At 73.7% G+C, this 54,728-nt stretch carries 56 protein-coding genes, 1 pseudogene and 1 riboswitch (2 of these 58 only partly in view); of the genes and pseudogenes, 25 read left to right on the forward strand and 32 right to left on the reverse strand.

Annotated elements, in window-relative coordinates; translation table 11 throughout:
* The 4 genes from TPA0908_RS15315 to TPA0908_RS15330 form a co-directional block, all read right to left on the reverse strand.
* A protein-coding gene (locus TPA0908_RS15315) for an alpha/beta fold hydrolase (RefSeq protein WP_281938375.1) crosses the window boundary here: on the reverse strand, positions 1-702 show its 5' portion. The gene continues 186 nt to the left of window position 1, outside the view; only the first 702 of its 888 coding nucleotides appear in the window; its start codon is at positions 700-702; its stop codon lies beyond the left edge, outside the window.
* Positions 699-1,013, reverse strand: a complete 315-nt coding sequence (locus tag TPA0908_RS15320; protein WP_281938377.1) for a DUF2516 family protein — start codon at positions 1,011-1,013, stop codon at positions 699-701. The genes TPA0908_RS15315 and TPA0908_RS15320 overlap by 4 nt, the downstream gene beginning before the upstream one ends.
* Before the next feature lie 72 nt (positions 1,014-1,085).
* On the reverse strand, positions 1,086-1,817 hold the full coding sequence (locus tag TPA0908_RS15325; protein WP_281938379.1) for a hypothetical protein: 732 nt from the start codon (positions 1,815-1,817) through the stop codon (positions 1,086-1,088).
* Positions 1,814-2,452, reverse strand: a complete 639-nt coding sequence (locus TPA0908_RS15330) for a helix-turn-helix domain-containing protein (protein ID WP_281938380.1) — start codon at positions 2,450-2,452, stop codon at positions 1,814-1,816. The genes TPA0908_RS15325 and TPA0908_RS15330 overlap by 4 nt, the downstream gene beginning before the upstream one ends.
* Positions 2,453-2,564: 112 nt before the next feature.
* On the opposite strand from TPA0908_RS15330, the gene TPA0908_RS15335 reads away from it, so the two are divergent.
* On the forward strand, positions 2,565-3,362 hold the full coding sequence (locus tag TPA0908_RS15335; protein ID WP_281938381.1) for an alpha/beta fold hydrolase: 798 nt from the start codon (positions 2,565-2,567) through the stop codon (positions 3,360-3,362).
* A gap of 86 nt (positions 3,363-3,448) precedes the next feature.
* Here the strand turns inward: TPA0908_RS15335 and TPA0908_RS15340 are convergent, their stop codons facing one another.
* From TPA0908_RS15340 to TPA0908_RS15355, 4 genes are all read right to left on the reverse strand, one after another.
* Positions 3,449-4,408, reverse strand: a complete 960-nt coding sequence (locus tag TPA0908_RS15340; RefSeq protein WP_281938382.1) for an asparaginase — start codon at positions 4,406-4,408, stop codon at positions 3,449-3,451.
* Positions 4,409-4,502: 94 nt separating this feature from the next.
* Complete coding sequence (locus TPA0908_RS15345) at positions 4,503-5,330, reverse strand: beta-keto acid cleavage family enzyme (protein WP_281938383.1); 828 nt, start codon at positions 5,328-5,330, stop codon at positions 4,503-4,505.
* Positions 5,331-5,442: 112 nt separating this feature from the next.
* The gene (gene ygfZ / locus TPA0908_RS15350; protein ID WP_281938384.1) at positions 5,443-6,552 is read right to left on the reverse strand and encodes a CAF17-like 4Fe-4S cluster assembly/insertion protein YgfZ; all 1,110 of its coding nucleotides are present in this window, start codon (positions 6,550-6,552) and stop codon (positions 5,443-5,445) included.
* The gene (locus tag TPA0908_RS15355) at positions 6,549-6,980 is read right to left on the reverse strand and encodes a Fur family transcriptional regulator (protein ID WP_281938386.1); all 432 of its coding nucleotides are present in this window, start codon (positions 6,978-6,980) and stop codon (positions 6,549-6,551) included. Before TPA0908_RS15355 ends, ygfZ begins: the two co-directional genes overlap by 4 nt.
* A 137-nt stretch (positions 6,981-7,117) precedes the next feature.
* Here TPA0908_RS15355 and TPA0908_RS15360 point away from each other — a divergent pair, with 137 nt between their 5' ends.
* Complete coding sequence (locus TPA0908_RS15360; protein WP_281938388.1) at positions 7,118-7,963, forward strand: aminotransferase class IV; 846 nt, start codon at positions 7,118-7,120, stop codon at positions 7,961-7,963.
* Between the two features lie 71 nt (positions 7,964-8,034).
* On the opposite strand, the gene TPA0908_RS15365 is transcribed toward TPA0908_RS15360, so the two are convergent.
* Positions 8,035-8,622, reverse strand: a complete 588-nt coding sequence (locus TPA0908_RS15365) for a heme-binding beta-barrel domain-containing protein (RefSeq protein WP_281938390.1) — start codon at positions 8,620-8,622, stop codon at positions 8,035-8,037.
* Positions 8,623-8,626: 4 nt separating this feature from the next.
* On the reverse strand, positions 8,627-8,731 hold the full coding sequence (mtfM, locus tag TPA0908_RS15370) for a small membrane protein MtfM (RefSeq protein WP_013288813.1): 105 nt from the start codon (positions 8,729-8,731) through the stop codon (positions 8,627-8,629).
* A gap of 12 nt (positions 8,732-8,743) precedes the next feature.
* On the opposite strand from mtfM, the gene TPA0908_RS15375 reads away from it, so the two are divergent.
* The 3 genes from TPA0908_RS15375 (at position 8,744) to TPA0908_RS15385 (ending at position 11,634) form a co-directional block, all read left to right on the forward strand.
* Positions 8,744-9,118: a DsrE family protein gene (locus tag TPA0908_RS15375; protein WP_281938391.1), complete on the forward strand. Its 375-nt coding sequence runs from the start codon at positions 8,744-8,746 to the stop codon at positions 9,116-9,118.
* A 78-nt stretch (positions 9,119-9,196) separates the two neighbouring features.
* Complete coding sequence (locus tag TPA0908_RS15380) at positions 9,197-9,583, forward strand: SCP2 sterol-binding domain-containing protein (RefSeq protein WP_281938393.1); 387 nt, start codon at positions 9,197-9,199, stop codon at positions 9,581-9,583.
* On the forward strand, positions 9,580-11,634 hold the full coding sequence (locus TPA0908_RS15385) for an amylo-alpha-1,6-glucosidase (protein ID WP_281938395.1): 2,055 nt from the start codon (positions 9,580-9,582) through the stop codon (positions 11,632-11,634). The genes TPA0908_RS15380 and TPA0908_RS15385 overlap by 4 nt, the downstream gene beginning before the upstream one ends.
* A gap of 9 nt (positions 11,635-11,643) precedes the next feature.
* Here TPA0908_RS15385 and TPA0908_RS15390 read toward each other — a convergent pair whose 3' ends face one another.
* The 6 genes from TPA0908_RS15390 to TPA0908_RS15410 all read right to left on the reverse strand — a co-directional run bounded on the left by TPA0908_RS15390 (position 11,644) and on the right by TPA0908_RS15410 (position 16,159).
* A complete protein-coding gene (locus TPA0908_RS15390) occupies positions 11,644-12,507 on the reverse strand; it encodes a hypothetical protein (RefSeq protein WP_281938397.1) in 864 nt (287 codons plus the stop codon).
* 219 nt (positions 12,508-12,726) lie between these two features.
* Positions 12,727-13,059, reverse strand: a complete 333-nt coding sequence (locus TPA0908_RS15395; protein WP_281938399.1) for a DUF1416 domain-containing protein — start codon at positions 13,057-13,059, stop codon at positions 12,727-12,729.
* A 1-nt stretch (position 13,060) separates the two neighbouring features.
* Positions 13,061-13,909, reverse strand: a complete 849-nt coding sequence (locus TPA0908_RS15400) for a sulfurtransferase (protein ID WP_281938401.1) — start codon at positions 13,907-13,909, stop codon at positions 13,061-13,063.
* Positions 13,910-14,103: 194 nt separating this feature from the next.
* A complete protein-coding gene (locus TPA0908_RS31790) occupies positions 14,104-14,181 on the reverse strand; it encodes an Ms5788A family Cys-rich leader peptide (protein ID WP_310503780.1) in 78 nt (25 codons plus the stop codon).
* Positions 14,182-14,241: 60 nt separating this feature from the next.
* Positions 14,242-15,024: an LmeA family phospholipid-binding protein gene (locus TPA0908_RS15405; RefSeq protein ID WP_281938403.1), complete on the reverse strand. Its 783-nt coding sequence runs from the start codon at positions 15,022-15,024 to the stop codon at positions 14,242-14,244.
* 82 nt (positions 15,025-15,106) lie between these two features.
* Positions 15,107-16,159, reverse strand: coding sequence for a hypothetical protein (locus TPA0908_RS15410; RefSeq protein ID WP_281938404.1), 1,053 nt, complete (start codon positions 16,157-16,159; stop codon positions 15,107-15,109).
* 244 nt (positions 16,160-16,403) lie between these two features.
* Here TPA0908_RS15410 and TPA0908_RS15415 point away from each other — a divergent pair, with 244 nt between their 5' ends.
* The 7 genes from TPA0908_RS15415 (at position 16,404) to pstB (ending at position 23,527) form a co-directional block, all read left to right on the forward strand.
* A complete protein-coding gene (locus tag TPA0908_RS15415) occupies positions 16,404-17,123 on the forward strand; it encodes a winged helix-turn-helix transcriptional regulator (protein ID WP_199199901.1) in 720 nt (239 codons plus the stop codon).
* A 142-nt stretch (positions 17,124-17,265) separates the two neighbouring features.
* Positions 17,266-18,096 carry a polysaccharide deacetylase family protein gene (locus TPA0908_RS15420; RefSeq protein ID WP_281938407.1) on the forward strand — a complete coding sequence of 277 codons (831 nt, stop codon included), beginning with the start codon at positions 17,266-17,268 and terminating at the stop codon, positions 18,094-18,096.
* Positions 18,097-18,163: 67 nt separating this feature from the next.
* Positions 18,164-19,120 (forward strand): mycothiol synthase, encoded by a 957-nt coding sequence (mshD, locus tag TPA0908_RS15425; protein ID WP_374709212.1) that lies wholly within the window; start codon positions 18,164-18,166, stop codon positions 19,118-19,120.
* A 291-nt stretch (positions 19,121-19,411) separates the two neighbouring features.
* Entirely contained in the window at positions 19,412-20,515 is a 1,104-nt protein-coding gene (gene pstS / locus TPA0908_RS15430; protein WP_281938408.1) for a phosphate ABC transporter substrate-binding protein PstS, read from the forward strand.
* A gap of 41 nt (positions 20,516-20,556) precedes the next feature.
* Complete coding sequence (gene pstC, locus TPA0908_RS15435; protein WP_281938409.1) at positions 20,557-21,642, forward strand: phosphate ABC transporter permease subunit PstC; 1,086 nt, start codon at positions 20,557-20,559, stop codon at positions 21,640-21,642.
* Positions 21,642-22,730 (forward strand): phosphate ABC transporter permease PstA, encoded by a 1,089-nt coding sequence (gene pstA / locus TPA0908_RS15440; protein ID WP_281938410.1) that lies wholly within the window; start codon positions 21,642-21,644, stop codon positions 22,728-22,730. The genes pstC and pstA overlap by 1 nt, the downstream gene beginning before the upstream one ends.
* Positions 22,731-22,750: 20 nt before the next feature.
* Positions 22,751-23,527, forward strand: coding sequence for a phosphate ABC transporter ATP-binding protein PstB (gene pstB / locus TPA0908_RS15445; protein WP_281938412.1), 777 nt, complete (start codon positions 22,751-22,753; stop codon positions 23,525-23,527).
* 65 nt (positions 23,528-23,592) lie between these two features.
* On the opposite strand, the gene TPA0908_RS15450 is transcribed toward pstB, so the two are convergent.
* Entirely contained in the window at positions 23,593-24,420 is an 828-nt protein-coding gene (locus TPA0908_RS15450; protein ID WP_281938414.1) for an NUDIX hydrolase, read from the reverse strand.
* Between the two features lie 411 nt (positions 24,421-24,831).
* On the opposite strand from TPA0908_RS15450, the pseudogene TPA0908_RS15455 reads away from it, so the two are divergent.
* The 3 genes and pseudogenes from TPA0908_RS15455 to TPA0908_RS15465 all read left to right on the forward strand — a co-directional run.
* Positions 24,832-25,463, forward strand: a pseudogene (locus tag TPA0908_RS15455) (DUF5753 domain-containing protein); the annotation flags it as partial.
* The gene (locus TPA0908_RS15460) at positions 25,450-25,641 is read left to right on the forward strand and encodes a DUF397 domain-containing protein (protein WP_281938416.1); all 192 of its coding nucleotides are present in this window, start codon (positions 25,450-25,452) and stop codon (positions 25,639-25,641) included. The pseudogene TPA0908_RS15455 and the gene TPA0908_RS15460, both read left to right, overlap by 14 nt.
* A 59-nt stretch (positions 25,642-25,700) precedes the next feature.
* Positions 25,701-26,669, forward strand: a complete 969-nt coding sequence (locus TPA0908_RS15465) for a Gfo/Idh/MocA family protein (RefSeq protein WP_281938418.1) — start codon at positions 25,701-25,703, stop codon at positions 26,667-26,669.
* A 51-nt stretch (positions 26,670-26,720) separates the two neighbouring features.
* On the opposite strand, the gene TPA0908_RS15470 is transcribed toward TPA0908_RS15465, so the two are convergent.
* The 4 genes from TPA0908_RS15470 to TPA0908_RS15485 form a co-directional block, all read right to left on the reverse strand.
* A complete protein-coding gene (locus TPA0908_RS15470; protein ID WP_281938419.1) occupies positions 26,721-27,725 on the reverse strand; it encodes an inorganic phosphate transporter in 1,005 nt (334 codons plus the stop codon).
* A gap of 4 nt (positions 27,726-27,729) precedes the next feature.
* Positions 27,730-28,356, reverse strand: coding sequence for a DUF47 domain-containing protein (locus tag TPA0908_RS15475; protein ID WP_089157475.1), 627 nt, complete (start codon positions 28,354-28,356; stop codon positions 27,730-27,732).
* Positions 28,357-28,491: 135 nt separating this feature from the next.
* Positions 28,492-29,457, reverse strand: coding sequence for a PPK2 family polyphosphate kinase (locus TPA0908_RS15480; RefSeq protein WP_281938422.1), 966 nt, complete (start codon positions 29,455-29,457; stop codon positions 28,492-28,494).
* Between the two features lie 321 nt (positions 29,458-29,778).
* Positions 29,779-30,285 carry a DUF402 domain-containing protein gene (locus TPA0908_RS15485; RefSeq protein WP_281938423.1) on the reverse strand — a complete coding sequence of 169 codons (507 nt, stop codon included), beginning with the start codon at positions 30,283-30,285 and terminating at the stop codon, positions 29,779-29,781.
* A 124-nt stretch (positions 30,286-30,409) separates the two neighbouring features.
* On the opposite strand from TPA0908_RS15485, the gene TPA0908_RS15490 reads away from it, so the two are divergent.
* Positions 30,410-32,542: an ATP-dependent DNA helicase gene (locus TPA0908_RS15490; protein ID WP_281938424.1), complete on the forward strand. Its 2,133-nt coding sequence runs from the start codon at positions 30,410-30,412 to the stop codon at positions 32,540-32,542.
* Positions 32,543-32,594: 52 nt separating this feature from the next.
* Here TPA0908_RS15490 and TPA0908_RS15495 read toward each other — a convergent pair whose 3' ends face one another.
* Complete coding sequence (locus TPA0908_RS15495) at positions 32,595-33,875, reverse strand: AI-2E family transporter (protein ID WP_281938623.1); 1,281 nt, start codon at positions 33,873-33,875, stop codon at positions 32,595-32,597.
* Between the two features lie 172 nt (positions 33,876-34,047).
* Here TPA0908_RS15495 and TPA0908_RS15500 point away from each other — a divergent pair, with 172 nt between their 5' ends.
* Both TPA0908_RS15500 and TPA0908_RS15505 read left to right on the forward strand, forming a co-directional pair.
* A complete protein-coding gene (locus TPA0908_RS15500) occupies positions 34,048-34,395 on the forward strand; it encodes a GroES family chaperonin (protein ID WP_281938426.1) in 348 nt (115 codons plus the stop codon).
* A gap of 79 nt (positions 34,396-34,474) precedes the next feature.
* Positions 34,475-34,642 carry a hypothetical protein gene (locus TPA0908_RS15505; RefSeq protein WP_199199902.1) on the forward strand — a complete coding sequence of 56 codons (168 nt, stop codon included), beginning with the start codon at positions 34,475-34,477 and terminating at the stop codon, positions 34,640-34,642.
* 57 nt (positions 34,643-34,699) lie between these two features.
* On the opposite strand, the gene TPA0908_RS15510 is transcribed toward TPA0908_RS15505, so the two are convergent.
* Positions 34,700-36,148 carry a PrsW family intramembrane metalloprotease gene (locus TPA0908_RS15510; protein WP_281938437.1) on the reverse strand — a complete coding sequence of 483 codons (1,449 nt, stop codon included), beginning with the start codon at positions 36,146-36,148 and terminating at the stop codon, positions 34,700-34,702.
* A 23-nt stretch (positions 36,149-36,171) separates the two neighbouring features.
* A riboswitch (SAM riboswitch) is annotated at positions 36,172-36,293 on the forward strand.
* Between the two features lie 44 nt (positions 36,294-36,337).
* Here TPA0908_RS15510 and TPA0908_RS15515 point away from each other — a divergent pair.
* Positions 36,338-37,609 (forward strand): aminotransferase class V-fold PLP-dependent enzyme, encoded by a 1,272-nt coding sequence (locus TPA0908_RS15515; protein ID WP_281938439.1) that lies wholly within the window; start codon positions 36,338-36,340, stop codon positions 37,607-37,609.
* Positions 37,610-37,624: 15 nt separating this feature from the next.
* On the opposite strand, the gene TPA0908_RS15520 is transcribed toward TPA0908_RS15515, so the two are convergent.
* Positions 37,625-38,857, reverse strand: a complete 1,233-nt coding sequence (locus tag TPA0908_RS15520) for an FUSC family protein (protein WP_281938441.1) — start codon at positions 38,855-38,857, stop codon at positions 37,625-37,627.
* 69 nt (positions 38,858-38,926) lie between these two features.
* On the opposite strand from TPA0908_RS15520, the gene TPA0908_RS15525 reads away from it, so the two are divergent.
* Positions 38,927-39,562, forward strand: a complete 636-nt coding sequence (locus tag TPA0908_RS15525; protein WP_281938443.1) for an HD domain-containing protein — start codon at positions 38,927-38,929, stop codon at positions 39,560-39,562.
* Here TPA0908_RS15525 and TPA0908_RS15530 read toward each other — a convergent pair.
* A complete protein-coding gene (locus tag TPA0908_RS15530) occupies positions 39,488-39,871 on the reverse strand; it encodes a DUF4031 domain-containing protein (protein WP_308447829.1) in 384 nt (127 codons plus the stop codon). The genes TPA0908_RS15525 and TPA0908_RS15530 overlap by 75 nt on opposite strands.
* On the opposite strand from TPA0908_RS15530, the gene TPA0908_RS15535 reads away from it, so the two are divergent.
* A complete protein-coding gene (locus TPA0908_RS15535) occupies positions 39,870-41,270 on the forward strand; it encodes an FAD-binding oxidoreductase (RefSeq protein ID WP_281938445.1) in 1,401 nt (466 codons plus the stop codon). The genes TPA0908_RS15530 and TPA0908_RS15535 overlap by 2 nt on opposite strands.
* Before the next feature lies 1 nt (position 41,271).
* On the opposite strand, the gene TPA0908_RS15540 is transcribed toward TPA0908_RS15535, so the two are convergent.
* A complete protein-coding gene (locus tag TPA0908_RS15540; protein ID WP_281938447.1) occupies positions 41,272-41,781 on the reverse strand; it encodes a hypothetical protein in 510 nt (169 codons plus the stop codon).
* A gap of 67 nt (positions 41,782-41,848) precedes the next feature.
* Positions 41,849-43,651, reverse strand: coding sequence for a glycerol-3-phosphate dehydrogenase/oxidase (locus tag TPA0908_RS15545; RefSeq protein ID WP_281938627.1), 1,803 nt, complete (start codon positions 43,649-43,651; stop codon positions 41,849-41,851).
* 68 nt (positions 43,652-43,719) lie between these two features.
* Between TPA0908_RS15545 and TPA0908_RS15550 the strand changes: the two genes are divergently transcribed.
* The 3 genes from TPA0908_RS15550 (at position 43,720) to TPA0908_RS15560 (ending at position 47,370) form a co-directional block, all read left to right on the forward strand.
* Positions 43,720-46,128, forward strand: coding sequence for a S8 family serine peptidase (locus TPA0908_RS15550; protein WP_281938449.1), 2,409 nt, complete (start codon positions 43,720-43,722; stop codon positions 46,126-46,128).
* Between the two features lie 33 nt (positions 46,129-46,161).
* The gene (locus TPA0908_RS15555; RefSeq protein ID WP_281938451.1) at positions 46,162-47,088 is read left to right on the forward strand and encodes a GNAT family N-acetyltransferase; all 927 of its coding nucleotides are present in this window, start codon (positions 46,162-46,164) and stop codon (positions 47,086-47,088) included.
* 63 nt (positions 47,089-47,151) lie between these two features.
* On the forward strand, positions 47,152-47,370 hold the full coding sequence (locus TPA0908_RS15560) for a hypothetical protein (RefSeq protein WP_281938453.1): 219 nt from the start codon (positions 47,152-47,154) through the stop codon (positions 47,368-47,370).
* A 74-nt stretch (positions 47,371-47,444) separates the two neighbouring features.
* Here the strand turns inward: TPA0908_RS15560 and groL are convergent, their stop codons facing one another.
* From groL to TPA0908_RS15575, 3 genes are all read right to left on the reverse strand, one after another.
* A complete protein-coding gene (gene groL, locus TPA0908_RS15565; RefSeq protein ID WP_107161321.1) occupies positions 47,445-49,067 on the reverse strand; it encodes a chaperonin GroEL in 1,623 nt (540 codons plus the stop codon).
* Between the two features lie 274 nt (positions 49,068-49,341).
* A complete protein-coding gene (locus tag TPA0908_RS15570; protein ID WP_281938455.1) occupies positions 49,342-50,988 on the reverse strand; it encodes a hypothetical protein in 1,647 nt (548 codons plus the stop codon).
* Between the two features lie 109 nt (positions 50,989-51,097).
* A complete protein-coding gene (locus TPA0908_RS15575) occupies positions 51,098-51,301 on the reverse strand; it encodes a cold-shock protein (protein WP_107161326.1) in 204 nt (67 codons plus the stop codon).
* Between the two features lie 224 nt (positions 51,302-51,525).
* On the opposite strand from TPA0908_RS15575, the gene TPA0908_RS15580 reads away from it, so the two are divergent.
* The gene (locus TPA0908_RS15580) at positions 51,526-52,041 is read left to right on the forward strand and encodes a GNAT family N-acetyltransferase (RefSeq protein WP_281938458.1); all 516 of its coding nucleotides are present in this window, start codon (positions 51,526-51,528) and stop codon (positions 52,039-52,041) included.
* A gap of 60 nt (positions 52,042-52,101) precedes the next feature.
* Here TPA0908_RS15580 and paaN read toward each other — a convergent pair whose 3' ends face one another.
* The gene (paaN, locus tag TPA0908_RS15585) at positions 52,102-53,775 is read right to left on the reverse strand and encodes a phenylacetic acid degradation protein PaaN (RefSeq protein ID WP_281938460.1); all 1,674 of its coding nucleotides are present in this window, start codon (positions 53,773-53,775) and stop codon (positions 52,102-52,104) included.
* Between the two features lie 52 nt (positions 53,776-53,827).
* A protein-coding gene (locus TPA0908_RS15590; RefSeq protein ID WP_281938461.1) for a GNAT family N-acetyltransferase crosses the window boundary here: on the reverse strand, positions 53,828-54,728 show its 3' portion. It continues 119 nt past the right edge of the window; the window shows 901 of its 1,020 coding nt (coding positions 120-1,020); the start codon falls outside the window, past its right edge — the gene reads right to left on this strand; it ends in the stop codon at positions 53,828-53,830.

A 54,728-nucleotide genomic window follows, 5' to 3' on the forward strand; every position in this document is an offset into this window, starting at 1 on the left:
GAGCGCTCCGGCGTCGTCCAGCGGGACCTCGCCGGGCAGGCTGGCCAGGCCGGGCGCGAGCCCGTCGCGCAGCAGTTGGTCGAGCCGTTGCCGCAGGTAGGCCCAGCCGGCCGGGGTATTACGGACCGACGGTGGCAGCTCCAGCGACACGACCTCGGCGAGCGCGTGCGCGTCGCCGTCGGCCACCGCGTCGAGCAGGCCGGTGAGGCGGGCCCGCGCCACCTCGCCGCGCGGCGCGTCCAGCACCGCGGGAAGGAAGAAGACGAGTTTCTCGAAGCGTTCCGGGCTCTCGGCGAGCAGCCGGCACAGCGCGCCCGCGCCGAGGCTGGCGCCGAACGCCCGGGTGGCGCCGCCCAGGTCGGCGACGGCCCGCAGGTCACGGGCGAGGTCGAGGTAGGTCCACGGCCCGGGTGGGGAGTCGGACCGGCCGTGCCCACGGAACTGGAAGAAGACCCGCCGGCCGGTGACGCCGCTGCCGAACGGCCGGGTGGTGGCGATGCCGTTGCCCAACCCGTGCGCGAACACGGTGACCGGATCGCCGACACCGGTGACCAGGCGTTCCAGGCTCACCCCGTGCGGGGTGTCGACAAGCTCGGTGTCCGGCTCGGGCAGCGCGGGCCGGCCGGTCCGTGGCCCGCCGGGGCCGGGACCCCAGGTGCGGGGGCCACCGTCCGGCGGCGGGGGCCAGCGGAAACCTCTCACCAGGACCCTCGGCCGTCGTGCAGGTCCCGTAGGCCGGGTCGCACGTCGAGCAGGTAGATGAGGCCGGCCGCGATGCCGACCAGTCCGAAGAGGCTGATCGGGCCGAAGCCCAGCAGGGTCAGCAGCAGGCAGACCGCCAGGATGGCGATCCAGCCGCCCTTGGGCAGCGTGCCGAGCGCGGCGAAGCCGTCGCCGCGCTGGGTGAGTGCGTGCACCAAGGCCACACCCTGGATGACCAGGGCGAAGACGAGCAGGATCAGCTGAATCACATTGCGGACTTCGAACGCGAAGATCGGCGCGGCGTAGGCCATGTCGGCAAGCTTATGCCGAGACCCCGGAAACGTCCGACAGGACGCTGTCCGGGGTCTCGGTGGAGAGTCGGGTCACTCGGCGGCCGGGCGGGTCCGCTTCGTGGCCTTCGGCAGCATCGCCGACGGGGTGGCCGGCTTGCCGGCGGCGGCCCGGGTGGCGGTCGCCTTGGTGGCCCGGGTCCGCTTCACGGCGGCCGGCTTGGCGGCCACCGCCTCGGCGACCTCGGCCGGGCTCGGCACCTCGGTCTTCGGGGCCTCGGTCGTCCCGGTCTTCGGGGCCACCATCGACACGGCGGCCGGGGCAGTCTCGGCGGTCGCCTCGATGTCGGCGTTCACCGTGTCGGCGGCCTCCAGCACACCGGCGCCGACGACCCGCTCGCCCCGGGCGACCAGCTCGGCGTACGCGGCCAGGGCGCGCTCCTGCGCGGCGTACGCGCCGGACACCACGGCGGCGGCGTTACGCGTGGCGGCCTCACGGAGCTTGTCCAACTGAGCAGCCTCGCGCAGCTTGTCCAGCTGAGCAGCCTCGCGGAGCTTGGCCAACTGGGCAGCCTCGCGGAGCTGGTCGAGGTCGGTGGAGCGCAGCCCGGTGGCGGTCAGGTTGGCCGTCTTCAGCGTCTCGGCGGCCTTCTGGCGCAGCTCGTAGCCGGTGCCGACGGCCTTGCCGCCGAGGTCGGCCACGACCCGCGTGCCCAGGCCGCTGACCACGGTGGGCAGCTTGCGGAGCTGCTCCAGGGCCAGCTCACCGGCGCCGGCGGCAGCGTAGAGGGGGGCGGGGATGCGGCTGGTCTTCGGCTGGGTCATGACTGCTCCTCTTCGGCCGCACCGGCGGCCTTCCGGGCCGCCCGGCGGGCGGTCGTGCGTTCACGGGTGGCGGTGGTCGGCGCGGGCGCGGGGCCCGCCTCGGTGACGGCTACCGATTCGAGGACGGCCTCGGTCGGGGTGCCGTCGGGTGTCACGGGGCCGGTCGCGGCCGGCGCGACGGTGGCCGGGGCCTCGGGCGCGGCGGCCGGCTCGGCGGCCTCCGCCGGCTCGGGCGCGGCAGCCGTCGGCTCGGTGGGCTCCACCGGTCCGGCCGTGCCGGTCGCCTCGGCCAGGCGCGCGTTCTCCCGGCGGAACGTCTCGTAGATCTGGGTGAGCGACTGCTTCTGGGCCATGGTCAGCTCGGCGTCGACCGCGATGGCCGCGAGCACGCCCTGCCCCTCCTTGTCGTCCAGCAGTCCGGCCCGCAGGTACATGGCCGGGGTGGAGACGCGTAGCGCGCTGGCGAGCTGCTGGAGCACCTCGGCGCTCGGCTTGCGCAGCCCGCGCTCGATCTGGCTCAGGTACGGGTTGCTGACGCCGGCCTGCTCGGCGAGCTGACGCAGTGAGATCTTCGCGTTGCGCCGCAGGTCGCGAATGAACCCGCCGACATCGGGAAGGTCCTTGCTGGTGGCCATGACTCAACGCTAGCGCGCGCTGCTAGCTGCTGCAAGCAAAGTGCTAGCCAGAGTTAGCGACGTCACCCGAAGTCGGTTGCGGGGTCGGCGTCCGCCTCCGTACCGTTCCGCCGTGACGAAGATCGAGATCAACGGCGCGGTGCTCGCCTACGACGAAGCGGGCAGCGGCAGCGCCGTGGTGCTGCTCCACGCCGGCATCGCGGACCGGCGGATGTGGCGCGACCAGGTGCCGGCGCTCGCCGCCCGGCACCGGGTGATCGTCCCGGACCTGCGCGGCTACGGCGAGTCGGAGCTGCCGCCCGAGCCGTTCGCCCACCACGACGACGTGGTCGGGCTGCTCGACGCGTTGGGCGTCGAGCAGGCCGCGCTGGTGGGCTGCTCGTTCGGCGGCCGGGTCGCGGTGGACACCGCGCTGGCCCACCCGGATCGGGTGAGCGCGCTGGCGCTGTTCGGCGCCCCGCTCTCCGGCCACGAGTGGTCCGAGGAGACCGAACAGCTCTGGGAGAACCTGGTCGGCGATGTGGACCCGGAGGACTTCGGGGCCACCGCCGCCGGCGAGGTGCGGTTCTGGGTGGTCGGCCCGAGCCGGCAGCCGGCCGACGTCGACCCCGAGCTGATCCGGTTCGCCGAGGAGATGGACCGCCGGGCGCTCGCCGCCGAGCAGGCGCTCAGCGCGATCGAGGTGGGCGAGCTGGACCCGCCGGCCGTCGACCGCCTGGGCGAGCTGCGGATGCCGGTGCTGGCCGCGGCCGGCGCCGACGACATCCCCGACATCCGCCGCCTGGCCGACCGCATCGCCGCCGAGGCCCCCCACGGGGTACGCCTCCCCGACATCCCGCACGCCGCCCACCTGTTCCCCCTGGAGCACCCCACCGAGGTCAACACCGCCCTCCTCGCCTTCCTCCCCTGACCGGACCCCGCGATCTTGCAGTTACTGCCCCGACGAATCGGGCGCAGCGGGCGAACCGGGGGCGGCAAGTGCAAGATCGCCGGGGGTCACCAGATGGGGCGGACGGCGCCTACCGGGAGGCCGCCGCCCAGCAGGGGCACCTCGGCGTACTCGGTGAGGATGGGGGCGGTCAGGCCCAGCCGGGTCAGGGCGGAGGTCAGGACCGGCATCCTCGGGCGGGCGGCGCCGTCGTCGATCTTGAGGGCGACCGCGCCGACGCCCGGGACCGCCGCCGCGATCACCCCCTCCGCGCCGATCTTGGCGAGCAGACCGGGTACGCCACGCATCAGCCGGGTGTCATCGGCCTGGGTGCCGCCGACCAGTTCCGGGTACGCGCGCATGGCGTCCGCCACGGTCCGCTCCACGGCGCCCGGCTCGGCGGTGACCAGCCGCAGGAAGGCGCGTGCCAGCCCGGTCACCGACACGGCGTGCACGGGTGCGCCGCAGCCGTCCACCCCCACCGCCGCCGCCCGCTCCCCGGTGAACTCCTCGACGGTGGCGGTCAGCCGCTGCTGGAGCGGGTGCTCCGGCCGCCAGTACCCATCCTGCGACCAACCGGCGGCCCGACAGGTCAGCAGCATGCCGGCGTGCTTGCCGGAGCAGTTCATCAGCACCCGGGACGGGCCGCCACCGGCCCGCAGCACCGCCTCCCGGGCAGCCTCACCGAACGGCAGGTCCGGCGGGCAGTGCAGCGCCTCCGGGGTCAGGCCGGCGCCCCGGAGCAGCGCGGTGACGCGTTCGACGTGGAACTCCTCACCGGCGTGGCTCGCGGCGACCAACGCCACGTCGGCCGGGTCGGTCAGCGCGAGCCCGGCCCGGAGCATGCCGATCGCCTGCATCGGCTTGTTCGACGACCGGGGGAAGATCGGCGAGCCGACGTCGCCGGCGCCGGCGACCGGCGAGCCGGCGGCGTCCAGCACCACCACGGAACCACGGTGGACGCCCTCCACGAACCCGGACCGGACCACCTCGGCGAGCGGCACGCCGCCCTCGTACGTCTTTCCCACAGGGTGGACGGTACCGACGGGACTATCACGGACGGCAGCGGGGTGACCTGGGACGTCGGCCGCACGCGTACAGGTGCGGGTGCTCGCGCGCCGCTTACACGCCGAGCAGCGCGCGGGCCTCGGCGGTGGTCAGCGGCGGGCGCTGGGCGAGTTGGGCGAAGCCGACCGCGCGCGCGACGAGCTGCATGTTGGACTCCACCGGGCGGCCCTTCGCGTAGGTGACCGTGTCCTCCATCCCGACCCGCAGGTGACCGCCGGTGGCGAGCGAGGACAGCATCACCGGGATGGTGCTGCGGCCGATGCCGGTGGCCGCGAACGTGGTGCCGTCGGGCAGGTCGCGGAGCATCTGCTGGGCGGCGACGAGCGTGGCGGTGGTGCCCGGCATGCCGCCCGGCACGCCCATCACGAAGTCGACGTGGACGTGCCCGCCGTGCGGCAGGCCGTACTTGCCGAGCAGCCGCTGCAACGCGGTGAGGTGGCCCAGGTCGAAGATCTCGTACTCGGGGACGACGCCCCGCTCCTGCATCCGGGTGTGCAGGTCGACGATGAACTCCCAGCGGTTGAGGAACACGTCGTCACCGAAGTTGACCGTGCCCATGGTGCAGGAGGCCATGTCCGGCCCGGCGTCGAGCACCGCGAGCCGGTGCGCCTCCGGGTCGGTCACCGCGCCGCCGGAGGAGAGCTGCACGATCAGGTCGGTGCTCTCCCGCAGCGCCGACACGGTGTCCCGCAGCCGGCCCGGGTCGAGCGTGGGCCGCGCCTCGTCGTCCCGGATGTGGACGTGGATCACGGCCGCGCCGAGCGCCTCGCACTCCTTGGCGGTCAGCAGCAGTTCGTCGAGCGTCACCGGCAGCGCCGGCACCTCCGCCTTGGCCGACTCCGCACCGGTGGGGGCAACCGTGATCAACGTCCCTGTCGTCATGCCCCGGATCCTAGACCGGCCCCCGGCACCGGGTCGACCGGAGGATTTCCGGCGCGAGCGGCATCAAGAAGGGAACCTTTCTCTACCGGAGGCGTTAATAGGGGGCCCTTCCTTACACGTCGATGGCGGCGGCGGTGTCGCCCACCATCAGGCGGGCGTCGTCGGGGGTGTTGCGCTTGAGCACGGCGAGCGCGATCTGCCCCAGCTCGTAGTGGTGCACGGCGGTGCCGACGAAGCCGATCGTCCGGCCGTCCAGCGTGACCGGCGTGCCGGCGGACGGCGGCTGGTCGGTGGTCACGCCGTCCAGGTGCAGCAGTGCGAGCCGGCGCGGCGGCTTGCCCAGGTTGTGCACCCGGGCCACCGTCTCCTGCCCCCGGTAGCAGCCCTTGTCCAGGTGCACGGCCGGGGCGATCAGGTCCACCTCGGCGGGGATGGTGCGGTGGTCGGTGTCCACCCCGGCCCGGGCCCGCCGGGCGGCCACCCGGATCGCCTCGTACGCCCACAGCCCGGCCACCGGCACGCCCGCGCCACGCAGCCCGGCCACCACCTCGACCATGGCCGGACGCGGCACCAGCAGGTCGACGCCGAGCGCCACCCGCCGGGCCCAGCCGCCGGACGGCAGCGGCTTGACGTCGTACACCACGGAGGGCCGCGCGGGCAGCTCGCCGGAGCGGAACTTCGGACCCGGCACCCCGACCAGGTCGGGTGCGGCCAGGCCGGTGACGCCGAGCGTGCCGAGCGCGTCGACCGCCTCCGGCCCGACCAGCGAGAGCAGCGCGTGCTCAGGGGTCGCGTCGCGTGGGTCGACCTTGCTGAAGAAGCGCATCTTCTCCAGGTACGACAAAAGCCCGCCGGTCATCCCCGGCTCGGTGTCCAGCCAGGTGGTCTCGCCGTCCTCGGCGACCAGCGCGTGCTGCTCGACGTGCCCGTTCGGGGAGAGCACCAGCAGCTCGGTGCCCTGCCCGGGCGCCAGCGCGGCCAGGTGCTGGCTGGTCAGCGTGTGCAGCCAGCCGATCCGCTCCTCGCCGGGCACCGCGATGACGCCTCGGTGCGAGCGGTCGACCAGGCCGACGCCGGTGGCGAGGACGCGCTGTTCGCGCATCGGGTCGCCGTAGTGCGCGGCCACCGGCGCGACCCCGGCCGCCCGGTGAGCCGGCTCGGGCTGGTCCCGGGGCTCCTCGTCGATGGCGTCGGCGGCCACCGCGCCCGCGATGTCGATCATTTGCGTTCCCCGTCCTGTGCGCACCGGCCGCAGACCCCGAAGAGGGCCACGTGCCCGATGTCGACCTGAAATCCGCGCTGCCCGGCGAGCTGGTCGGCGAGCGGCCCGAGCATCTCCGGGGAGATCTCGTCGATCGCCCCGCACTCCCGGCACACCAGGTGCACGTGCTCGTGCTCGCCGGCCGCGTGATAGGTCGGCGAGCCGTGCGACAGGTGGGTGTGGGTCACCAGGCCGAGCCGTTCCAGCAGCTCCAGCGTGCGGTAGATGGTGGTGATGTTGACCCCGGCCGCCACCTCGCGGACCGCCGTGTGCACCTGCTCCGGGGTGGCGTGCCCCAGATCCAGGACGGCCTTCAGGACCAGCTGCCGCTGCGCCGTGAGCCGCAGCCCGCGCGAGCGGAGCAGTTCCGCGAGGGAGGATTCCGACACCCTCCGATCATAGTTCGGCCGCCGCGCCGGTCCCGGCCGCCGCCGGGGTACGCCGCTACGCTGCGCCGGTGGAGGGTGCTCGGCGGCAGCATGGCCGGCCTGATCGCCACCCGGGTGCTGAGCGAGGCGCGACCCGGGTGGCGGTGCCCGGCCGAGGGCTGGTCCCGGCCGGCGAGCCGGTGTTGCGCGGCGACGACCGGGGCGTCCTGCACGGCGACGGCCTGTTCGAGACGCTGCACCTGCGCGCCGGCCGGCCCTGGCTGCGCGACGCCCACCTGGCCCGGCTGCGGGCCGGCGCGGCGGCGATCGACCTACCGTTGCCGCCGGTCGAGGCGCTGGTGGAGCTGCTGGACGCGGTGCGGGTCGGCTGGCCGGCGGAGACCGAGGGCGCGTTGCGGCTGGTCTGCACGCGCGGGCCGGAGGACGACGGCCCGCCCACGGCGTACGCCACGCTCGGCGAGGTGCCGGCGGCGGTTCGGCGGGCCCGGCGGGACGGGGTGACGGTGGCCACCCTGCCGCTCGGCGTGGCCGCCCGGTCCCGCCCCGAGCTGGGCTGGCTGCCGGCCGGTGTGAAGTCCATCTCGTACGCGACGAGCACCGCGGCCCGACGGTGGGCGCGGCGCGCCGGCGTGGACGACGTGCTCTGGGTCTCGACGGACGGCTACGTGCTGGAGGCGCCCACCGCGAACGTGGTGTGGCTGACCGCCGGCACGCTGCTGACCGTGCCGGCGGCGGCGACCGGCGTGCTGCCCGGCGTGACCGCCCACCACCTGCTGGCAAGGGCCCCCGAGCTGGGCCTGACCGCGGCCGAGCACCTGCCCACCGTCGCCGACCTGTACAACGCCGAGGCGATCTGGCTGACCAGCTCCCTACGCGGCCCCACCGAGGTCAGGTCCCTGGACGGAACCCCCCGCCCCCGCTCCCCCCTGACCCCCCGCCTGCAGTCCCTCCTGGGCTTCCCCCACCCGCCCTTCCGGCGTTGATCAAGGAGTTCGCGTCGGAGTTGATCTCCTTGTTGACGCAAACCTCTTGATCAACGCGCCGGGAAAGGGGGTCAGCCGGCTACTCGGGTCAGGCGGGCGGAGAGGTGGGGGGTCAGGGGGTGGCCCATGGCGGCCATCTCCTGCGCGTAGAGCAGGGCGCCCTCCACGATGCCGAACAGGCGGGCGCCGGCGGTGACCTCCTTCGCGGTGGCCGTGCGGACCACCGCGTCGCTCGCGAACTCGATCTGGGTGCCCTTGCGCTTGCCGATGTGCAGCTCCATCACGCCGGTCGGCACGCTCATCAGCGCCTCGATCTCGTCGGTGACCCGCTCGCCGTCCAGCACCGGACGCCACCAGCCCACCTCGCGACCGGCCGGGCGGACCGGGCGGCTCTCCTCGTCCAGGAGCCACGCCCGGGACTCGTAGAACAGGAACGGCCGGCCGTCGTGGCTGATCCGGATCTCCTGCGCGTAGTCGAAGTCCTCGATCGTCGGGAACCCGCCCCGGCCCCGGCCGCGCCACACCCCGATGTACGGCAGCAGCCCGTCCAGGCTCGGGTGCAGCTTGGGACCGACGCGCAGGTCGTGGCTCTCCTCGTACGGGTACTCCTCGACCGGCGGCGCGTTCAGCCATGGCGGCTGGAGCGGATTCTCACTCACGGTTTCACCACTTACCTCTTGCTATCCGGACTGCGACGTAGACCAGACCGCCGGCGAGCGCGCCCAGACCGGCGACCAGCAGGCTGACGAACCCGATCTCGGTAACCATCCGGGCCATCCTATGCTGGGCGGCATGACGCGCACTCTCGTCGTCAAGGCCACCGCCGGCGCGGACGCCCCGGAGCGGTGCGCCCAGGCGTTCACCGTCGCCGCCACCGCGGCCGCGGCCGGTTTCGATGTGTCGCTCTGGCTGACCGGCGAGTCGACCTGGTTCGCGCTGCCCGGACGGGCGGAGTCGTTCGAGCTGCCGCACTCGGCGCCGCTGGGCGAGCTGCTGCACGTGGTGCTGGCCACCGGCCGGGTGACCGCCTGCACCCAGTGCGCAGCCCGGCGGGACATCGGCCCGGACGACGTGATCCCGGGCGTACGCATCGCGGGAGCGGCGGTCTTCGTCGAGGAGGCCGTCGCCGACGGCGCGCAGGCCCTGGTCTACTGACCCGCGCGCGGGGTCGTCCATTCTGACCGGTGCGCCGATCCTGACCCGATATGCCGGGACCCCGCCTACCATTCGGATGTGAGTGAGGCGATCGAACGGTTCTTCGCGTCGTTGCCGGCGCGCGCCCCCGCCGTGCTGCGCAGCCCGATCGGCGGCACGCTCCGGATCGACCTGGCCGACGGCAACCGCACCGAACACTGGTACGTGACGCTGGCGCCCGGGTCGGCCCGGGTGAGCCGGCAGGAGGAACCCCGCCCGCCCGACGCCGTGCTGACTGTCAGCACCGAACTCTTCGAGCGGCTGATCACCGGCCGGGAGGCCGGGATGGCGACGGTGCTGCGCAACGAGGCCACGTTCGGCGGGCACGTCGTGCTGTTCCTGGCGCTCCGACGCTTCCTGCCCGACCCGCCCGGCGTACGGGACCCGAGGGAGACCGCCCGCGAGCACGCCCGGCGGTCGGCGTGAAGGAACGGATCAGCATCCTCGACGGCAACACGTTCCTGGTCAGCGACCGGCGCGGCAACATCGAGCCGTCGTACGACTTTCCCACCGGGTTGTTCTCCTTCGACACCCGGTTCCTCTCCACCTGGATCCTCTCCCTGGACGGCCAACTGCTGCACGCGCTCTCCATCGACGACGCGCTGTCGTACAAGACGCGGTTCTTCATGGTCCCCGGCGAGCCGACGCACTACCTGGACGCCGACGTCTCGGTGATCCGCAGCCGCTCGATCGGCGGCAGCTTCGACGAGGAACTGACCCTGCTCAACCACTCCGGGCAGGAGAAGGAGTTCCGCCTCCGGCTCGACATCGCCTCCGACTTCGCCGACCTGTTCGAGATCAAGCACCAGCGGGAGAAGAAGGGCCGCACCACGCCCACCGTGGAGGAGGACGGGCTGCGGCTCACCTACCGGCGGCAGGGGTTCCACCGGGAGGCGAGGATCAGCAGCACCGCCCCGGCCGAGGTGGACCGGGGCGGGATGACGTTCCGCATCCGCATCGGGCCACACGGCGAGTGGACCACCCGACTGCACGTCGCCACCATGATCTACGGGGCCCGGGGCGAGGACATCCGGGCCACGCTGCCGCTGGGCGGCCACCGCTCGGTGGCGGCCATCGAGGCCGATCACCACGAGCTGATCGAGCGCGCGCCGACGCTGGGCTGCGACTGCGAGCCGCTGGCGGGCGCGTACCGGCGCAGCCTCGCCGACCTGGCCGCACTCCGGTACGAGTCGATCACGCTCGGCGTCCGGCTGGTCGCCGCCGGCCTGCCCTGGTTCATGACGCTGTTCGGCCGGGACAGCATCTTCACCTCGCTCCAGATCCTGCCGTTCCTTCCCGAGCTGATCCAGCCGACCATCCTCATGCTGGCCGGGCTCCAGGGCAGCCGGATCGACGACTTCCGCGACGAGGAACCCGGCAAGATCCTGCACGAGCTGCGCTACGGGGAGACCGCCGGTTTCGAGGAGCAGCCGCACTCGCCGTACTACGGCTCGGCCGACACCACCGCGCTCTTCGTGATCCTGCTCGACGAGTACGAGCGGTGGACCGGGGACGAGAAGCTGGCGCGGCAACTGGAGTACGAGACGCGGGCGGCGCTGGACTGGCTCGACACGTACGGAGACCTGCTCGGCACCGGTTACGTCTGGTACATGTCCCGCAACCCGGAGAGCGGGCTGCCGAACCAGTGCTGGAAGGACTCCCCGGACGGCATCTCCTACTCCGACGGCCGGCTGCCGGAGTTCCCGCGCGCCACCTGCGAACTACAGGGATACGCGTACGACGCCAAGCTGCGCGGCGCCCGGATGGCCCGCGAGTTGTGGGGCGACCCGGCGTACGCGGACCGGCTGGAACGCGAGGCGGCGGCGCTGAAGGAACGGTTCAACCGCGACTTCTGGATCCCGGAGCGGGAGTACTACGCGCTGGCGCTGGACCCGCAGGGGCGGCACGTGGACGCGCTCACCTCGAACATCGGCCACCTGTTGTGGAGCGGCATCGTCGACGAGTCCCGGGCGCCGGCGATCGCCGCCCACCTGCTCGGGCCGCGCCTCTTCTCCGGCTGGGGCGTGCGCACGCTCGCCGACGACCAGGGCCGGTACAACCCGATCGGCTACCACGTCGGCACGGTGTGGCCGTTCGACAACTCGATCATCGCGTGGGGCCTGTGGAAGTACGGCTTCCGCGAGGAGGCCGGCCGGATCTGCGAGGCGATGCTGGACGCGTCCCGGTACTTCGACGGGCGACTGCCCGAGGCGTTCGCCGGCTACGAGCGCGGCCTCACCGACTACCCGGTGGAGTACCCGACCGCGTGCAGCCCGCAGGCCTGGTCCGCCGGCACGCCGCTGCTGCTGCTGCGCGTCATGCTCGGGCTGGAGCCGCAGGGCGAACACCTGATCATCGACCCGGCCGTGCCGCCGGGGATGGGCCGGGTGGAGCTGCTCGACATCCCGGGCCGGTGGGGCCTGGTGGACGCGCTGGGCCGCAGCCGCACCCAGGACGACGAGAACCGGGGGCACTGACCGGCCGGATCAGGCTCGGCAGGGGCTGGTGACCGCCACCCGGACCCGCCCGTCGACACGCTCGGCCAGCACCGCCGGGTCACCCGGGCGGGCGTACCGGTCGGCGGAGTCCACCACCGGCGCGGCGCCGGCGCCGAACGCGGCGGCCAGCGGCTGGTCGGCCGCCACGGCGGCCTCGCCCCGGGCGGTCCGGGCCGTCCCACCACCCCGGCACGGCGCGGCCAGCACCTGGACCGCCCCGGTCGGGCCGCCCCAGCGGCCCAGCGCGCGGGTCAGCGCGGCCGACTCGGCGGCGGCGTCGACGGCCGGCGCCCGGTAGCCGTCACCGACCGGACGGCAGCCGGTGTCGGCGGTCAGCAACACCCGACCGGGCCCGCCGGAGCGGCCCTCGACCGCCACGAAGTCGCCGGCGTCGGCGCGTAGCAACGGCTCACCGTCGAACGTCGAGACGCCCGCCCGCCACTCCGGCGGCAGGCGGTCGGCCACCCCGCGCAGCAGGTCGCGGACGTCACCGTCGGCGGTCGCCACCTCGATACCGCGTTCCAGCGACGCCCCGGCGTCGATCGGCGTCACCCGGCAGCCCCGCTCCAGCCGGTCCGGCAGGAGCGCCGGCACCCCGGCCGACCCGATCGCGGCGGTCAACTCCCCGATCGCCCGATCCACCACCGGACCGGCCTGACTCAGCGAACGCTGCTCCTTGACGGTGGGCGGGTCGGTGCGCACCGACCACCAGGTCAGCCCCGCGAGCAGCACGGCCCAGACCACGGTGGCGACCAGCAGCCAGCGCTGCCGACGCCGGCCGGACGGCCGGTCGGGGGCCTGCTGGTCGGGTCGGGACGGCGGGGCGTACCCCGGCTGGACAGCACCGCTCACCGGGCCATGGTGTCACGCCCCCACGACCCGCCGACCGTGACCGGTCACCCCGACGTTCAGATCTTGGATCGAAACGGCCCCCACCGGGGCACTTTCGGTCCGGCACGGCTCGGGCCGGTCACCCCTGGGCGGGGCGACCGGCCCGAGCCGATGCGCGTGGTGCGGAGTGGTCAAGCGGGGCCCCCGCCTATACCGGAGGCGTCAACAGGGGGCCCCTCCTTACGCCTTCACGGTGACGGTGACCTCGTTGATGCCGCGGGCCGCCGTCACGGCCGTGTCGCCGTTGCCGTGCCGGGAGAGCGCCCGCAGCGTCCACGAGCCCGGCGCGGCGAAGAACCGGAACTGACCGGCCGGGGACGTCACCACCTCGGCGGTGAACTCGCCTGTCGAGTCGAGCAGCCGGACGTACGCGCCCGGCACCGCCTCGCCGGACTCGGCCAGCACCTGCCCGGTGATGACGGTTTCCTTCTCCAGGTCGAGGCTGGCCGGAAGCGGGGCGGCCTGGTCCGGCGCGGCGCAACCGGCAGCGGTGGAAGCGGTCGGAGCGGTCATGTCAGGCCTCCCCGGGCTCGTCGCCGAGCGCCACCGGCACGCCGACCAGCGAGCCGTACTCGGTCCAGGATCCGTCGTAGTTCTTCACGTTGCGGTGCCCGAGCAGCTCCTGGAGCACGAACCAGGTGTGCGAGGAGCGCTCGCCGATCCGGCAGTAGGCGATGGTCTCCCGGCCGTCGTCCAGCCCGGCGTCGGCGTAGATCTTGCGCAGCTCGTCGTCGGACTTGAACGTGCCGTCCTCGTTGGCCGCCTTGGACCACGGCACGCTGATCGCGGTCGGCACGTGGCCGGCGCGCTGCGCCTGCTCCTGCGGCAGGTGGGCCGGGGCGAGCAGCCGCCCGGCGTACTCGTCGGGGCTGCGCACGTCGACCAGGTTCTTGGTGCCGATGGCGTCGACCACCTCGTCGCGGAAGGCGCGGATGGAGGTGTCCGGCGCCTGCGCGACGTACTGCGTGGCCCGGCGGGTCACCGCGTCGGTGACCAGCGGACGCGCGTCCAGCTCCCACTTCTTGCGACCGCCGTCGAGCAGCTTGACGTCGCGGTGGCCGTAGAGCTTGAAGTACCAGTACGCGTACGCGGCGAACCAGTTGTTGTTGCCGCCGTAGAGGATGACGGTGTCGTCGTTGGCGATGCCCCGCTCGGAGAGCAGCTTCGCGAACTGCTCCTGGTTGACGAAGTCGCGGCGGACCTGGTCCTGGAGGTCGGTCTTCCAGTCGAGCTTGATGGCGCCGGCGATGTGGCCGGTGTCGTAGGCCGAGGTGTCCTCGTCGACCTCGACGAAGACGACGCCCGGGACGTCGAGATTCTTCTCGGCCCACTCGGCCGAGACGAGTGCGGTGTCGCGACTCATCAGATCACTCCCTGTGAGGATGGGTGGTGAGCCTGCGCGCGGAGATCGAAGCCGGTGGTAGTCGCACCACGCGCGGGACCCTGAGCTAGGAACGGATCACGGGTACGTGCGACGGCGCCGCTGCCGGGCGTTCGGGGGGTGAGAGGAAACCCTTGGTGCCGGTGGCCGCTAGGCGGCCGGAGACAGCCCCGCCGTCAGATGACGGGGCGACACAGGCAGGTGGCCACGCGGCACAGGTCGACCGCGCGCCGTTTGGTGAGGTGGGTCCCCATGGGAAGGCACACTACCAGCCGACCCGGCGTGTGCCACCGGGCCGACCAGCATGCGAGACGTCAGCGGGCGGAGTTGATCGGCACGTTCGCGGCGTCCGCGGTGACCACCAGGCCCTCCGGCCTCGGCTCCACCTTGCGGACGTTGAGCTGGAAGGGCAACTCCGGCAGTGGCACGTCGATCGAGATGCTCCGGGCGTAGTTGGCCAGCAGCGTCCGCGCCAGCGCCACGTTCGGCAGGCCGTCGGCGGTGAGGTCGCTGAAGCGCAGCGCCACCTTGCCGTCGGCCACCGTCACGGCGGCGGTGCCGTTGACGGTCAGCTTGACGCCGAGGATGTCCACCGGGGCGGTGACCGCCAGCTTGCCGTCCCGCTCGCCGAGCGTCAGGCCGGGCCGCTTCAGCAGCTTGGCCAGGCTGTCGTAGGTGACGGTGCCCCGCCCGTCGACGCGCTCGGCCACCACGTCGCCCCGGCCGGAGCGGATCGTGTCCAGCGACGCGGTCACGTCGCGGGCGTCCACGTCCAGCCGCGGCACGTCGACCGTGTCGCCCTGCACGCTGCCCTTGACGTCGGTCAACTGGATGGAGATGCGCTCGTACTTTCCGGCGAGCACCTGGTTGAGGAACGGGAAGCCGCCCACCTCGACCTTGGGCGCGGCGGACTGGGCGTCCTGCTTGGCGACCTCCTGCCGCACCTGGTCGGCGATCGCCCGCTCGGCCACTCCGGCGGCCACCCGGTCGGCGACGACCAGCAACCCGGCGAGCACCAACAGCAGCACGAGGAAACCGATCAGCGCCTTCCGACCCCGGCGACGGGGCCGGCCCTCCGCCGGGTACGCCTCTGCCACGCCGCCTCCAGTCCTCGCCGCCGTCACCGCGCCTCGCGGCGCAACCGTACTTACCCGGGGCGAGCTTCCCGCAACCGGGCGCTCAGAGGAAGAGCACGCACATGGCGTACGCGGCCGGCGCGGCCAGCGCGAAGCCGCCCAGCGGCCCCTGCATGTGCCGGGCCGCCCACATGGTCGGCGCCTCCCCCGCCATCAGCCGGCCCGCCTCGGCGTACCCGACGGCGAGGTCGGCCAGCACGGCGGTGGCGGCGGTGACCACGCCGACCAGCGCGGCGCTGGTCGGGGTGAAGCCGACCAGGTAGCTGCCGAGCAGGGCGCTGGTAAGCGTGCCGAGCATGGCGCCCGCCACCACGCCGGCCGCGCCGCGCGGCACCTGGGGGGCGAGCCGGGGCCACGGGGCCACCGCGTCGGTCAGCCGGGCCACCAGCAGGGCCACCCCGGCGGCGGTGAGGCAGACCGTGATCGCCTGGGTGCCCTTGGGGATCCGGCTGAGCACGATGAGCGAGGCGAAGGCGACCACCCCGACCACGATGAGCAGGGTGCCGCCCAGCGAGTCGGTCACCCGGACCCGGTCCACCCGGCGGACGAGCTGGCCCAGCACGCCGAGCACGAGGCCGGCCACCGCGGCGTACCCGAGGGGGGCCAGGCCGGCGACGTCCGCCCGTACGGCGGCGACGTCGGCGATCGCCGCGGTGCCGGCGCTGACCAGCGCGACGACCAGCAGCGCGGGCGGTCGCATGGCCATCGTCCAGGCGAGCACGTAGAGCAGTTGGACGCCGAAGATGATGGCCGCGAACGGCAGCCGATGGCCCGGGCCGGCGGTCTGCGCGCCGAGCACCAGGCCGACGCCGAGCAGCGCGGCGAAGCCGGCCACGGTGAGCGCCAGCGGCCGGCGGAACTCCACCGGCGGCACCTCGTCCTCGGGCGCCTCGTCGGGGGCGTCGTCGGGGCGCCGGCTCGGGCCGCCCTTGCGGAGCCGACGGGGGCCCTTCCGCTCCCGCTGCTCCGCCTCCTCCGCACCCGTCCCGGCGCGCGGGGCGGGCGGGTAGCCACGGGCCGGGCCGGACGGCCCGGAGGACGGGTCGTCGTCGGCCCACGGTTCACGACCGGCGTCGCGCGAGGTGGAGGGAAACACGCCCCGATCGTGCCAGACCCGGGCGGCCCGGCGGAGGTCACGGTTTCGGCAACGTTAAAACCTGCGCCGCGATCGAGGGCAGAAGGGGCAAACGGGAAAAGGCGCGAAGGTGACGGCCGGACCATCGGTTACGCTCAACCCGTTACCCCGCCCGTCAGCGACGCCGGGACCCACGCAAGTTCACAGCGCCGCCCCCACCCGGGCGTGCCGCTGGTCGCGCGGCCGAAGGGCCGCCGGGACGGAGGTGATCGTGGAGCTCCTGCTGCTCGTGACCGCACGGGCCGGCGAGCCGTCGGCGGTGTTGCCGGCACTCGACCTGCTACCGCACTCGGTGCGCACCGCACCCCGTGACGTCCGCACGCTGGTCTCCGGCCCGACGCCGGACGCCGTCCTGGTGGACGCCCGCTCCGAGCTGAGCGAGGCGCGGGCCACCTGTCGCATGCTGCACGCCACCGGGCTCGGGGTGCCGCTTGTCGCGGTGGTCACCGAGGCCGGCCTGATCGCGCTGAACGCCGACTGGGGCGTGGACGACGTGATCCTCGCCGGAGCCGGCCCGGCCGAGGTGGAGGCACGGCTGCGGCTCGCGGTCGGCCGGCTGAACAACGCCGTGGCGGGCGCCGGCGGCTCGATCCGGGCCGGCGAGCTGAACATCGACCCGGACACGTACGCCGCCAAGCTGAAGGGCCGGCCGCTCGACCTGACCTACAAGGAGTTCGAGCTGTTGAAGTTCCTCGCCCAGCACCCGGGGCGGGTGTTCACCCGGGACCAGTTGCTGCGTGAGGTCTGGGGCTACGACTACTTCGGCGGCACCCGCACGGTCGACGTGCACGTCCGGCGACTGCGCGCGAAGCTCGGCTCGGAGTACGAGTCGATGATCGGCACGGTCCGCCAGGTCGGCTACAAGTTCGTCGTGCCGCCGTCGCGCTCGCTGCCGGAGTCGGAGCCCGCCCCGCTGCCGGTCTGACCACCACCCTCCGGGGGGCATTTTCCTTATATGCCCTATTTGAGCACTGAGCCGCTCATATCCTGACTGCCGGATTGGTCAGGTTGAGGGGGGCCACGGTGCGCGCGGTGACCACGGGGGCGGCGAACGGCCGGTACCACTGATGTCCGGCTCGACGCTCAAAGCGGTGGCGGTGGTGACGGCGGTGCTCATCGGGCTGCTGGCCTCGGCGTACGCGCTGGGCCGCAGCCTGGTGCCGCAGCGGCATCCGACCGCCACCGGCGTGACCACCTCCGCCAACGCCCCGCACTACGCCGACCAGCCGCCGGACACCGGCCGGCCGAGCCCGGACGCCACCGCGAGCGCGCCGGCCGCCACCGGCGACGGCGACGGCCCGTACGGCGCGCACGTCACCACCGGCTCGTCCCGGGTCGCGTTGACCTTCGACGACGGCCCCGACCCCCGGTGGACGCCACAGGTGCTCGCCCTGCTTAGCCAGTACGGCGTCAAGGCCACGTTCTGCGTCGTCGGCGAGAACGCGGAGAGCTACCCCGACCTGGTCCGCTCCATCGCGGCCGAGGGGCACACGCTGTGCAACCACTCCTGGAAGCACGACGTCAACCTGGGCCGGCGCACCCCGGAGACGATCCGGGCGGACCTGACCCGCACCAACGACGCGATCCTGGCCGCCGCGCCGGGCGCCCGGATCGCGTACTACCGCCAGCCGGGCGGCGCCTGGACCGGCCCGGTGGCGTCGACCTGCGCGGAGCTGGGCCTCACGCCGCTGCACTGGAGCGTCGACCCGTCGGACTGGCGGGCGCCGGGAGCGGCGACCGTGGCCGCACGGATCCGCGCGCAGATCGCGCCCGGCGCGATCGTGCTCATGCACGACGCGGGTGGGGACCGCTCCGGCACGGTCGCGGCGTTGCAGCAGCTCCTGCCCGAACTGCTCGCGCGGTACGAGCTGGAACCGCTGCCCACCCGCGTCCCGTGACGAGCGCCACCGCACGCCGTCGCCGCTCACCGGGAACGACCGCCCGCCGGCCGCTACCGTGACGGGGGTGAGCAGCACCGAGCCGACCAGCGGTCCCGTATCCGAGACAGCGACCCCGACCGGCCCTGTCACCTCCACCGACCGGCTGACCTCGGCCGAGGTCGCCGACGTGCTGGCGCTGGCAGGCGCGGCCGGCGACACCGACGGCGCCGATCCGCTCGACGAGCACGTGCTGCTGCGGCTGCGCGACCCGGCGGCGCCGGCCGTGCACCTCACCGCCCGCGCCGCCGACGGCACCCTGACCGGGTACGCGCACCTGGACACCACCGCCCCGGCCGAGGGCGTCGGGGTGGAGCTGGTGGTGCACCCGGCGCACCGGCGGCGGGGCACCGGCCGGGCGCTGGCCCGCGGCGTACTGACCGCCGCCACCGGGCCGCTGCGCGCCTGGGCGCACGGTGACCACCCGTCCGCCGCCGCGCTCGCGGTCGACCTCGGCTTCACCCGGGCCCGGGTGCTCTGGCAGCTCCGCCGCCCGCTGACCGAGGCGGTGCCCACGCCGGCCCTGCCGGAGGGTGTGGAGCTGCGCGCGTTCCGCCCCGGGGAGGACGACGAGAACTGGCTGGCGGTCAACAACGCGGCGTTCGCCCAGCATCCCGAGCAGGGTCGGTGGACGCTCGACGACCTGCGCGTACGCCTCGCCGAACCGTGGTTCGACCCGGCCGGCTTCCTGCTCGCGGTGGACGCCGCCACCGGCCGGCTGCTCGGCTTCCACTGGACCAAGGTGCACGAGCGGCCCGGCTCGGCCCGGATCGGCGAGGTCTACGTGCTCGGCGTCGACCCGTCCGTGCACCGGGGCGGGCTCGGCCGGGCACTCACCGCCGCCGGCCTGGCCCACCTGCGCGAGCAGCGCGGGCTGGACCGGGTGATGCTCTACGTCGACGAGAGCAACACCGGCGCCGTCTCGCTCTACGAGCGGACCGGTTTCGCCCGCTGGTCCGCGCACGTCAACTACCAGCGCGGCTGAGCACCGACAGGGCGCCGAGCGGCGGTCACGGGAGCATCACGCCAGGGGCTCGGCGCGATAACGGCCGCCCGGATAAATCACGCTAAAAGCGATAGCAGGTCGCGAGTTCACGAAATGGACAGGCCCACCTCAGCGGACGGCCATCTCGCTGGCCGGACGTGTTCATCCCGCGTTCACTTCCGACCGGCGAACCGTCCACCTGGTCCTCCTAACTTTCACGTCAAGCCGGTCAGCGCCGGCCCCCGGCAACCCCGGGCGACCTGACCAAAGACGTGAAGGGAAACCCCTCAAGTGAAGCTCCAGCGGCACGGCGCCATCGCCTGTCTCGCTCTTACCGCGGTTCTCGGTCTCAGCGCCTGCGGCTCGGACAACAACGAGCCGGCCGGCGCGTCCGCCTCCGGCTCCGCCGCCGCCGTCGACTGCGGCAAGGGCACGCTGAACGCGCAGGGCTCCTCCGCGCAGAAGAACGCCATGGCCGAGTGGATCAAGGCGTACCAGCAGAAGTGCGCGGGCACCACGATCAACTACGAGCCGAGCGGCTCCGGCGCCGGCATCCAGGCGTTCATCGCCGGCACCGCCGACTTCGCCGGCTCCGACTCCGCGCTCAAGCCGGAGGAGCAGCCGCAGGCCGACGCCAAGTGCGCCGGCGGCCAGGCCCTCAACCTGCCGATGGTGATCGGCCCGGTCGCGGTCGTCTACAACGTCAGCGGCGCGGACAACCTCCAGTTCAGCCCGGCCACCCTGGCCAAGATCTTCGCCGGCAAGGTCACCAAGTGGGACGACCCGGCGATCAAGGCCGACAACCCGGACGCCAAGCTGCCGTCGGCCGCGATCCAGGCGGTGCACCGCTCCGACGAGTCGGGCACCACCGACAACTTCACCAAGTACCTCGCCAAGACCGCCGCGTCCGACTGGACCTTCGAGAACTCGAAGGCGTGGAAGGCCCCGGGCGGCGTCGGCGCGGCCAAGTCCGACGGTGTGGCCAGCAAGGTCAAGAGCACCGACGGCACCATCAGCTACGTCGAGTGGTCGTACGCCGAGAACTCCGGCCTGAAGATGGCCAAGGTCAAGAACGGCGCCGGTGAGTTCACCGAGCTGACCGCCGAGTCGGCCGGCAAGACCATCGCCGGGGCCAAGTTCGAGGGCCAGGGCAACGACCTCAAGATGTCGATCGACTACAACACCAAGGAGGCCGGGGCGTACCCGATCGTCCTGGCGACCTACGAGATCGTCTGCAGCAAGGGCCTCGCCGCCGACAAGCTCCCGCTGGTCAAGGGCCTGCTCGGCCACGCGGCCAGCGCGGAGGGCCAGCAGGAGCTGGTCGAGCTGGGCTACGCCCCGCTCCCCGACGAGGTCCGCACCAAGGTCGAGGCCGCGGTCAAGAGCCTCTCCTGACGCCCTGATCGACACCACCTCAACGCGAAACGAGCGAGCAGATGGGTGACACCCCTCAGCGCTCGGCGCACGCCGGCACCGGCGGGACCCCCGTGGCCACGAGCCACGAGCGGCCCGCCGGTGCCTCGGCGCGTGTGGCCGAGCGCTCCGGCAACCCTGGCCGCCCCGACGGCGGCCTCGGCGGGGGCGGCGGCCTGCCCCGCGCCCGCGCCTTCGGCGCGGAACGGGCGTTCCGTGGCCTGACCCTGGCCGCCGGCAGCACCGTACTGATCGTCATCGCGGCCATCGCGATCTTCCTGATCGCGAAGGCCGTACCGGCGCTGCGGGCCAACACCGAGTCGTTCTGGACCTTCGAGGGCTGGTTCCCGAACGACAACCCGCCGAAGTTCGGCATCGGCGCGCTCGCCTTCGGCACCGTCCTGAGCTCGCTGCTGGCGCTGCTCGTGGCCGTGCCCGTCGCGCTGGGCATCGCCCTCTACCTGTCGCACTACGCCCCGCGCCGGCTCGGCAACAGCCTGGGCTTCCTGATCGACCTGCTGGCCGCCGTGCCGAGCGTGGTGTTCGGCCTCTGGGGCCGGGACTACTTCGCCGGCCCGGTCGCCGACCTCTCCGTCTGGCTGAACAAGTACTTCGGCTGGATCCCGATCTTCGGCGAGGGCCCGTACGGCAGCTCGATCCTGCTCGGCTCCGTGGTGCTGGCGATCATGGTGCTGCCGATCGTCACCTCGCTCTCCCGCGAGGTGTTCCGGCAGACCCCGACCGCCAACGAGGAGGCCGCGCTCGCGCTCGGCGCCACCCGCTGGGAGATGATCCGCACCGCGGTCCTGCCGTACGGCCGGCCGGGTGTCATCGCCGCGGTGATGCTGGGCCTCGGCCGGGCGCTCGGCGAGACCATCGCGCTGGCGCTGACGCTCGGCTCGACGTACGCCATCTCGTTCAACATCCTCGAAGCCGGCGGCAACTCGATCGCCGCGAACATCGCCAACCGCTTCGGCGAGGCGAACGACACCGGCCGCGGCGCGCTGATCGCCTCCGGCCTGGTGCTGTTCGCGATCACGCTGATCGTCAACATCACCGCGCGGGCGATCATCTACCGTCGCCGCGAGTTCACGGAGTCGGCTGCCTGATGACCACCACACTCCCCACCCACCGCCCGCGCCCGCCGGCCCAGCCGGCCACGCTGCGGGCGAGGCGGCTTCCCGCGTACGCCGCGCCCGCCATCGCCGTCGCGGCGCTGCTGCTGTCGGCGGGCCTCGTCTACGGCGCCGGCATCGGCGGTCCGGTCCTGGTCGTGGTGGTCGGCGCGCTGCTCTACCTGGCCGGTCTCTTCGTCGCGGCGAACGCGGTGGAGGGCCGCCGGTCGGCCCGCGACCGAACCTGGAGCGCGCTGATCCACTCCGCGTTCGTGCTGGCCGTGCTGCCGCTGGCGTCGGTGGTCTGGACGCTGGTGAGCAAGGGTTCCGAGCGGCTGGACGCGAACTTCTTCGGCACCTCGATGAACAACATCGGGGCGCGGGACGCCAACGGCGGCGCCTACCACGCGATCATCGGCACGCTGGAGCAGGTCGGCATCGCCGCGCTGATCACCGTGCCGCTCGGCGTGCTCTGTGCGATCTACATCGTCGAGTACGGCCGCGGCCGGTTCGCGTTCACCATCCGCTTCTTCGTGGACGTGATGACCGGCATCCCGTCGATCGTCACCGGCCTGTTCGTGCTGGCGTTCTGGGTGCTGATCGTCTCGCCGTGGTTCAACGACGGCCGGCCGGGCTTCTCCGGCTTCGCCGCCGCGCTGGCGTTGAGCGTGCTCATGCTGCCCACCGTGGTCCGCTCCACGGAGGAGATGCTCCGGCTGGTGCCGGCGCCGCTGCGCGAGGGCGCGTACGCGCTCGGCGTGCCGAAGTGGAAGACCATCCTGCGGGTCGTGCTGCCGACCGCGCTGCCCGGCATCGTCACCGGCATCATGCTCGCCATCGCGCGGGCCGCCGGCGAGACCGCGCCGGTGCTGCTCGTCGCCGGCGGCGGCGCGGCGATCAACTTCAACCCGTTCGAGAACAACCAGTCGTCGCTGGCCCTCTTCGTCTACCAGCAGGCCGGCGAGGCGTCGAAGTACTCGCCGGCGCGGGCGTGGACCGCGGCGTTGACCCTGGTCGCGCTGGTGCTCGTCCTGACCGTCGCGGCGAAGCTGCTGGCCCGTCGAAACCGGCTCGGCCGATGAACCCCGGAGGTACCGCCACCATGGCCAAGCGCGTCGAAGCCTCGAACGTCACCGCCTACTACGGCGGGTTCAAGGCGATCGAGAACATCAACCTCACCGTCGAGCCGAAGACCGTGACCGCCCTGATCGGCCCGTCCGGCTGCGGTAAGTCGACGTTCCTGCGGTCGATCAACCGGATGCACGAGGTGCTCCCCGGCGCCCGGGTCGAGGGCAACCTGACCATCGACGGGCAGGACGTCTACGACCGCGACGTGGACGTCACCGCGGTCCGCCGGATGATCGGCATGGTCTTCCAGCGACCGAACCCGTTCCCCACCATGAGCATCTTCGAGAACGTGGTGGCCGGGCTGAAGCTCAACGGCGTACGCCGCAAGTCGATCCTGGAGGAGGCGGCCGAGAGGGCGCTCCGCTCGGCCAACCTCTGGGACGAGGTGAAGGACCGGTTGGGCAAGCCCGGCGCCGGCCTCTCCGGCGGCCAGCAGCAGCGGCTCTGTATCGCCCGGACCATCGCGGTCGAGCCGCAGGTGGTGCTGATGGACGAGCCGTGCTCGGCGCTGGACCCCATCTCCACGCTGGCCATCGAGGACCTGATGTTCCAGCTCAAGGACAAGTTCACCATCATCATCGTCACGCACAACATGCAGCAGGCCGCGCGGGTGTCGGACCGCACCGCGTTCTTCTCGATCGAGAAGACCGGCGACCCGGGCCGCCTGATCGAGTACGACAACACCCAGAAGATCTTCAGCAACCCCACCCAGAAGAAGACCGAGGACTACATCACCGGCCGCTTCGGCTGAGGTGCAAGGCGGGGCCCCCTGTTAACGCATTGCGCATAGGAAGGGGCCCCGCTCAACAACCACGCTCAGCGCAACACGAAGCGCGGCTCGGCGCCGTCCAGGCCCTCGATGTGCGGCACGATCGGCGTACCCGGGTCGCGTCCCGCCGCGGCGCGCGCCACGCCCGCGAGGTCGCCGGCGGCGGCGATCTCGCCCAGCGTGACCATGGTCGGCGGCAGCATGGTCAGCTCGCCCGCCTCCGCCCGGGCCAGCGCGTCCGCCGGGCGGAGCCACAGCGTGTGGTCGGCCTCGCCGGAGACGTCCCGGGTCCGCTGCCCCTCGGGCAGCAGGGCGACGAAGAAGTACGTGTCGAAGCGGCGCGGCTCGAACTCCGGCGTGATCCACCGGGTCCACGGCAGCAGCAGGTCCGACCGGAGCGTGAGCCCGCGCCCGGCCAGCAGGTCGGCGAAGCCGGTACGTCGACCCACCAGGTCCTGCCGGGCGGCCTCCCAGTCGTCGCCGCTGACGTCACCGACCACGGTCGCCTCGTCCGGGCCGGCCAGCAGCACGCCCGCCTCCTCGAAGACCTCGCGGGCGGCGGCGCAGACCACCGCCTGCGCGTCCGCCGGGTCGAGCCGGAACCGCTCACCCCAGGCCGCCGGTGTCGGCCCGGCCCAGCCGAGGTGCGCCTCCGAGTCGGACCGGTCCACCCCGCCACCGGGAAACGCGTACATCCCGCCGAACGTCATCGCCGCCACCCGCCGGATCAGGTAGACCTCGAAGTCGTCGCCGGCCGGGCGCAGCAGCAGCACGGTGGCCGCGACCCGGGGCACCGCGGGCTCGCCACCCTCGGCATGGAACCGGCGGGCGTGCTCCACCAGGGCGGGGGGTGCGGCGAAGCCGTCGATCGTCATGCGCCGAGCCTAGTTCCCGGTCCGGCAGCTCGACCGGGTCGGCTCCCGCCCTCGTCGTCGCGCTAAGTGACGGCTTCTCCCCCGCCCACCACATCGCTCGCCGCCTTTGCTCTGCAGCCAATCGCGCATCAGCGACCGGCAGTGACCGCTGCGTCGACGGCTGCAGAGCAAAGGCGGCGGAGGGGACCACCGACACCGGGGCACAGAGGGAGGGTTATGTCCGGTATGAGTCTTCCATGCACATCGGCCCCACACCACTAGGGTCGACAGCCATCACGCTACGCAACCCTGACGCTCCGTGTTCGACACCGGTGACCGGGGGGCCGTGGAGCACGGCCCCCCGCACGCCCGGCAGACGGACCATCAGCCACCCACCCGGACCGGCGTGCGGCGGATCGGGGTCCGACGGCGGCGGATCGGGCATTCGGGAACGGCGGAATGTTTGAGCGCCTGGTGGCGAAGCTCGGTGCGCCTTCGTGGTTCCTGCCCTGGCTCGACGCAGAGCGGAGCGCGCGGCAGCTTCGGCTCTTCGAGCCGCTTCTGATCCCGGGCCTCCTGCAGACCGAGAACTACGCTCACGTGGTGATGCCCTGAACGACCTCATGTCTGCGGCCGAGGTCGACCAACAGGTGAGCGCCCGCATGAGCCGTCACAAGATCCTGACCGGCGAGACGCCACCTCAGGTGGTGGCCGTCCTCGACGAGACCGCGCTTCGTCGCGGGAGCGAAGAGCACGCCGGCATCATGGCCGAACAGGTCGCCCATCTGATCGCGGTCGCCGAGCTTCCCCACGTTCACGTCCATGTGATCCCGGCGGCGGCGGGCCTCCACATCGGACTCTCGGGGCCGTTCGCCATGGCACGGGTCAGCGACGGGAATTGGGTCGGGCACCTCGAAAACCAGCTAGGCGGGATCGTGGTCGACGGCGAAGATGGGCTAGATACTCTTCACGCGAGGTGGGAGAACGTTCGGAACGAAGCGCTCCCGCGCCGGCCGTCCATCGAACTGATGAAGGAAGTGCACAGCGATCATGGACCTCACTAACGCCACCTGGCGCAAGTCCAGGCGCAGCGGTTCGAGCGGCGGCAACTGTGTCGAGGTCGCCGACAACCTTGGCGGCGTCGTTGGCGTACGCGATTCGAAGGACCCGACCGGGCCTGCGCTGGTCTTTCCCGCGGCGTCGTGGCGGGCGTTCGTCGCGGAGGTCGCCGGCCGGGCCTGACGTCCCGACGGGTGGATCATGCTGCCGGTGAGCGAGCCGGGCGGGATAGCGTTCCAGGCATGACGCGTTGGGGAATCCTGGCCACCGGACACATCGCCGCCTGCTTCGCCACCGACCTGCGCCTGGTGCCGGACGCCGAACTGGTGGCGGTCGGGTCGCGTACCCGGGAGAGCGCCGAGGCGTTCGCGCGGCGGTTCGACGTGCCGCGGGCGTACGCCTCCTGGGCCGAACTGGCCGCGGACCCGGACCTGGACGCGATCTACGTGGCCACGCCGCACGCCGCGCACCACGAGGCGGCGCTCGCCTGCCTGGCCGGCGGCAAGGCGGTGCTGGTGGAGAAGCCCTGCACGTTGGACCTGGCCACCACCGTCGAGTTGGTGGAGACGGCGCGCGCCCGCGGGCTCTTCTTCATGGAGGCCATGTGGATGCGGACGAACCCGCTGATCCTGCGCGTGCTGGAGCTGATCTCCGACGGCGCGATCGGCGAGGTCACCCACGTCCGGGCCGACTTCGGGGTGGCCGGGCCGTTCCCGCCGGAGCACCGGATGCGGGCCCGTACGCTCGGCGGCGGCGCGCTGCTGGACCTCGGCGTCTACCCGCTGAGCCTGGCCCATCTGGTGCTCGGTGTGCCACAGCACGTGCAGGCGTGGGCCCGGCTGAGCCCGGAGGCGGTGGACGAGAACACCGGCATGGTCCTGGGCTGGGACTCCGGCGCGGTGGCGACGCTGAGCTGCGGCATGGTCGGCGCCACCGCGATCACCGCGTCGATCACCGGCACCACCGGCCGGATCGATCTGCCGGAGCCGTTCTTCCGGCCCGGGTCGGCGGTGCTGCACCGGCTCGGCGCCGAGCCGGAGACGATCCCGGCGGACCTGACCGGTGGCGGCTACCAGTACGAGGCGATCGAGGTGGGACGCTGCCTGGCGGCCGGGCTGACCGAGAGCCCGCTGGTGCCGCACGCCACCACGCTGGAGATCATGACTCTGCTCGACGACATCAAGGCCCGGATCGGCGTCTCCTACGCGTAAGGAGGGGCCCCTTCTCTACCGGAGGCGTTAAGAAGGGGCCCCTCCTTCGCGCTAGAACAGCGGGCGGACCAGCAGGTACGCGAGGCAGGCGATGGCCGCCGCCGCCGGGAACGTGATGATCCACGCGATCACGATGTTGCCGGCCACGTTCCAGCGGACCGCGGAGAGCCGCTTGGTCGCGCCGACCCCCATGATCGCCGAGGTGATCGTGTGGGTGGTGGAGATCGGGGCCTTGAGCACCAGCGCGTTGAAGTAGAGCACCGCGCTGGCCACGGTCTCGGCCGCGAAGCCCTCCGCCGGGCCCAGGTCGATGATCTTCCGGCCCAGCGTCCGGATGATCCGCCAGCCGCCCGCGTACGTGCCGAGCGCCAGCATCGTCGCGGAGGTCCAGAACACCCAGCCCGGGATGTGCGTCTTGCTCTCCTGGAAGCCGCCGGTGTAGAGCGCCAGCACGATGATGCCCATGGTCTTGGCGGCGTCCTGCATGCCGTGGCCGACCGACATGGCGGCGGCGGACGCGGTCTGCGCCCAGCGGAAGCCGCGGTTGAGCTTGCCCGGCTGCCCCTTCCGGAACAGCCACATGATCGCCAGCATCACCAGGAAGCCGAGGACCAGGCCGACCACCGGGGAGAGCACCATCGGGAGGAGCACCTTCTCCACGATGTTGCCCCACTGGACGATGCCGTCGGCGGCGAACAGGGTCGCGCCGACCAGGCCGCCGAAGAGCGCGTGCGACGAGGAGGAGGGCAGGCCGAAGTACCAGGTGATCAGGTTCCAGGCGATCGCGCCGAGCACGCCGGCGAAGACCACGCCGAGGCTCTCCACCCCGGTCGGGAGCGTGACCAGGCCGTCGCCGACCGTCTTGGCGACCCCGGCGCCGAAGTGCGCGCCGACGAAATTGCCGACGGCGGCCAGGCCGAGGGCGATCCGGGGTGTCAACGCCCGGGTCGAGATGCTGGTGGCGATCGCGTTGGCCGCGTCATGGAAGCCGTTCGTGTAGTCGAACGCCATGGCGACCGCGATCACCGCCAGTACGGCGATGAGTTCGGGGCTCACAGGATCAGGACTCCTTGACCGCGATGGTCTCGACGGTGTTGGCGACGTGCTCGAAGGCGTCGCAGGCGGCCTCCAGCTCGTCGGCGACCTCCTTCATCTTCAGCACCGTGAGCGCGTCGTACTCGCCGGAGAAGAGCCGGACCAGCAGCATCCGGTACGCCTGGTCGCCGTCGTTCTCCAGCCGGTTGCACTCGATCCAGTAGTCCTCAAGATCCTTCATCGACTTCAGCCGGGGCATCGCCTCGGCGGTGAGCTTGGCCTGCTGGTCGAGCACGTTGACCAGCTCGTGCAGCTCGCGCGGGAGCGACGGGAGCTTGGTCAGGCCGTACAGGTAGAGCAGGTTGCCGACCGCCTCCAGGTGGTCCATCACGTCGTCGAGCAGCGAGCCCAGCCGGTAGATGTCCTCCCGGTCGAACGGCGTGATGAAGGTGGAGTTGATCTTCTTGTAGAGGTCGTGCGTGATCTGGTCGCTGTCGTGCTCGACCTCGGTCAGCCGCTCGCTGATCGACTGCACGTCGGCGCCGGGCAGGCCCAGCTCGTTGAGCAGGTCGGTCCCCTTCACCAGGTTCTGCGCGGCCCTGGTGAAGAGCTCGTAGAAGGCGCCCTCGGTGGGACGGAAGGAAAACTTCACAGCACGGACCTCGTCGTGTCGGTGGAAGGGTGGCCGTCGCCTGGCAAGGCGCCTGCTCTGGGCATGCTAGGGACCCGGTGGAACCGGGCATCGACCGGCCCACCCCTGGTCAGACCCGATTCACCGCTCGTTCACCTACTGTTCACCTGAGCGCTCGAAGCCCTGGTCACGCAACCGGTCACGCTCCCGTTCCACGTCGAAATCGGCAGCCGGATACCCGAGATCCAAGCCGTCGAACGTCTCGCGCAGCAGGTGGGCCAGCGCCCAGTCGCGGTACCACTTGCGGTCCGCCGGCACCACGAACCAGGGCGCGGCGTCCGTGCCGCAGCGCTCCAGCGCCTCGGCGTACGCGGCCTGGTACTCGTCCCACCGGGCCCGGGTGTCCAGATCGCTCGGGTTGTACTTCCAGTGCTTCGTCGGGTCGGTCAGCCGCTCCATCAGCCGCTCACCCTGCTCGGCGTAGGAGATGTGCAGCATGACCTTGACCACGGTGACCGCCTGCTCGGTCAGCTCCCGCTCGAAGTCGTTGATGATCTCGTAGCGGGACCGCCAGGTGGCCTCGTCGACCAGCCCCTCCACCCGGGCGATCAGCACGTCCTCGTAGTGCGAGCGGTTGAACACGCCCACGTAGCCCGGGGGTGGCAGCGCCCGCCGGATCCGCCACAGGAAGTCGTGCCGCAGCTCCTCCTCGGTGGGCGGGCCGAACGAGCGGATGTGCAGCCCGAGCGGGTTCATCGCGCCGGCCACCCGCTTCACCGCGCCGTCCTTGCCGCCGCAGTCCATGGCCTGGAGCACCAGCAGCACCCGGCGCGGCCGACCGTCGCCCAGGTGCGTCCCGGCCTGCGCGGGGGCGCTGGTGGCGCCGCCCGGGCCGGCGGTGACCTGGGCGGCGGCGTACAGCATCTCCTGCTGCCGGGCCAGCTCCGCACCGACCAGTTCGACCTGGCCACGGGCCCATTCCTTGCGCGCCGAACCGCGACCGGCCGCCTTCGGCAGCCCCGGCGTCGAGCGGGGGTCCACGGCCGTCAGGTCCACCGACCCCGGCCCCACCCGCAGCAGTTCCCGCATCGACCCGTCCTCGGGCCTCACCACCCCAGTCATCCCCCGATCCTCACCCTTACGGCCCGATCATGGGCACGACGCGTCCGGTACGCCCGCTTTGCGGTTCCACCCCGGCCGCGCTCGCCCGCCGCCGGGCGGCGCGGAGCGAGATCTTGGTACGAAATGGCCCTCATAGGGGCCGATTTCTTCCAAGATCCACTACGAATCCTGCTATTCGGAAGATTGATCTCGTATTGCAGGAAGTGGGCAGGGGCGAGGGCGGCGAATGGAGTTGTGGGCGATCTCGCGGGGGAGTCCGGGTGGAACGCGGGCACCCGCTGGGGCCGGACGCCGGCCGGCCGCCGCGCTGGTGAGCGCGGCTCAGACCACCAGGGCCAACCACTTCCGGTACGAGGTGGCGAACGGCTCGGTGCCGTCGCCGAGCGCGCCGAGCAGCCAGCGGGACGCCGCCTCCGCCTCGGCGACCAGGTCGTCCGGGTAGTTCCACCGGGCCCGGTGCTCGGCGAACTCGTCCTCGTCGCGCAGCTCGACCAGGCCCGTCTCGCGGCGGCGCACCACGTCCAGGTCGAGGTCGACCAGGTGGACCGTCTCGTCGCCCTCCCACCGGGCCGGGGTGGCGATGTCGCAGTAGACCTCGCTGGTGCGCGGCGGCGGGTTGAACATGCCCGTCCACCAGGCGTTGCGGGGCACCAGCAGGACGAACGGAATCTGCTCGACCGACGGCCGGCCGTGGTAGACCGACTCGGTGCCGACCGGCACGCCGAGCCAGATGCCGAGGTCGTCCTCGGCGAGCCGACGGGCCGGGTAGTCGCGGTGGGCGCTGCCGTCGTACTTGCGGTAGATCACGCGGACCACGTCGCTCGGCATGCCTGGCACCCTAACCGATTCCGGCCACGCCACGCGATCGGCAGGTAACCGGACGCGACCCGGCACCGCGCCACGCCGCCGGAGCGGCCGGACCGGCGTCGGTGCCGGCGGGTACGGTCGCACGGTGAGCCCGTCCCGCACCGCCACCCCCGTCCCGAAGAAGCGCCGGAGTGGCCGCGCGAGCGGCACGGAGCTGCTGGCCGCCGCGGTCGGCGCGGTCCCGGGCGGCGCGACCCGGCCCGGCCAGCAGCTCATGGCCGAGGCGATCGAGCGCAGCATCGCCTCCGGCGAGCACCTGCTGGTGCAGGCCGGCACCGGCACCGGCAAGTCCCTGGCCTACCTGACGCCGGCGCTGACCGTGGACGGCCCGGTGGTGGTCTCCACCGCCACGCTGGCGTTGCAGTCCCAGCTCGTCGACCACGACCTGCCCCGGTTGGCCGACGCGGTCGAGCCGGTGCTCGGCCGTCGACCCACGTTCGCCGTGCTGAAGGGCCGGCACCACTATCTCTGCCTGGCCCGGTTGGACAGCTCCGTCGAGGACGAGCCGGAGGACGCGCTGTTCGACGCGCCCCGGCCCGGCGGGACGAAGTGGCTCGGCGAGGCGGGCCGGCTGGGCAAGCAGGTGCAGCGGCTGCGCGACTGGGCGGAGGAGACCGCCACCGGCGACCGCGACGAGCTGGATCCGGGCGTCGACGACCAGGTCTGGCGCAGCGTCTCGATGCCGGCCCGGGAGTGTGTCGGCGCGAGCCGCTGCCCGTTCGGGCAGGAGTGCTTCGCGGAGGCGTCTCGGGCCCGCGCCCGGGAGGCCGACCTGGTGGTGACCAACCACAGCCTGCTCGCCGTGGACATGCTCGCCGGACGGCACATCGTGCCCCCACACCGGCTGCTCGTGGTGGACGAGGCGCACGAGCTGGCCGACCGGGTCTCCTCGGCGGCCCAGGCCGAGCTGGTGCCGGAGCTGATCGACAGGTCCACCCGACGCGCCCGGCCGCTGCTGCGCCCCGACCACGCCGACCGGCTCACCGAGGCCGGCGACGCGCTGGCCGTGGGGCTGGCCGAGGCGCCCGCCGGTCGGCTCACCGCCGGCCTGCCGCCCGCGCTGCGCGAAGCGTGCACGCTGCTCGACTCGGCGACCCGGGCCGCGCTGGAGGCGATCGGCGACGTGAAGGCCGACGACCCCGACCCGGTCCGCAAGCAGCAGGCCAAGGCGGTGCTGGACGAGCTGTCCGCCACCGCCCAGCGGTTGCTGGAGGAGGGCGACCACGACGTGGCCTGGGTGGAGAAGCCGGAGAACGGCAGCCGCCGGGCACTTGTGGTGGCGCCGTTGTCGGTGGCCGGCACGCTCGCCACCCACCTCTACGACGAACGCACCGTGGTCGCCACCTCGGCCACGCTGGCGCTGGGCGGGCGCTTCGACACGGTGGCCCGGGCGCTCGGGCTGGACGCGCCGCCACCGGCCCCGCCGTCGCCGGCCGCCGCCGCGGCGGCCACCGCTGCCGCCGCCGGCCGCGGCACCGACCCGGCGCCGGTGGCGAGCACCGAGGGCAGCCGGGCGGCGATCGGCACCGTACCGGCCACCGAGGGCCCGGGCTGGCGGTCGCTCGACGTCGGCTCGCCGTTCGACTACGCCCGGCAGGGCATCCTCTACGTGGCCGCGCACCTGCCCCGCCCCAGCGTCTCCGGGCTGCCCACGGCGGCCGGCGAGGAGTTGCTGGCGCTGGTCGGCGCGCTCGGTGGGCGTACCCTCGGGCTCTTCTCCTCCCGGCGGGCCGCGCAGCAGGCGGCGGAGCTGCTGCGCGCACGGACCGACCTGCCCGTGCTGCTCCAGGGCGAGGAGGCGTTGCCGCTGCTGGTCCGCCGCTTCCGGCAGGAGCGGGAGAGCTGCCTGTTCGGGGTGATGTCGCTCTGGCAGGGGGTGGACGTGCCGGGCGACGCCTGCCAGCTCGTGGTGATCGACCGGCTGCCGTTCCCCCGGCCCGACGAGCCACTCGCCGCGGCCCGGGCGGCGGCGGTGGACGCCGGCGGCGGCTCCGGGTTCGCGGCGGTCAGCGTGCCGATCGCGGCGGTCCGGCTGGCGCAGGGCGTGGGTCGGCTGATCCGGGCCACCGGCGACCGGGGTGTGGTGGCGGTCCTCGACTCGCGGCTGGAGACGGCACGCGGCTACGGCCCGTTCCTGCGCCGGTCGCTGCCCCCGTTCTGGTACACGACCCGTCCCGAGGTGGCCCGGGGCGCGCTGGAACGGCTGGCCAAGAGCTGACGCCCGCGCCTCCCCGGGCGGGGTGACGCGGGCGTCGTCGGATCGGGCCGGGTCAGGGCGCCTGGGAGGCGACCACCACGGCATCCGGCGGGGTGTCCGGCACGGTACGCGCGGCGAGCCGGCGGACCGCGGTGTTGAGCACGGCGATCAGCGGCACCGAGACCAGCGCGCCGGCGATGCCGGCCAGCACGACGCCGGCGGCGATGCCGATGATCACGGCGAGCGGGTGGATGGCCACCGCGCGGCCCATGATCAGCGGCTGGAGCACGTGGCCCTCGATCTGCTGCACGCCGACCACCACGCCCAGGATGATCAGGGCGGTCACCGGGCCGCTGTCGACCAGCGCGACCAGCACGGCCACCACGCCGGACAGGAACGCGCCGACGATCGGGATGAACGCGCCCAGGAAGACCAGCGCGGCCAGCGGGAACGCGAACGGGATGTCGAAGATGACCAGGAAGATGCCGATGCCCACGGCGTCGATGAACGCGACAAGCACGGTGGCCCGCACGTACGCGCCCAGCGTCGCCCAGGACGCGCGCCCGGCGTCGTCGACCTTCCAGCGCGCGGCCACCGGCAGCAGCCGGACCAGGAACCGCCAGATGTTGTTGCCGTCGCGGAGGAAGAAGAACGTCGCGAAGAGCACCAGGACGGTGCCGGTGAGCACCTCGGCGAGCGTCGCGGCGGTGCTGAGCGCGCCGCTGGTGAACCGCTCGGTGTTGCCGTTGATCCAGGCCTGCGCCTCGTTGATGTAGCGGTCGAGCTGGCTGTCGGACAGGTGCAGCGGCCCGGTCTTGAGCCAGTCCTGGATCTGCCGGACGCCCTGCGAGGACTTCTCGCTCAGCTCCGGCACGCCCTGGATGAACTCGTTGACCACCAGGGTGAGCGTGCCGATCACCGCGGCCAGGCCGCCGACCAGCACCACGCCGGTCGCCAGCGAGCGGGGGAACCGCGCCTTCAGCAGCCAGCCGACCGCCGGGGCGAGCAGCGCCGACAGCAACAGCGCGACGGTCAACGGGATGATCACGATGCTGATCGTGCCGACGATCTTCAGCAGGGCCCAGGTGACGATGCCGATCACGATCAGCCGCCAGCACCAGGCGGCGGCGATGCGCAGCGCGTGCGGCACCTCGGTGTCGTCCCGGCTGACCGTCGAGGAGTGCATCGCGGCCGGCGGCGGGGCACCCACCACGGTCGCCGACGGCGACGCCACCGGACCCGGCGAGGCCGGCGACGCCACGCCTGCGTCTGCCGGCGTCGGGTCGTCCTCGTACCGGCGGGACCGGGCCGACTCACGGCCTGTCTCGTACGCGCGGCGGAGCCGTCCGCGCATCCGCTCGAAGCGGCTCAAGCGCACCTCCCGCACAGTTGACCCACCCACGTCACAGGGGGACAGGATACGTCCGACCGCCCCACCCTAGGGCGGTCCCGCCACACATTGCCCCGCCGCCGCTCCCGGCAACCACGACGGAAGCGGTCGATCGGCACGCGGTAGCGTCTGGCGTGTGACCGCCGACCAGAGTCTCGACGCCGGGCTGCCCATCCGCCTGCTGCACGATCGCGTGCTGGTGCGTACCGAGGGTGGTGAGGGGGAACGCCGCTCCACCGCCGGCATCGTGATCCCGGCGACCGCGGCGGTCGGCAAGCGGCTCGCCTGGGCCACGGCGGTAGGCGTGGGGCCGCACGTGCGCTCGATCGTGTCCGGGGACCGGGTGCTCTTCGACCCGGACGACCGCTCCGAGGTCGAGCTGCACGGCCGGGCGTACGTGCTGCTGCGCGAGCGCGACGTGCACGCGGTGGCGGCGGAACGGGTGGAGGAGAGCGCGACCGGCTCCACCGGGCTCTACCTCTAGTTCCAGCCCTCCCCCGGCGCCGTTTGCGGCGCTGCCCGGCGGGAAGCCCAGGCACCTCAGTGCGCCCTGGGGAGGGACCATGCCGATCGTGATCAAGAGGATTCTCGCCTGGGGGTTCCTCGCGTTCCTGATCTACTTCATGGCGTTCCGGCCGGACGGCGCGGCGCAGCTGTTCCGGGGGATCGGGGCCGCGCTGATGGCCATCGCCCAGGGGCTCGGCGACTTCCTCACCGGCCTGATGGCCTGACCCCGCCCGGGCCGGCGCGCGCAAGGCGGCTCAGCCGCGCGCGACAGCGGGCCGGGCTCAGCCGTGCGGGTGCCAGGCGTGCGGGCCGTGGCCCGGGGGCGGGGGCGGCGGGGCCAGCACCACCGGGATCGGCACCACCGGCTCGTCCGGTGCCTCGACGGTCCGCCGGGAACCGTCCGGGAACCGCAGGTGGTAGCGCTGCCCGTCCCAGACCCCGACCGGCGCCTGCGGGTCACGACCGACGAAGAACGACCGGTACGCGGCGATCGCCTCCAGCAGCTCCCGTTCCTCCCGTGCCGTCCGGTCCCGCTCGGCGGGCTTGCGGTCCAGCCCCCGGCGCATCCCGTCGCGCAGCAGCGCCAGCCGGGTCGCGGCGAACTGGTAGCCGCGCATCGCCTTCACGCCGCCGTCGCCGGCCACCCGCCGGGCCCAGGTGCGGGCCGCGTGCCGCCGGCCCAGGCTGCCCAGCGCCGCCACCTCGGGCGGGGTGAGCCAACCGGCCCGGACGTAGTCGGGCAGCGTGCGCTCGGTGAGCCGGCCCTCCCAGGCCCGCAGCCAGACGGCCAGCCCCACCATGCCGAAGAAGATGGGCACCATGACGCCGAGGTAGCCGTAGAGCACGATCACCTGCTGCCCGGTGGCCTGGGCCAGTGACGGCAGCAGGTTCCAGGTGCCGTGCAGCATCATGGCCAGCAGCAGGCCGGCGAGCGGGGCGAGGATCCGCACCCGCCGGTCGGCGGTCCGGGCGGCGACGCCCAGCCCGACGCCGGTCATCGAGGTGAACAGCGGGTGGGCGAAGCCGAAGAGCAGGATCCGCACGATGAAGATCGCGATCACCTGCTGCGCGCCGGTGGCCGGGCCGTACTCCTCCACGCCGGTGCGGTAGCCGTATCCGCCCAGGTAGAGGATGTTCTCGACCATGGCGAAGCCGACCGCGGACAGCCCGCAGTAGACCAGCCCGTCGGTGATCCCGGAGAACTCCCGGCGCCGGAAGATCAGCAGCAGGATCGGGCCGGCCGCCTTGGTCAGCTCCTCGATGAACGGCGCGACGAGCACGGCGGTCAGCGCGGCGGGCAGCCCGCGGTCCTCGAACAGTCGCGCGCCGGTCTCGTTGACCAGCAGCGAGATGGCGGTGGAGACGAACGCGCCCCAGGCGAAGCAGAAGATCAGGTATTTCAGCGGCTCGGGTTCGTAACGGTCGAGCCAGAGGAAGCAGGACACCAGCACCGGCACCGGCAGGATCGCCGCGATCACGCCGACCAGCAGCGCCTCCGCGCCCAGGCTCTCGCCCAGCGTGAAGACCATGAACAGCGCGCCGGCCGCGATCAGCAGCACCACCGCGGCCAGCGCCAGGAAGCGCCGCCAGCCGAGCCGGCGCAGCGGCATGCGCGGCGTCGACGCCCCGGGTGGCGGGACGGCGGGCGCGGGCGGCGGCGGTGCTCCGCCGGGCGGGGTGACGGCCATGCGGTCAGCGTAGCCACCCGCGCCCCACTGGTCCGGCCGCATCGTGACGGCTATGCTGCCGGGCAGGTCACGAGCGCCAGCGTCAAGCCCCGGCTTGCTGGCCGGCAACCCTCGTCGAGTTCGCGGTGGGGTGCCCCGGGTGATGACCGGGCCCAGCGCCGCGTCGCGTGCTGGGCAAGCGCGGACCCCGTCCCGGCACCCCGGGGTCCCCTGTGACCCGGAGGCTCCGCCATGACCGTCACCCTCGTATCCGCCCTCCCCACGCTGCCCGTTCCGGTCCGGCCGGACCCGCTCGGCGTGCTCGGCGTACCGGGAGAGATCAACCTGGACCACGCCGCCAGCGCGCCGTGCGCGCGGGCCGCGGCCGACGCGGTGGCCGAGCTGCTGCCCTGGTACGCGAGCGTGCACCGCGGCGCGGGCGCGCTGTCCCGACGCTGCACGCTTGCCTACGAGCGGGCCCGGCAGACCGTGGCGGACTTCGTCGGCGCGCGCCCCACCGACCACGTGATCTTCACCCGGAACACCACGGACGCGCTGAACCTGCTGGCCCGGGCGCTGCCGGCCGGCACCACGGTGGTCACGTTCGGCGGGGAGCACCACGCGAACCTGCTCCCCTGGCCGCGCGGCTCGGTCCGGCTGCCGGTGCCGGACAGCCCGGCCGGCGCGGTCCGGTCGCTGAGCCTGGCGCTGGCCGAGCTGGCTCGCGACGCCCGTCCCGGCCGGCCGGTGCTGGTCGCGGTGACCGGCGCCAGCAACGTCACCGGCGAGTGCTGGCCGGTCGCCGAGCTGGCCCGGGTGGCCCACCGGTACGGCGCGCGCGTCCTGGTCGACGCCGCGCAGCTCGCCCCGCACGCCCCGGTCGACGTGGCCACGCTGGACGTGGACTACCTGGCGCTCTCCGGCCACAAGCTGTACGCCCCGTTCGGCGCCGGCGTGCTGGTCGGGCGCGCGGACTGGCTGGACGCCGCCGCGCCGTACCTGGCCGGCGGCGGGGCCACGGGTCACGTCGGCGCGGCCACCCACGAGGTGCGGTGGGTGACCGGCCCGGCCCGGCACGAGGGCGGCACCCCGAACCTGCTCGGCGCGGTGGCGCTGGCGGCGGTCTGCGCGGCGTTCACGGCGGCGGACCGCACCGCGCTGCACGCCCGGGAGCAGGCGCTGCTGTCCCGGCTGCGGTCCGGCCTGGCCGCGCTGCCGGACGTGGTGGAGCTGCGCACGTTCGGCCCGGACGCGCCCCGGGTGGGCATCGTCAGCTTCGTGGTCGCCGGGCGGGACTCCGCCGAGGTGGCCGCGCACCTGGCGGCCCGGCACCGGATCGGCGTGCGGGACGGCCTGTTCTGCGCCCATCCGCTGACCCGCCGCCTGCTGACCGAGGCCGCCGCCCGCTCGGCCCGCACCGACCTGCCGTCCACCGCGCTGCGGGCGAGTCTCGGCCTGGGCACCACCGCCCACGAGATCGACACCCTCCTGACCGCGCTGGCCGCCCTGGCCGGTCCGCGCTGAGCCGGGTGGGGACGGTCAGCCGACCGGAGGGGCGGTGGGGGACGCGTCGGCGGGCTGGTCCTTTCCGTGAAACGCCTGCCGGACCAGGCGGTTCGCCTCCTCCTGGTCGATGCCGGACGCCACCATCAGGTCGCTGGCGGCGGTCCGCACCTGGGCGATCACCACGCTGCCGGAGAAGCCGACCCCCTCGGCGTACGCCCGGCCGGCTTCGCTGACCGCCCGCAGCGCCCGCTCCCGGGCCTGTTCCGGCTCCTCGCCGACGGCGAACTCGTGCCGGAGCAGGCGTACCGACTCGGCGAGGTGGGCGATGGAGTCGGGCATCGGCTCGGGGACCGACTCCTCGTCCTCGATCATGGTGACCGCGCGGCGGATCAGCGTGCCGCTGTTGCGCATCGCCCGGTCGATCGGCTCGGCCGCCTCCGCGTAGTGGGTCAGCTCGCTGCGCCGGTGCCAACGGGCCGGCGAGATGGTGATGGTCTCCTTCGCGCCCTCGATCGCCTCGCTGAGCGCGGCCAGCTCCTCCTTGTTCTCCCGGAGCCGGAACAGCGCCCGCTGGGCCGCGCCCCGGTCCCGGTTACGCAGCGCCTCGGCGCACGCGTCGAGCTGCGCGGCCAGCAGGTCCAGCGCCGGTCGGGCGGCCCGGTTGATCACCCGGAGCGGGTTCAGCGGGAGCAGGACGGCGGTCACCAGCAACGCGATGCTGCCGCCGATGAAGGCGTCGACGAAGCGCGGCAACTCGAGGTTCTGGGTGGACGGGCTGAGCGTCACGATCAGCACCGCGGTGGCCGCCGCCTGGATCACGATGGCCACGCTCGCCCCGGCGAAGATGGTCAGCAGGATCGCCGACGTCACCACCAGCGCGAGCTGCCACGCGCCGGTGCCGAGGAAGTAGATCAGCACGTCGCCGACGAACACGCCGACCGCCACCCCGATGATCAGCTCGACGGTACGCCGGAACCGCTGCCCCACCGAGGCGGCCAGCGTGCCCACCGCGGAGATCGGGGCGAAGACCGGCTGCGGGTTGTGCAGCAGCCGGTGCGAGACCAGGTACGCCAGACCGGCCGCGAGCCCCGCCTGCAACGCCAGGCCGAACGCGGTCCGGACCCGGTGCAGCCGGTCGTGCAGCGTGGCCTTGCTCCGGTCGCGCAGCTCGTCCACGGCGGCGGCGATCCGTGGCCCGTCCAGGTCGCCCAGCGCTTCGCGCGACGTCAAGCGCCGCAGGAACGGCGGTCGTCGGTCCTGGGCCATGGCGGGTACTACCCGTCCCGACCCCGGTGAATCCTCGCCCCGACGACGGAGTGGGGCAGACTTCACCGGATGGACGACCTGACGGCCCGGTGGCGGGCCACGGCCCGGGCGGCCGGCGCGACCGACCCGGACGGCGTGGCGCGGGCCGGGGCGCGGCTGGTGGCCGGCTGGCGGGAACCGCACCGGCAGCACCACACGGAGGACCACCTGCGGGCGGTGCTCGACGTGGTCGACGCGTACGCCGATCTGGCCCGCCACCCGGACCTGGTCCGGCTCGCGGCGTGGTGCCACGACGCGGTCTACGACCCGCGGGCCGGCGGCGACGCCAACGAGCGGGCCAGCGCCGACCTGGGCGACGCGCTGCTCACCGCCGCCGGGCTGCCGGCCGCGGCGGTGACCGGGGTACGCCGCCTGGTGCTGCTCACCGCCGGCCACGCGGTCGGACCGGACGACCCGGACGGCGCGTTGCTCTGCGACGCCGACCTGGCGGTGCTGGCCGCCGCGCCGGACGACTACGACAGGTACGCCGCCGCCATCCGCCGCGAGTACGCCCACGTCCCGGAGCCGGACTTCCGCGCCGGCCGGGCCGCCGTGCTGCGGCACCTGCTCGCCCTGCCGGCGCTCTACCGGCTACCCGACCCGCACGCCCGCTGGGAGGCGCCCGCCCGCGCCAACCTGACCCGCGAGCTGGGCACGCTGGGCTGAGACCGGCGCGGCCGAGGCGAAGACGTGTTTCGGGCGGCGCAGGCCGGCGTCCCGCAGCAGGCGGACGATCTCGCGGGACGGGACCACCGTCGCGCCCAGCCAGACCGCCACCCGGAACCGCTCGGCGGGCAGGTCGTAGTGATCCCGGTCGAAGCCGCGCCGGCTGGCGCCGAGCAGCTCGGCGAAGGCGTGCAGCTCCGCGAAGGAGACGTCGCTGATCAGGTGCGACCAGAGCCGGCCGCGCCAGGGCACCGCGGGCGGGTCCAGGTAGAGCACCGTTCCAAAGTACGCCGGTAGCCTTCCCGACATGGCTGCCCATCCCCTCCTCGACGAACTGCGGGACGCGCTCGGCGAGTCCGCCGTGCTGACCGACCCGGACCTGCTGGCCGGGCACGAGCGGGACGAGGCCGACCTGTGCGCCTCGGGCACCCCGCTGGTGGTGGTCCGCCCCCGGGACACCGCGGGCGTGGTGGCGGCGGTACGCGCGGCGGGCCGGCACGGCGTACCGGTGGTGCCGCAGGGCGCCCGGACCGGGCTGGCCGGCGCGGCGAACGCGGTGGCCGGCGCGCTGGTGGTGAGCACGGTGGCGATGGACCGGATCGTGGAGATCGACCCGGTGGGCCGGATCGCCGTGGTGCAGCCCGGCGTGGTCAACGCCGCGCTGGCCGGGGCGGTGCGGGCGCGCGGGCTCTGGTACCCGCCGGACCCCGGTTCCTGGGAGTCGTCCACCATCGGCGGCAACGTGGCCACCAACGCCGGCGGCATGTGCTGCGTGAAGTACGGCGTGACAAGCGAGTACGTGCTCGGCCTGGAGGTGGTGCTCGCCTCCGGCGAGGTGCTGCGCACCGGCCGGCGCACCGCCAAGGGCGTCGCCGGGTACGACCTGACCCGACTCTTCGTCGGCTCGGAGGGCACCCTCGGCGTGATCACCGAGGTCACCGTGGCGCTGCGCCCGGCGCCGGAGGCGGCACTGACCCTGGTGGCGGTCTTCGGCACCACGGCGGCGGCCGGCGGCGCGGTGGCCGGCATCGCCGAGCGGGGGCTCACGCCGAGCCTGCTGGAACTGCTGGACCGCACGCACCTGCGGGCCATCGAGGCGTACCGGCCGATGGGGCTGCGGACCGACGCGGAGGCGCTGCTGCTGGCAGCGGTGGACACCGGCGACCGGGCGGCCGACGACCTGGCCCGGATCGCCGAGGTCTGCACGACGGCCGGCGCGGACGAGGTCTGGGCGGCCACCGACGCGACCGAGGCCGCCGCGCTGCTCCAGGCGCGGCGGCTGGCCCACCCGGCGATGGAGCGGTTCGCCGCGCAGACGTTCCCGGCCGGCAACGGCGGCCTGGTCATCGACGACGTGGCGGTGCCGCGCGGCCGGCTGGCGGAGCTGCTGGACGGCGTAGCCCGGATCGCCGTCGCGTGTGACGTGCCGATCGGGGTGGTCGGGCACGCCGGCGACGGCAACATGCACCCGAACATCGTGGTCGACCGCGCCGACCCGGCCAGTCTGGAGCGGGGCCGGCGGGCCTTCGACGAGATCATGCGGCTCGGGCTGGACCTGGGCGGCACCTGCACCGGCGAGCACGGCGTCGGGCTACTCAAGCGGGACTGGCTGGCGCGGGAGATCGGCCCGGTGGGCGTCCGGGTGCACCAGGCGATCAAGGCGGCGCTGGACCCGGCCGGGCTGCTCAACCCCGGCAAGGTGCTCTGACTCAGCCCTTGTCGTCGGCGGGCGTGGCCTGGGTGAGCAGCAGCAGCACCTCGTACGCCACCGGCGGCGCCGGCTCGCCCGGGCAGTCCTGGATGGTGACGGTCAGCCCCGGCGGGATCAGCAGCGTCGAGGTCAGCACGCCGATGCAGAGCTGCCGGTACCGCCGGGCCTGGTCGGTCTCCCGGGCCAGCGCCGGGTCGGCGAGCATCCGCTGCAACCGGGACGTCTGCTCCGGGTTCAGCGAGCCGGTCGCGTCGACGCCGTCGCCGGCGCAGTCCCGGCACTGCCACCGGCCGGTCGGCTCCACGTCGAGCGTGCGGACCACGCCGTCCCCGCCCAGCCGCTGCATCAGGGTGACGAGGTTCCCGGTCGGTGTCGGGGTGGCCGAGCCCTGCTGACCGGGTGCGGTGGTGCCCTCGGCGTCGCCGAGGAGCGCACAGCCGGTCAGGGCGGTCGCCAGCAGGACGCCGGCGGACAGGGCGGGGACGCGCGACCACGATGGGCGAACCACGCGGGAAACCTACACTTCCGTAGGTAGCGCGCACTAGCCGTCGAGCGGCCGTTAGGGGTCGGACCGGCTAGCGGGGCGCGGCAGGGAGGTCGGTGCCCCGGTCGGCCGCGAAGCCCCGCACGTCGGGCGCGCCGAGCCGGGCCGCGTCGGCCCCGATGTCGTCCGGCATGAGCTGCGACGCCCGCTCGGCCTCCACCCGCGCCCGGTAGTGGGCGACCTCCCGGGCACGGGTCGCCGCGTCCCAGCCGAGCACCGCGCCCATCAGCTCCGCGACGTGCTCCGCCGACTCCAGGCCGCGGTGGCTGGTCTCGATGGAGATCCGGGTACGCCGGGTGAGCACGTCCTCCACGTGCAACGCGCCCTCGGCCCGGGCCGCGTACGTGACCTCGGCGGCGAGGTACTCCGGCGCGCCGGCCAGCGGCGAGGCGAGCAGCGGATCGGCGTCGACCAGGGCGAGCAGGTCCAGGGTGAGCGTGCCGTAGCGCTCCAGCAGGTGCTCCACCACCCCGACCGGCACCCGGTGCCGGCGGGCCAGGTCGGCCCGGTCCCGCCACATGGCGGCGTACCCGTCGGCGCCGAGCAGCGGCAGGTCGGCGGTGCGCGAGGGGCGGGTCCGGCCGAGCCGGCGCGCCGCGTGGTCGACCACGTCGGCGGCCATCACCCGGTACGTCGTGTACTTCCCGCCGGCCACCAGCAGCAGGCCGAGCATCGGCTCGACCACGGCGTGCTCCCGGGACAGCTTGGAGGTCGAATCCGCCTCGCCGGAGAGCAGCGGGCGCAGCCCGGCGTAGACGCCCTCGATGTCGGCGGTGGTCAGTGGCCGGTCCAGCACGGTGTTGACCTGCTCCAGCAGGTAGTCGATGTCGCGCGCGGTGGCGGCCGGGTGGGACCGGTCGAGCTGCCAGTCGGTGTCCGTGGTGCCGATGATCCAGTGACCGCCCCACGGGATGACGAAGAGCACGCTGGTGGCGGTGCGCAGGATCAGCCCGGTCTCGCCGACGATCGCCGAGCGCGGCACCACCAGGTGCACGCCCTTCGACGCCCGGACGCGCAGGCCGGGACGCAGCCCGACGTCGTTGAGCATCCGCGACATGTCGTCGCTCCACACGCCGGTCGCGGCGATCACGGTGCGGGCGCGCACCTCGAACTCGGCGTCCGGTGAACCGGCCGGCGCCTCCAGGTCACGCACCCGGACGCCGGTCACCTCGCGGGCCTGGCGGATCAGCCCGACCGCCCGGGCGCTGGTGACGACCGTCGCGCCGAGGCTGGCCGCGGTGCGGGCCAGCGTGACCACCAGGCGGGCGTCGTCGACCTGGCCGTCGTAGTAGCGGATCGCACCGGCCAGCGTGTCGGGCCGCAGGCTGGGGAAGATCCGGCGGGCGCCCTCCCGGGTGAGGTGCCGGTGCAGCGGCATGCCGCGCCCACCGCCGAACACGCCGGCGAACACGTCGTACGCGGCCACGCCGAGCCCGTAGTAGGAGCGGCGGAGGACCCGCCGGGGCAGGTCGCGTACGCCGCCCTCGGTCGGCAACGGCACCAGGATCGGCACCGGGCGGACCAGGTGCGGGGCGAGCCGGGTGGCGAGCAGCCCGCGCTCGGTCAGCGCCTCGTGGACCAGGTGGAACTCCAGCTGTTCCAGGTAGCGCAGGCCACCGTGGATCAGCTTGCTGGACCGGCTGGACGTGCCGGCCGCGTAGTCGCGCGCCTCCACCAGGGCGACCTTCAGCCCCCGGGAAGCGGCGTCCAGCGCGGCGCCCGCCCCGGTCACCCCACCGCCGATGACCAGCACGTCGAACCGCTCGGCGCGGAGCCGGCGCAGGTCGTCGGCGCGGCGCTCGGCGGAGAGCTGGCCGGCCTCGGATCGGGACACGTTGGGGTCGCGCACCCGTCCACGGTAGCCGTCCGCACGCCACGGCGACACGTCCCGGCCGTACCGTGATGACCATGCTGACCGGTCCGCCCGCTGCGCCCGTACCCCCGCCGCCGCCGCGCGAGACCGGGCCGTGGCCGGTCGTCGCGGCGGTCGCGGCCGGCGTCTGGGCGGTGCTGGTGACCGTGCCCGGCCAGGTCACCGGCTGGCTGGTCGACCAGGTCGTGCTGGTCACCGGGCTGGACCGCGCGGTGGCCGTCTGGCCGGTGGTCGCGGTGGCCACCGTGCTGCTGGTCGGCGCGCCGGTGCTGGCGCTGGCGCTGCTGCCGCGTTCCCCGGCGCTGCGGGCGACCGGGCGGGCGTGGGCCGGCGGCGCGCTCACGCTGGGCGCGGCGACGCTGCTCCGGGCGCTTCCGCCGGTGCACCACGAGGCGTACCTGGCGGCGCTGGCGGCGACCGCCGCGCTGCTCGCGCTCGCCGCCGCCCGGCTCGCCCGCCGCCGCCCGCCCACCCCGGTCGGTCGCGGGGGCGCGCGTCCCGGCGCGGTGACGTTGCTGGCGGTGGCCGCCGGGCTGGCGGTGCTGCTGCCCTGGGTGTGGGTGGGCGCGCTGGGCGGTGCGTTGGAGACGCTGCTCGCCGGCCTGGCCGCCGCCGCGTTCGGGATGGTGGCCGGCGTGCTGCTCGGCCCCGGGTTCTGGGCCGCGTTCGCCGCCGGGCCGACGCCCCGACCGGTCCGGCTGGTGCTGCTCGGCGGCCTGGTCGCCGGCGTCACGCTGACGATGCTGGCGGCCGGCGCGGGGCAGTCCGGCGCGCAGTTGCCGGGCCTGGTGCTGCTGCCGCCGCTCGGCTTCGTGCTGGCCGCGCTGGAGGCCGCGGCCCGGCGCACCGGCCGCCCCGCCGGGGCCGCGCCGGCGCGCTGGCTGGTCGGCCTGGCGCTGGCCGGGCCGCTGGCCTTCACCGACCCGGAGGAGATCACGCTGTTGCTGGCCAGCAGTCGCGACGTGCCGTTCTGGGTCGCGGTCGGCACCGGCGCGACGTTCGCCGTCGCGGTGCTGCTCGCCGTCGGGTACGCCGTGCTGCTCGCCCGTCGCCGTGCCGCCGCGCCCCGTCGGGGGGTGGCCGGGCTGGCCGCCGGGGCCCTGCTGGCCGCCGTGGCGGTGGTGTACGTGGTCCCCGGCCAGCCGGGCCTGTACGGCGAGCGGCTGCTGGTGGTGCTGCGCGAGCAGGCGGACCTGAGCGGCCTGCCGGCCGGCGCGCCGGGCCGGGCGGGGCGGGACGCGCGGGCCGCCGAGGTCTACCGGCGGCTGGTGGCGACCGCCGACCGCACGCAGGGCGACCTGCGCCGCACGCTGACCCGGCTGCGCCTCAACCCGACGCCGTACTACCTGGTCAACGCCATCGAAACGGACGGCGGGCCGGGCCTCCGGGCGTGGTTGTCCGGCCGGCCCGAGGTGGCCCGGGTGCTCGTCGACCAGCGCCCGCGTCCGCTGCCCGCGGCGGCGCCGCCGGCCCGCGGCGACACCCCGGCACCAACCGGTCCCACCTGGAACGTGTCGCTGATCGGCGCGGACCGGGTCTGGTCGGAGCTGGGCGTGACCGGCGCCGGCGTGGTGGTGGGCAGCTCCGACTCCGGGGTGGACGGCCGGCATCCGGCGCTGGCACCCGGGTTCCGGGGCGGCGACGACTCCTGGTACGACCCGTGGGAGCACCGCCGCACGCCGGCCGACCGAGGCGGCCACGGCACCCACACGCTCGGCAGCGCGGTGGGCCGCGACGGGATCGGGGTGGCGCCCGGGGCGAGCTGGGTGGGCTGCGTCAACCTGGACCGCAACCTCGGCAGCCCGGCCCGCTACCTCGACTGCCTCCAGTTCATGCTGGCGCCGTTCCCGCCGGGCGGGAACCCGCTGACCGACGGCCGGCCGCGGCGCGCGCCGGACGTGCTGACCAACTCGTGGGGCTGCCCGCCGTTGGAGGGCTGCGATCCGGGGGCGCTACGCCCGGCGACCGCCGCGCTGGCCGCGGCCGGCATCCTGGTGGTGGCCGCCGCCGGCAACACCGGCCCGAACTGCGGGTCGATCGTCGACCCGCCGGCGCCGTACCCGGACGTGCTCACGGTCGGCGCGGTCGACCGGGCGCGGCGGCTCACCGAGTTCTCCAGCCGGGGCCCGACCGGGGATGCTCCCAAGCCCGACCTGGTGGCGCCCGGCGCGGCGGTGCCGTCGGCGTTCCCCGGCGGCGGGTACGCCACCCTGGACGGCACCTCGATGGCGACACCGCAGGTGGCCGGCGTGGTGGCGTTGATGTGGTCGGCGAACCCGGCGCTGGTCGGGGACCTGGCACGGACCCGCCGGATCCTCACCGAGACCGCCACGCCGGCCACCGCCCCGGCCGGTACGACCTGTGGCGGCACCCGGGACCTGGTCGGCGCCGGCCTGGTCGACGCGTACGCGGCGGTGCGGGCGGCGCGGAACGGTTAACAAGCCTGCCGGAATAGCCTAGGGTCGGCGACCATGGACGTAGAGATCATCGAGCTGGGTCCGGACCGCCTGCCCGAGGTCGTCGCGCTCTGCCGGCGGTCGCTGGACCTGCCGGAGGACGCGGCCGAGGCGCCGGCCGTGGTGGCCACGCTGGCGGTGCGGGCGGCGGCCGACCGGCCGGTGCTGCTGCTCGGCGCGGTCCGCGACGGCACGCTGGTCGGGGTGCTGGTCGGGTCCCGGTCGGTGACCGATTCGCGGCTCGGTCACGTCGACCTGGTCGCGGTGTCCCCGACGCACCGCCGCCAGGGGATCGGCGCGGCGCTGCTGGCCGGCGCGGAGGCCCGGCTGGCCGCGCTCGGCGCGTCCGAGGTGCTGCTCGCCGGCAACCCGCCGCACTACGCGTGGCCGGGCATCGACGTCCGCTACACGCCGGCGGTCTGCGCCGCGCTGCGGCTCGGGTACCGGCAGGACCGGACCGCCTGGAACATGACCGCCACGCTGACCGAGGGGTCGGCGGCGCTGCGCCCCACCGAGGCCACCGAGCGGCGGCTGGCCGAGCGGGGCGTGACGGTACGCCGGGCCGTACCCACGGACCTGCCGGCGCTGGAAGCGTTCGCCCGCGCCACGTTCGGCGGCGTCTGGGACGGTGAGCTGGCCGGTTCGATGGGCCGCCCGGACGCGGGCACCCACCTGGCCGAGCGGGACGGCGAGATCCTCGGGTTCGCCGCGTACGGGTCGGCGCGGCCGAGCTGGTTCGGGCCGATGGGCACCGCCCCGGCGGCCGAGGGTTCCGGGATCGGTGGGGTGCTGCTGCGCCGCTGCCTCCGCGACCAGGCGGCGGCCGGGATCACCGAGGCGCAGATCGGCTGGGTCGGCCCGGTGCCGTTCTACTCGAACGCGGTCGGGGCCCGGATCGAGCGCGTCTTCTTCCTCTACCGGAAAGCCATCAACGGGGCATAACGCCGTTCCTCCTCCACGCCTGTCGACCGGCCCCTACCGTTCGAGGGGCAGAGGAGGCCCGTTATGACCACGGAGAACGAACGGACCGACGACCCGGCGACGGGCCGGCGCCCGAGCGGCGAGCTGCCCACCGAACGGCTCGACGTGGGCGACGCCGAACAGGACGCGGCGGACCAGCCGGCCGTGGAGGAGCCCCGGCAACCGGTGGACGAGCCGAGGCGGCTGCTGCCGCCGTACGACCGGGCGCACAAGCGACGCAACCAACGCCCGCTGCCCACCTGACGCGGACGCCGAAGGGGGGGGCGGACCGCTGACGCGGCCCGCCCCCCCCTTCGGCGTACTGGGTGGAGCTGGACTCAGAAGTCCATCTCCCCGCCACCCGGGCCAGCCGGGGCGGCCGGGGTCTTCTCCGGCTTGTCCGCCACGACGGCCTCGGTGGTGAGGAACAGCGCGGCGATCGAGGCGGCGTTCTGCAGCGCGGAACGGGTCACCTTGGCCGGGTCGATGATGCCGGCGGCCAGCAGGTCGACGTACTCGCCGGTCGCGGCGTTGAGGCCGTGACCCGGGTCGAGGTTGCGGACCCGCTCGACGACGACGCCACCCTCAAGGCCGGCGTTGACGGCGATCTGCCGCAGCGGGGCGTCCAGCGCGATCTTGACGATCTGCGCGCCGGTCGCCTCGTCGCCGGCCAGGTCCAGCTTGTCGAAGGCGGTCTTGCCGGCCTGCACCAGCGCGACGCCACCACCCGGGACGATGCCCTCCTCGACGGCGGCCTTCGCGTTGCGGACGGCGTCCTCGATGCGGTGCTTGCGCTCCTTCAGCTCGACCTCGGTGGCCGCGCCGACCTTGATCACCGCAACACCGCCGGCCAGCTTGGCCAGACGCTCCTGCAGCTTCTCCCGGTCGTAGTCGGAGTCGCTCTTGTCGATCTCGGCCCGGATCTGGTTCACCCGGCCCTGGATCTGCTCGGCGTCACCGGCGCCGTCGACCACGGTGGTCTCGTCCTTGGTCACCACGACCTTGCGGGCGCGGCCCAGCATGTCGAGGTTGACGGCGTCCAGCTTGAGGCCGACCTCCTCGCTGATGACCTGGCCACCGGTGAGGATGGCGATGTCGGTCAGCATGGCCTTGCGGCGGTCACCGAAGCCCGGCGCCTTGACGGCGACCGACTTGAAGGTGCCCCGGACCTTGTTGACGACCAGCGTGGCGAGGGCCTCGCCCTCCAGGTCCTCGGCGATGATCAGCAGCGGCTTGCCCGACTGCATGACCTTCTCCAGGATCGGGAGCAGGTCCTTCACCGACGAGATCTTGCTGTTGACGATCAGGATGTACGGGTCGTCGAAGACGGCCTCCATACGCTCCGGGTCGGTCATGAAGTAGGCGGAGATGTAGCCCTTGTCGAAGCGCATGCCCTCGGTGAGCTCAAGCTCCAGGCCGAAGGTGTTGCTCTCCTCGACGGTGATGACGCCTTCCTTGCCCACCTTGTCCATCGCCTCGGCGATGATCTCGCCAACGCTGGGGTCGGCGGCGGAGATGGAGGCGGTGGAGGCGATCTGCTCCTTGGTCTCCACGTCCTTGGCGAGCTTGAGCAGCTCCTCCGAGACGCTGGAGACGGCGGCCTCGATGCCCCGCTTCAGGGCCATCGGGTTGGCACCGGCGGCCACGTTGCGCAGGCCCTCGCGGACCAGAGCCTGGGCCAGGACGGTCGCCGTCGTCGTGCCGTCACCGGCGACGTCGTCGGTCTTCTTCGCGACCTCCTTGACCAGCTCGGCGCCGATCTTCTCGTACGGGTCCTCGAGCTCGATCTCCTTGGCGATGCTCACACCATCGTTGGTGATGGTGGGGGCACCCCACTTCTTCTCGAGCACGACGTTGCGGCCCTTGGGTCCGAGCGTCACCTTCACGGCGTCGGCGAGCTGGTTCATGCCCCGCTCGAGGCCGCGGCGCGCCTCTTCGTCGAACGCGATCATCTTGGCCATACGGCGTTGTCCTCCTGGACACTCACGGGCCACCCGGGATGCCCGGATGGGCCGTCTGGTGTACGCACCTTGGGGACGTCGCCACCTGGCGACGACGACGTCCTCCTCGGTCGGGCCGGACAGCCCGCGACGACCGGCCCCGTTCCGCTCCGGCACCCCTGGGGCACCGGCGCGGCCGTGGCCCTACCGCCCCGACCATTGGCACTCACCGTACGCGAGTGCCAATGACTTGTTTAGCACTCTCCCTAGCCGAGTGCAAGCACGACCGCACCGCTCAGCCGAGTTCCGCAGCCAGCCGGGCCGCGTTCACCGGGCCTTCGTGGGCCCGCTGCTCGGCGTACGCGGCGACCAGCCCGACGAGCTGCGCGAGATAGGCCGGCGCGGCCAGCGCGGCACCCACCACGGCCAACGTCACCGCCCCGACCGCGGTACCCGGCCCGGCCATCGGATCGGTGCCGAACGCCGCGCCGCTCACCGCACCCACCACGGCGTCCAGCACGGCGGCCGCGACCAGCGCGCACGCCACCAGCGCCACCCGACCCAGCACCATGCCCAAACGGTTGTGGAACATCCGCCAGGCCCGCCCGACCGGCTCCTGCCGCTCGAACAGGTAGACCGGCCCGAACAACGCGACCGCGAACCCGGCGTAGATGCCGGGCAGCAGGCAGAGACAGGCGCCGACCGTGATCAGCAGCGAGACGACGATCGTCCAGCCCCAGAGGCCGAGCGCGCGACGCGCGCCGTACCGGAGCGCCCCGCCCAGGCCGGCCGGCTCGCCGGCCGCCTGCCGGGCGACCACCCACGTGCCCGCACCCCAGCCGAGCGCTTGGAGCGGACCGAAGACCAACGCGGCGAACAGGACCGCGCCGTAGAACACGAACACGTGCTCCAGGTAGCCGTCCGGCAGCACCGGCGCGCCGTCCGGGCCGGTCGCCATCTCGTCGGTGGGAACCAGGAAGAGCGAGAGTACGGAGATCACCGCCGCCGGAACGCCCTGGGTGAGCAGCATGATCGGCAGAAGTTGCCGCCACCCCCGCCGCACCGCGCCGGCACACCGCGCGAACCATCCCCCGACGCCCGCGTACGGCGGGGTCACCAGCGGGTCCTGCGGATCGAGACCGGGATACCAAACCCCGGACCCCGGGTGCCCCGGATACGCGGCGCCCGGCATCGGCGGCCCGGGGTAGACCGCACCCGGCATCGGCTGACCCGGATACGGCACGCCCGGCATCGGCTGACCCGGGAACGCCGCACCCGGCATCGGCTGACCCGGGAACGGCACGCCCGGCATCGGCTGACCCGGGAACGGCACGCCCGGCATCGGCTGGCCCGGATACGGCACGCCGGGCATCGGCTGGCCCGGGTGCGCCGGCCCGGCGGCGGGCCAGGGCCAGCCGGCGGGTGGCGTGGAGCCCGGCGCGGACCCGCCCGGCGGGAGAGCCGGCGCGGCGGGCCAGCCGGGCGGCGGGGTACCGGGCAGGCTCGGCGCCCCCGGGTCGGAGCCCGGCGCGGACCAGCCCGACGGGACGTCAGGTGTGGCGGGCCAACCGGGCGGCGCGGGCTCCGGCGCGGGCCAGCCGGCCGGCGGGGCCGAGTGGGGCCAGCCGGCCGGCGGGGCGGAGTACGGCGGATCGGCGGTGGTCAGGTCGGCCCACGGATCGACGGGCGCCTGACCGGCAGGCGGCTGACCGGCGGCGGGCAGTTGCGACCCGGACGGCCCGGACTGCTCCGGCACCGGCCCGGCGGGCGGCTGGCCGGCAGCGGGCGGCTGCGGCCCGGACTGCTCCGGCGCCGACCCGGCGGGCAGTTGCGACCCGGACGGACCCGACTGCTCCGGCACCGGCCCGGCGGGCGGCGTAGGCCGGGCCGGGTCGGCCGGGGGCACCGGCTCGGTGGAACCCGACGGGGGCAGGTCGGACATGGGCCCTCCTCAGCGGCAACGGCTGGAACGGCTCATGATCTTCCACGGTGCGGGGCGGCATCGCAGCCCCGGTCGGGGTGGTTCGGCCGTGGGCGACGGCCGGTAGCGATCAGGCGATGACGCGGACGTGCTCGGCCTGCGGACCCTTCTGGCCCTGGGCGATCTCGAACTCGACCCGCTGGCCGTCGTCCAGAGCCTTGTAGCCGTCCATCTCGATCGCGGAGAAGTGGACGAAGACGTCCTGACCGCCGTCGACGGCGATGAAGCCGTAGCCCTTTTCGGAGTTGAACCACTTCACGGTGCCCTGTGCCACGGTGCACTTCCTCACTCTGCGCGGCGTCCCAACACCCGGAGACCGGCGGACCGGCACCGGCGGCGCACCGGTTTTCGGCGATCGGCGAGGGCCGCTGAATCGGTGACCGAAATCGCACGCTACACGAGGAGTGACGACCGCGCACGACCACAAATCGGGCATATTCCGGGCGCGATACGGCACCCGGACGCGCCCGCTCCGACCCGGTCCGGTATGTATGCGGCATGACCAGCGCGCCCGTCCCGCCCACGGTCCGGCGGATCCGTCCGGAGGACGCCGCCCGGATGCGGGCGCTCCGGTTGGAGATGCTGGCCGACAGTCCGCTGGCCTTCCTGGAGACGGTGGCCGAGGCCGCCGCTCGCCCGCACGCGGACTTCGCGGCCCGGGTGGCGACCGTCTCGCGCGGCGACCAGATCGCCCAGTTCGTCGCCGAGGCGGACGCCCGCCTGGTCGGTCACGCCGGTGGCATCGCCGCCCCGGACGAGCCGGGCCTGACGCTCGTCTACGCGGTCTACGTGACCCCGGCTCGCCGGGGCACCGGGCTGCTGGCCGGGCTGGTGGACGCGGTGGCGGCCTGGTCGCGGGCCTGCGGGCGGCCCGAGTTGATGATGGAGGTGGTGGTCGGCAACGACCGCGCCTGCCGGGCCTACCGCAAGTTGGGCTTCACCGACACCGGGGTACGCGTCCCGCACCCCCGGCTCCCCGTCCTGCGCGAACTCCAGATGCGCCGCCCCGCCTGACGGGTGGTGTGGAGAGGGGGCCCCTTCTCTACCGGATGCGTTAGGAAGGGGCCCCTCTTTTCAGGCGTGGCGGCGTGACTGGACGACGCGGAAGCGGTTGGCTACGTAGGCGCCGTCGGTGAGGGCGGAGTTGGCCGCTGCGTTCGCGCCGGAGCCGTGGAAGTCGGAGAACGCCGCCGACTGGTTGACGAACACGCCACCGGTCAGGTTGCAGGACAGGTGCACGCCGGCGTCGATCGCCGCCGCCTCGGCCGCGTCCAGCACGGTCTCGTCGGTGGAGTAGACGGCCGCGGTCAGCGCGCCCTTCTCCCCCACCGTCTCGCGCAGGATGCGCAGGCTGTGCTCGGTCGAGTCGGTCGCGATGGCGAACGAGATCGGCCCGAACCACTCCCGCGCGTACGTCGCGGTGTCGCCGGCGTCCAGCTTGACCACGGTCGGCGTACGCACCACGGCGCCCGGGAAGGACGGGTGCTCGACGGTGCGGGACTCCAGCACCGGCTCGCCGACCTTGGTCACCTCGTCGAGGCGCTCCAGCACCCCGTCGTTGACGATGGCGCCGGTCAGCTCCACGCCCCGGGCCGGGTCGGCGGTGAGCTTGGCGACCGCGCCGGCGATCCCGGCGGCCACCTCGTCGAAGCTCTTGTGCCCCTGGTCGGTCTCGATGCCGTCGCGCGGGATCAGCAGGTTCTGCGAGGTGGTGCACATCTGGCCGCTGTAGAGCGTGAGCGTGAAGCCCAGGTTGCGGCAGAGCCCGGCGAAGTCGTCGGTGGAGTCGATCACCACCGTGTTCAGGCCGGCCTTCTCGGTGTAGACGGCGGCCTGCCGGGCGTTCGCCTCCAGCCAGTCGCCGTACTCGGTGGAGCCGGTGAAGTCGACGATCTTCACGGCCGGGTGCAGGGCCAGCGTCGAGGCGAGCTTCTCGCCGGCCGCCTCGGGGGCGAGCTGCACCAGGTTCGGGTCGAAGCCGGCCTCGGCGAGCACCTGGCGGGCGTACTTCACGGTGATCGCCAGCGGCAGCACGGCGCGCGGGTGCGGCTTCACGACCACCGGGTTGCCGGTGACCAGCGACGCGAAGAACCCGGGGTACGAGTTCCAGGTCGGGAACGTGTTGCAGCCGATGACCAGCGCCACCCCGCGCGGCACCACGTGGAACGTCTTGGTCATCCGCAGCGGGTCGCCCTTGCCGGCGGCCTTCTCCCAGCCGGCCGTCCCCGGGTGGCGGGTCATCTCGGCGTACGCGTAGGCGACCGCCTCCAGCGCGCGGTCCAGCGCATGCGCGCCGCCGGCCTGGAACGCCATCACGAACGCCTGGCCGCTGGTGAACTGCACGGCGTTGGCCAGCTCGAACACGTTCTTGTGCAGCCGGTCGAGGATCTCCAGGCAGACGCCCGCGCGGGCCTTCGGGCCGGCGTCGCGCCAGGCCGGCAGCGCGGCGGTGGCGGCGGCCACCAGCTCGTCCGCGCCGGCGTGCGGGTAGCGGACGTCCAGCGCCACGCCGAACGGGCTGGCCTCGGTGGCCACGGTGGTGCCGTCGCTCGCCTGGTCTAGCGGGAAGTCGCCGCCCAGGTACGCCTCGAAGGCGGCCTTGCCGTCGGCGGCGGCGGTCTCGCCGTACACCCGGGGGCTGGGCGACTCGGGATAGGCGGACCAGTACCCGCGCTCCGTGATGGCGGTCAGCGCCCGGTCGAGGGTCTCGGCGTGCCTGGCGTACAGGGGGTGCGGGGTCTCCGTCATGCCCGCCATCATGCAACAGGAAGGCACCAGATCAGTAGGGGCGTGTCACAACTCAGATCGTCAACTGCCAGTCGACCGAGCCGGCGGCCGGGCGGAAGCCGAGCTGCTCGTTGATCGCGATCATGGGACCGTTGGCGGCGGCGTTCCAGGTGTCGACCGTCCGCAGCGCCGGCTCGTGGCCCAGCGCGTACGCCAGGTTGGCGACCTTGCAGAGCAGGCCGAGCCGGTGGCCGCGGTGGCCGGGGTCGACGATGGTGATCTGCTGCCAGGCGTGGTCGGTGCTGCTCGCCGCCAGGCTGAGCTGGCTCCAGCCGACCAGCCGGCCGGACGCCTCGTGCACCGCGCCGGTGTTGTAGCGGCGCACCCCCCGGGCGTCGAGCGCCCGCTCCACGCCCCGCTTCCGCTGCGCGTCCATCTTCTGCTGCTCCCACTCCAGCTCACCCATCGGCGCGTCGAGCAGCAGCCGGCCCTCCAGGTGGGCGGTGTCCGCGACGTACTCCTCGGGCGTGTGGTCGCGCCAGTGCACGGTCCGGTAGCCGGTGGCCGCCGCGCGGGCGTCGGCGTGCAGCGCGGCCAGCCGGGTCCGGTCGAGCGCGGTCACGTCGAGCCGGCGGCGGACGTCGGCGTTGGCCGCCCTCGCGCCCATCGCGGCGGCGAACGCGGCGCCCGGGAACTCCCGGTCCTCCTCGCCGGGCAGCGCGGCGGCGGTGGAGCCGACCAGCCGCTTGCCGCCGCGCTCCCGGAACAGCCGTACGCCGTGCTCGTGCAGCGCGCGCCCGATCCCGCGACGCCGGTGGGCCGGGTCGACCACCAGCTCGACGCTGGCGTTCTCGGTGTTCTCCAGCCTGTGCAGGTGCAGCCGGAGCCAGCCGACCGGCTCGCCGTCGAGGCGGGCGACGAGCCACCGCCCGTCGATGCCGGGCATCGGGTGCCGGAGCAGCGCCTCGAACCGC

The sequence above is a fragment of the Micromonospora sp. AKA38 genome (genome assembly GCF_027925725.1).
Classification (GTDB): Bacteria; Actinomycetota; Actinomycetes; order Mycobacteriales; family Micromonosporaceae; genus Micromonospora.

Coding starts and splice junctions, on each gene's coding strand:
- TPA0908_RS15525 (WP_281938443.1), top strand. CDS start 38,927: ATGGACGACCTGACGGCCCGGTGGCGGGCCACGGCCCGGGCGGCCGGC.
- TPA0908_RS15325 (WP_281938379.1), bottom strand. CDS start 1,817: ATGACCCAGCCGAAGACCAGCCGCATCCCCGCCCCCCTCTACGCTGCC.
- TPA0908_RS15515 (WP_281938439.1), top strand. CDS start 36,338: ATGACCGTCACCCTCGTATCCGCCCTCCCCACGCTGCCCGTTCCGGTC.
- TPA0908_RS15420 (WP_281938407.1), top strand. CDS start 17,266: ATGTCCGGCTCGACGCTCAAAGCGGTGGCGGTGGTGACGGCGGTGCTC.
- TPA0908_RS15320 (WP_281938377.1), bottom strand. CDS start 1,013: ATGGCCTACGCCGCGCCGATCTTCGCGTTCGAAGTCCGCAATGTGATT.
- TPA0908_RS15555 (WP_281938451.1), top strand. CDS start 46,162: ATGGACGTAGAGATCATCGAGCTGGGTCCGGACCGCCTGCCCGAGGTC.
- groL (WP_107161321.1), bottom strand. CDS start 49,067: ATGGCCAAGATGATCGCGTTCGACGAAGAGGCGCGCCGCGGCCTCGAG.
- TPA0908_RS15505 (WP_199199902.1), top strand. CDS start 34,475: ATGCCGATCGTGATCAAGAGGATTCTCGCCTGGGGGTTCCTCGCGTTC.
- TPA0908_RS15580 (WP_281938458.1), top strand. CDS start 51,526: ATGACCAGCGCGCCCGTCCCGCCCACGGTCCGGCGGATCCGTCCGGAG.
- TPA0908_RS15495 (WP_281938623.1), bottom strand. CDS start 33,875: ATGCGCGGACGGCTCCGCCGCGCGTACGAGACAGGCCGTGAGTCGGCC.
- TPA0908_RS15550 (WP_281938449.1), top strand. CDS start 43,720: ATGACCATGCTGACCGGTCCGCCCGCTGCGCCCGTACCCCCGCCGCCG.
- TPA0908_RS15560 (WP_281938453.1), top strand. CDS start 47,152: ATGACCACGGAGAACGAACGGACCGACGACCCGGCGACGGGCCGGCGC.
- TPA0908_RS15465 (WP_281938418.1), top strand. CDS start 25,701: ATGACGCGTTGGGGAATCCTGGCCACCGGACACATCGCCGCCTGCTTC.
- pstA (WP_281938410.1), top strand. CDS start 21,642: ATGACCACCACACTCCCCACCCACCGCCCGCGCCCGCCGGCCCAGCCG.
- TPA0908_RS15510 (WP_281938437.1), bottom strand. CDS start 36,148: ATGCGGCCGGACCAGTGGGGCGCGGGTGGCTACGCTGACCGCATGGCC.
- mtfM (WP_013288813.1), bottom strand. CDS start 8,731: ATGGTTACCGAGATCGGGTTCGTCAGCCTGCTGGTCGCCGGTCTGGGC.
- TPA0908_RS15395 (WP_281938399.1), bottom strand. CDS start 13,059: ATGACCGCTCCGACCGCTTCCACCGCTGCCGGTTGCGCCGCGCCGGAC.
- ygfZ (WP_281938384.1), bottom strand. CDS start 6,552: ATGATCGACATCGCGGGCGCGGTGGCCGCCGACGCCATCGACGAGGAG.
- TPA0908_RS15520 (WP_281938441.1), bottom strand. CDS start 38,857: ATGGCCCAGGACCGACGACCGCCGTTCCTGCGGCGCTTGACGTCGCGC.
- TPA0908_RS15535 (WP_281938445.1), top strand. CDS start 39,870: ATGGCTGCCCATCCCCTCCTCGACGAACTGCGGGACGCGCTCGGCGAG.
- TPA0908_RS31790 (WP_310503780.1), bottom strand. CDS start 14,181: ATGGGGACCCACCTCACCAAACGGCGCGCGGTCGACCTGTGCCGCGTG.
- pstC (WP_281938409.1), top strand. CDS start 20,557: ATGGGTGACACCCCTCAGCGCTCGGCGCACGCCGGCACCGGCGGGACC.
- TPA0908_RS15480 (WP_281938422.1), bottom strand. CDS start 29,457: ATGACTGGGGTGGTGAGGCCCGAGGACGGGTCGATGCGGGAACTGCTG.
- paaN (WP_281938460.1), bottom strand. CDS start 53,775: ATGACGGAGACCCCGCACCCCCTGTACGCCAGGCACGCCGAGACCCTC.
- TPA0908_RS15330 (WP_281938380.1), bottom strand. CDS start 2,452: ATGGCCACCAGCAAGGACCTTCCCGATGTCGGCGGGTTCATTCGCGAC.
- TPA0908_RS15570 (WP_281938455.1), bottom strand. CDS start 50,988: ATGTCCGACCTGCCCCCGTCGGGTTCCACCGAGCCGGTGCCCCCGGCC.
- TPA0908_RS15345 (WP_281938383.1), bottom strand. CDS start 5,330: ATGACGACAGGGACGTTGATCACGGTTGCCCCCACCGGTGCGGAGTCG.
- TPA0908_RS15530 (WP_308447829.1), bottom strand. CDS start 39,871: ATGTCGGGAAGGCTACCGGCGTACTTTGGAACGGTGCTCTACCTGGAC.
- pstB (WP_281938412.1), top strand. CDS start 22,751: ATGGCCAAGCGCGTCGAAGCCTCGAACGTCACCGCCTACTACGGCGGG.
- TPA0908_RS15375 (WP_281938391.1), top strand. CDS start 8,744: ATGCTGGGCGGCATGACGCGCACTCTCGTCGTCAAGGCCACCGCCGGC.
- TPA0908_RS15485 (WP_281938423.1), bottom strand. CDS start 30,285: ATGCCGAGCGACGTGGTCCGCGTGATCTACCGCAAGTACGACGGCAGC.
- TPA0908_RS15450 (WP_281938414.1), bottom strand. CDS start 24,420: ATGACGATCGACGGCTTCGCCGCACCCCCCGCCCTGGTGGAGCACGCC.
- TPA0908_RS15400 (WP_281938401.1), bottom strand. CDS start 13,909: ATGAGTCGCGACACCGCACTCGTCTCGGCCGAGTGGGCCGAGAAGAAT.
- TPA0908_RS15460 (WP_281938416.1), top strand. CDS start 25,450: ATGGACCTCACTAACGCCACCTGGCGCAAGTCCAGGCGCAGCGGTTCG.